This is a genomic window from Pseudomonas sp. NBRC 111131 (genome assembly GCF_001320525.1).
In the GTDB taxonomy this organism is placed as follows: Bacteria; Pseudomonadota; Gammaproteobacteria; order Pseudomonadales; family Pseudomonadaceae; genus Aquipseudomonas; species Aquipseudomonas ceruminis.
Window position 1 is genome coordinate 1 of the sequence record NZ_BCBH01000006.1, and the last position, 55,209, is coordinate 55,209.

General features: G+C 62.3%; 55 protein-coding genes, 4 tRNA genes and 2 pseudogenes (1 of these 61 only partly in view). 38 read left to right on the forward strand and 23 right to left on the reverse strand.

Features of this window, described 5'->3' with window-relative positions; all coding sequences use genetic code 11:
- Positions 1–90: 90 nt before the first annotated feature.
- Genes APH34_RS07750 through APH34_RS07760 form a run of 3 tightly spaced genes read left to right on the forward strand, consistent with a single transcriptional unit; the run spans position 91 to position 3,644 of the window.
- Positions 91–741: a paraquat-inducible protein A gene (locus APH34_RS07750; RefSeq protein ID WP_054900604.1), complete on the forward strand. Its 651-nt coding sequence runs from the start codon at positions 91–93 to the stop codon at positions 739–741.
- A complete protein-coding gene (locus APH34_RS07755; RefSeq protein ID WP_054900605.1) occupies positions 728–1,351 on the forward strand; it encodes a paraquat-inducible protein A in 624 nt (207 codons plus the stop codon). The genes APH34_RS07750 and APH34_RS07755 overlap by 14 nt, the downstream gene beginning before the upstream one ends.
- Positions 1,344–3,644: a PqiB family protein gene (locus tag APH34_RS07760; protein WP_054900606.1), complete on the forward strand. Its 2,301-nt coding sequence runs from the start codon at positions 1,344–1,346 to the stop codon at positions 3,642–3,644. Before APH34_RS07755 ends, APH34_RS07760 begins: the two co-directional genes overlap by 8 nt.
- Before the next feature lie 255 nt (positions 3,645–3,899).
- Here the strand turns inward: APH34_RS07760 and rpsT are convergent, their stop codons facing one another.
- Positions 3,900–4,178 (reverse strand): 30S ribosomal protein S20, encoded by a 279-nt coding sequence (gene rpsT / locus APH34_RS07765; RefSeq protein WP_003247625.1) that lies wholly within the window; start codon positions 4,176–4,178, stop codon positions 3,900–3,902.
- A 250-nt stretch (positions 4,179–4,428) separates the two neighbouring features.
- Between rpsT and murJ the strand changes: the two genes are divergently transcribed.
- The 6 genes from murJ to ispH all read left to right on the forward strand — a co-directional run bounded on the left by murJ (position 4,429) and on the right by ispH (position 11,764).
- On the forward strand, positions 4,429–5,967 hold the full coding sequence (murJ, locus tag APH34_RS07770) for a murein biosynthesis integral membrane protein MurJ (RefSeq protein WP_054900607.1): 1,539 nt from the start codon (positions 4,429–4,431) through the stop codon (positions 5,965–5,967).
- A 118-nt stretch (positions 5,968–6,085) separates the two neighbouring features.
- The gene (ribF, locus tag APH34_RS07775; RefSeq protein WP_054900608.1) at positions 6,086–7,036 is read left to right on the forward strand and encodes a bifunctional riboflavin kinase/FAD synthetase; all 951 of its coding nucleotides are present in this window, start codon (positions 6,086–6,088) and stop codon (positions 7,034–7,036) included.
- Complete coding sequence (gene ileS, locus APH34_RS07780; protein WP_054900609.1) at positions 7,033–9,864, forward strand: isoleucine--tRNA ligase; 2,832 nt, start codon at positions 7,033–7,035, stop codon at positions 9,862–9,864. The genes ribF and ileS overlap by 4 nt, the downstream gene beginning before the upstream one ends.
- Positions 9,857–10,372 (forward strand): signal peptidase II, encoded by a 516-nt coding sequence (lspA, locus tag APH34_RS07785; RefSeq protein WP_054900610.1) that lies wholly within the window; start codon positions 9,857–9,859, stop codon positions 10,370–10,372. Before ileS ends, lspA begins: the two co-directional genes overlap by 8 nt.
- Positions 10,365–10,802 (forward strand): FKBP-type peptidyl-prolyl cis-trans isomerase, encoded by a 438-nt coding sequence (gene fkpB, locus APH34_RS07790; protein WP_012316358.1) that lies wholly within the window; start codon positions 10,365–10,367, stop codon positions 10,800–10,802. The genes lspA and fkpB overlap by 8 nt, the downstream gene beginning before the upstream one ends.
- A gap of 14 nt (positions 10,803–10,816) precedes the next feature.
- Positions 10,817–11,764: a 4-hydroxy-3-methylbut-2-enyl diphosphate reductase gene (gene ispH / locus APH34_RS07795; RefSeq protein ID WP_054900611.1), complete on the forward strand. Its 948-nt coding sequence runs from the start codon at positions 10,817–10,819 to the stop codon at positions 11,762–11,764.
- On the opposite strand, the gene APH34_RS07800 is transcribed toward ispH, so the two are convergent.
- Positions 11,765–12,253 (reverse strand): GspH/FimT family protein, encoded by a 489-nt coding sequence (locus APH34_RS07800; RefSeq protein ID WP_054900612.1) that lies wholly within the window; start codon positions 12,251–12,253, stop codon positions 11,765–11,767. It abuts the gene before it with no gap.
- 108 nt (positions 12,254–12,361) lie between these two features.
- Here APH34_RS07800 and APH34_RS07805 point away from each other — a divergent pair, with 108 nt between their 5' ends.
- From APH34_RS07805 to thiO, 5 genes are read left to right on the forward strand one after another with little or no spacing between them, the layout of a single operon-like run.
- Positions 12,362–12,559: a prepilin-type N-terminal cleavage/methylation domain-containing protein gene (locus tag APH34_RS07805; protein WP_054900613.1), complete on the forward strand. Its 198-nt coding sequence runs from the start codon at positions 12,362–12,364 to the stop codon at positions 12,557–12,559.
- Positions 12,556–13,203 (forward strand): PilW family protein, encoded by a 648-nt coding sequence (locus APH34_RS07810; protein WP_054900614.1) that lies wholly within the window; start codon positions 12,556–12,558, stop codon positions 13,201–13,203. Before APH34_RS07805 ends, APH34_RS07810 begins: the two co-directional genes overlap by 4 nt.
- Complete coding sequence (locus APH34_RS07815; protein ID WP_054900615.1) at positions 13,200–13,673, forward strand: hypothetical protein; 474 nt, start codon at positions 13,200–13,202, stop codon at positions 13,671–13,673. Before APH34_RS07810 ends, APH34_RS07815 begins: the two co-directional genes overlap by 4 nt.
- A 1-nt stretch (position 13,674) precedes the next feature.
- Positions 13,675–14,064: a type IV pilin protein gene (locus APH34_RS07820; protein ID WP_054900616.1), complete on the forward strand. Its 390-nt coding sequence runs from the start codon at positions 13,675–13,677 to the stop codon at positions 14,062–14,064.
- 53 nt (positions 14,065–14,117) lie between these two features.
- Positions 14,118–15,215, forward strand: coding sequence for a glycine oxidase ThiO (gene thiO / locus APH34_RS07825; RefSeq protein ID WP_054900617.1), 1,098 nt, complete (start codon positions 14,118–14,120; stop codon positions 15,213–15,215).
- Positions 15,216–15,290: 75 nt separating this feature from the next.
- Here the strand turns inward: thiO and APH34_RS07830 are convergent, their stop codons facing one another.
- From APH34_RS07830 to APH34_RS07875, 10 genes are all read right to left on the reverse strand, one after another.
- Positions 15,291–16,700 carry an amidase gene (locus APH34_RS07830; RefSeq protein ID WP_054900618.1) on the reverse strand — a complete coding sequence of 470 codons (1,410 nt, stop codon included), beginning with the start codon at positions 16,698–16,700 and terminating at the stop codon, positions 15,291–15,293.
- A gap of 1 nt (position 16,701) precedes the next feature.
- Positions 16,702–17,979 (reverse strand): Zn-dependent hydrolase, encoded by a 1,278-nt coding sequence (locus tag APH34_RS07835; protein ID WP_054900619.1) that lies wholly within the window; start codon positions 17,977–17,979, stop codon positions 16,702–16,704.
- 13 nt (positions 17,980–17,992) lie between these two features.
- Positions 17,993–18,688, reverse strand: a complete 696-nt coding sequence (locus tag APH34_RS07840) for an ABC transporter ATP-binding protein (protein WP_054900620.1) — start codon at positions 18,686–18,688, stop codon at positions 17,993–17,995.
- Complete coding sequence (locus APH34_RS07845; RefSeq protein ID WP_054900621.1) at positions 18,688–19,440, reverse strand: ABC transporter ATP-binding protein; 753 nt, start codon at positions 19,438–19,440, stop codon at positions 18,688–18,690. The genes APH34_RS07840 and APH34_RS07845 overlap by 1 nt, the downstream gene beginning before the upstream one ends.
- A complete protein-coding gene (locus tag APH34_RS07850; RefSeq protein ID WP_054900622.1) occupies positions 19,440–20,456 on the reverse strand; it encodes a branched-chain amino acid ABC transporter permease in 1,017 nt (338 codons plus the stop codon). The genes APH34_RS07845 and APH34_RS07850 overlap by 1 nt, the downstream gene beginning before the upstream one ends.
- Before the next feature lie 2 nt (positions 20,457–20,458).
- On the reverse strand, positions 20,459–21,319 hold the full coding sequence (locus APH34_RS07855) for a branched-chain amino acid ABC transporter permease (RefSeq protein ID WP_016713397.1): 861 nt from the start codon (positions 21,317–21,319) through the stop codon (positions 20,459–20,461).
- Positions 21,320–21,384: 65 nt separating this feature from the next.
- Positions 21,385–22,587 (reverse strand): ABC transporter substrate-binding protein, encoded by a 1,203-nt coding sequence (locus APH34_RS07860; RefSeq protein ID WP_054900623.1) that lies wholly within the window; start codon positions 22,585–22,587, stop codon positions 21,385–21,387.
- 97 nt (positions 22,588–22,684) lie between these two features.
- Positions 22,685–23,449: a FadR/GntR family transcriptional regulator gene (locus APH34_RS07865; protein ID WP_054900624.1), complete on the reverse strand. Its 765-nt coding sequence runs from the start codon at positions 23,447–23,449 to the stop codon at positions 22,685–22,687.
- 245 nt (positions 23,450–23,694) lie between these two features.
- The gene (locus APH34_RS07870; protein WP_054900625.1) at positions 23,695–23,925 is read right to left on the reverse strand and encodes a PP0621 family protein; all 231 of its coding nucleotides are present in this window, start codon (positions 23,923–23,925) and stop codon (positions 23,695–23,697) included.
- Between the two features lie 94 nt (positions 23,926–24,019).
- Positions 24,020–25,039: an outer membrane protein assembly factor BamD gene (locus APH34_RS07875; RefSeq protein WP_054900626.1), complete on the reverse strand. Its 1,020-nt coding sequence runs from the start codon at positions 25,037–25,039 to the stop codon at positions 24,020–24,022.
- A gap of 147 nt (positions 25,040–25,186) precedes the next feature.
- On the opposite strand from APH34_RS07875, the gene rluD reads away from it, so the two are divergent.
- From rluD to APH34_RS07905, 6 genes are all read left to right on the forward strand, one after another.
- Complete coding sequence (rluD, locus tag APH34_RS07880; protein WP_054900779.1) at positions 25,187–26,149, forward strand: 23S rRNA pseudouridine(1911/1915/1917) synthase RluD; 963 nt, start codon at positions 25,187–25,189, stop codon at positions 26,147–26,149.
- Positions 26,146–26,886, forward strand: coding sequence for a peptidoglycan editing factor PgeF (gene pgeF, locus APH34_RS07885; protein WP_054900627.1), 741 nt, complete (start codon positions 26,146–26,148; stop codon positions 26,884–26,886). Before rluD ends, pgeF begins: the two co-directional genes overlap by 4 nt.
- 164 nt (positions 26,887–27,050) lie before the next feature.
- On the forward strand, positions 27,051–29,615 hold the full coding sequence (clpB, locus tag APH34_RS07890; RefSeq protein ID WP_054900628.1) for an ATP-dependent chaperone ClpB: 2,565 nt from the start codon (positions 27,051–27,053) through the stop codon (positions 29,613–29,615).
- A gap of 393 nt (positions 29,616–30,008) precedes the next feature.
- Positions 30,009–30,084 (forward strand) — tRNA-Asn (locus tag APH34_RS07895).
- A gap of 4 nt (positions 30,085–30,088) precedes the next feature.
- A tRNA-Pro gene (locus tag APH34_RS07900) sits at positions 30,089–30,165 on the forward strand.
- A 6-nt stretch (positions 30,166–30,171) separates the two neighbouring features.
- Positions 30,172–30,247, forward strand: a tRNA-Lys gene (locus tag APH34_RS07905).
- 118 nt (positions 30,248–30,365) lie between these two features.
- On the opposite strand, the gene APH34_RS07910 is transcribed toward APH34_RS07905, so the two are convergent.
- From APH34_RS07910 to APH34_RS07920, 3 genes are all read right to left on the reverse strand, one after another.
- The gene (locus APH34_RS07910; protein WP_054900629.1) at positions 30,366–31,661 is read right to left on the reverse strand and encodes an NAD(P)/FAD-dependent oxidoreductase; all 1,296 of its coding nucleotides are present in this window, start codon (positions 31,659–31,661) and stop codon (positions 30,366–30,368) included.
- 84 nt (positions 31,662–31,745) lie between these two features.
- Complete coding sequence (locus tag APH34_RS07915; RefSeq protein WP_054900630.1) at positions 31,746–31,919, reverse strand: DUF3094 domain-containing protein; 174 nt, start codon at positions 31,917–31,919, stop codon at positions 31,746–31,748.
- 131 nt (positions 31,920–32,050) lie between these two features.
- Positions 32,051–32,680 carry a DUF1780 domain-containing protein gene (locus APH34_RS07920; protein ID WP_054900631.1) on the reverse strand — a complete coding sequence of 210 codons (630 nt, stop codon included), beginning with the start codon at positions 32,678–32,680 and terminating at the stop codon, positions 32,051–32,053.
- 48 nt (positions 32,681–32,728) lie between these two features.
- Here APH34_RS07920 and APH34_RS07925 point away from each other — a divergent pair, with 48 nt between their 5' ends.
- Positions 32,729–33,463, forward strand: a complete 735-nt coding sequence (locus tag APH34_RS07925; protein WP_054900632.1) for an energy-coupling factor ABC transporter permease — start codon at positions 32,729–32,731, stop codon at positions 33,461–33,463.
- A 32-nt stretch (positions 33,464–33,495) separates the two neighbouring features.
- Here APH34_RS07925 and yacG read toward each other — a convergent pair whose 3' ends face one another.
- The 4 genes from yacG to APH34_RS07945 are packed head-to-tail and all read right to left on the reverse strand — an operon-like array spanning position 33,496 to position 36,393.
- Positions 33,496–33,696 (reverse strand): DNA gyrase inhibitor YacG, encoded by a 201-nt coding sequence (yacG, locus tag APH34_RS07930; protein ID WP_054900633.1) that lies wholly within the window; start codon positions 33,694–33,696, stop codon positions 33,496–33,498.
- Entirely contained in the window at positions 33,693–34,316 is a 624-nt protein-coding gene (gene coaE / locus APH34_RS07935; protein ID WP_054900634.1) for a dephospho-CoA kinase, read from the reverse strand. Before coaE ends, yacG begins: the two co-directional genes overlap by 4 nt.
- On the reverse strand, positions 34,316–35,182 hold the full coding sequence (locus tag APH34_RS07940; protein WP_054900635.1) for an A24 family peptidase: 867 nt from the start codon (positions 35,180–35,182) through the stop codon (positions 34,316–34,318). The genes coaE and APH34_RS07940 overlap by 1 nt, the downstream gene beginning before the upstream one ends.
- A 2-nt stretch (positions 35,183–35,184) precedes the next feature.
- Entirely contained in the window at positions 35,185–36,393 is a 1,209-nt protein-coding gene (locus APH34_RS07945; RefSeq protein ID WP_054900636.1) for a type II secretion system F family protein, read from the reverse strand.
- 218 nt (positions 36,394–36,611) lie between these two features.
- On the opposite strand from APH34_RS07945, the gene APH34_RS07950 reads away from it, so the two are divergent.
- The 6 genes from APH34_RS07950 (at position 36,612) to APH34_RS07970 (ending at position 39,927) form a co-directional block, all read left to right on the forward strand.
- Complete coding sequence (locus APH34_RS07950) at positions 36,612–37,022, forward strand: pilin (protein WP_054900637.1); 411 nt, start codon at positions 36,612–36,614, stop codon at positions 37,020–37,022.
- Positions 37,023–37,092: 70 nt separating this feature from the next.
- A tRNA-Thr gene (locus APH34_RS07955) sits at positions 37,093–37,167 on the forward strand.
- A 138-nt stretch (positions 37,168–37,305) separates the two neighbouring features.
- A complete protein-coding gene (locus APH34_RS28565; RefSeq protein ID WP_371263300.1) occupies positions 37,306–37,485 on the forward strand; it encodes an Arm DNA-binding domain-containing protein in 180 nt (59 codons plus the stop codon).
- A 254-nt stretch (positions 37,486–37,739) separates the two neighbouring features.
- Positions 37,740–38,549, forward strand: coding sequence for an AraC family transcriptional regulator (locus APH34_RS07960; RefSeq protein ID WP_054900638.1), 810 nt, complete (start codon positions 37,740–37,742; stop codon positions 38,547–38,549).
- 102 nt (positions 38,550–38,651) lie between these two features.
- A complete protein-coding gene (locus tag APH34_RS07965; RefSeq protein WP_054900639.1) occupies positions 38,652–39,284 on the forward strand; it encodes a hypothetical protein in 633 nt (210 codons plus the stop codon).
- A 25-nt stretch (positions 39,285–39,309) separates the two neighbouring features.
- The gene (locus APH34_RS07970; protein ID WP_054900640.1) at positions 39,310–39,927 is read left to right on the forward strand and encodes a LysE family translocator; all 618 of its coding nucleotides are present in this window, start codon (positions 39,310–39,312) and stop codon (positions 39,925–39,927) included.
- Between the two features lie 33 nt (positions 39,928–39,960).
- Here the strand turns inward: APH34_RS07970 and APH34_RS28570 are convergent.
- Positions 39,961–40,826, reverse strand: a protein-coding gene (locus APH34_RS28570; protein WP_156358069.1) for an IS5 family transposase whose coding sequence is annotated in 2 segments (ribosomal slippage) — positions 39,961–40,473 and positions 40,476–40,826 — 864 coding nt in all. Because the reading frame shifts where the segments join, the coding sequence is not laid out codon by codon here.
- A gap of 38 nt (positions 40,827–40,864) precedes the next feature.
- Between APH34_RS28570 and APH34_RS28575 the strand changes: the two are divergent.
- A pseudogene (locus tag APH34_RS28575) lies at positions 40,865–42,027 on the forward strand (IS3 family transposase).
- 38 nt (positions 42,028–42,065) lie between these two features.
- Positions 42,066–42,734, forward strand: coding sequence for an HD domain-containing protein (locus APH34_RS07990; protein ID WP_054900643.1), 669 nt, complete (start codon positions 42,066–42,068; stop codon positions 42,732–42,734).
- A 115-nt stretch (positions 42,735–42,849) separates the two neighbouring features.
- Here APH34_RS07990 and APH34_RS07995 read toward each other — a convergent pair.
- Positions 42,850–43,284, reverse strand: a pseudogene (locus APH34_RS07995) (transposase); the annotation flags it as partial.
- Between the two features lie 643 nt (positions 43,285–43,927).
- Here APH34_RS07995 and APH34_RS08000 point away from each other — a divergent pair.
- Together APH34_RS08000 and APH34_RS08005 are read left to right on the forward strand one after the other, a co-directional pair.
- On the forward strand, positions 43,928–44,158 hold the full coding sequence (locus APH34_RS08000) for a hypothetical protein (protein WP_054900645.1): 231 nt from the start codon (positions 43,928–43,930) through the stop codon (positions 44,156–44,158).
- Positions 44,159–44,566: 408 nt separating this feature from the next.
- On the forward strand, positions 44,567–45,034 hold the full coding sequence (locus tag APH34_RS08005; protein WP_054900646.1) for a GNAT family N-acetyltransferase: 468 nt from the start codon (positions 44,567–44,569) through the stop codon (positions 45,032–45,034).
- Between the two features lie 88 nt (positions 45,035–45,122).
- Here the strand turns inward: APH34_RS08005 and APH34_RS08010 are convergent, their stop codons facing one another.
- Entirely contained in the window at positions 45,123–46,061 is a 939-nt protein-coding gene (locus tag APH34_RS08010; RefSeq protein ID WP_054900647.1) for a LysR family transcriptional regulator, read from the reverse strand.
- A 312-nt stretch (positions 46,062–46,373) separates the two neighbouring features.
- Here APH34_RS08010 and APH34_RS08020 point away from each other — a divergent pair, with 312 nt between their 5' ends.
- The 7 genes from APH34_RS08020 to APH34_RS08050 all read left to right on the forward strand — a co-directional run bounded on the left by APH34_RS08020 (position 46,374) and on the right by APH34_RS08050 (position 54,652).
- Entirely contained in the window at positions 46,374–47,357 is a 984-nt protein-coding gene (locus APH34_RS08020; RefSeq protein WP_054900649.1) for a DUF1852 domain-containing protein, read from the forward strand.
- A gap of 28 nt (positions 47,358–47,385) precedes the next feature.
- The gene (locus APH34_RS08025; RefSeq protein ID WP_054900650.1) at positions 47,386–48,420 is read left to right on the forward strand and encodes a methionine synthase; all 1,035 of its coding nucleotides are present in this window, start codon (positions 47,386–47,388) and stop codon (positions 48,418–48,420) included.
- A gap of 81 nt (positions 48,421–48,501) precedes the next feature.
- Entirely contained in the window at positions 48,502–49,011 is a 510-nt protein-coding gene (locus APH34_RS08030; RefSeq protein WP_054900651.1) for a flavin reductase family protein, read from the forward strand.
- A gap of 92 nt (positions 49,012–49,103) precedes the next feature.
- Complete coding sequence (locus tag APH34_RS08035) at positions 49,104–49,643, forward strand: RNA polymerase sigma factor (protein ID WP_054900652.1); 540 nt, start codon at positions 49,104–49,106, stop codon at positions 49,641–49,643.
- Positions 49,636–50,598: a FecR family protein gene (locus APH34_RS08040; RefSeq protein ID WP_054900653.1), complete on the forward strand. Its 963-nt coding sequence runs from the start codon at positions 49,636–49,638 to the stop codon at positions 50,596–50,598. Before APH34_RS08035 ends, APH34_RS08040 begins: the two co-directional genes overlap by 8 nt.
- Positions 50,599–50,667: 69 nt before the next feature.
- Positions 50,668–53,049: a TonB-dependent receptor gene (locus tag APH34_RS08045; protein WP_054900654.1), complete on the forward strand. Its 2,382-nt coding sequence runs from the start codon at positions 50,668–50,670 to the stop codon at positions 53,047–53,049.
- 7 nt (positions 53,050–53,056) lie between these two features.
- Positions 53,057–54,652 carry an alpha/beta hydrolase-fold protein gene (locus APH34_RS08050; RefSeq protein WP_082422741.1) on the forward strand — a complete coding sequence of 532 codons (1,596 nt, stop codon included), beginning with the start codon at positions 53,057–53,059 and terminating at the stop codon, positions 54,650–54,652.
- Between the two features lie 8 nt (positions 54,653–54,660).
- Here APH34_RS08050 and APH34_RS08055 read toward each other — a convergent pair whose 3' ends face one another.
- Positions 54,661–55,209 carry the 3' portion of an SDR family NAD(P)-dependent oxidoreductase gene (locus APH34_RS08055; RefSeq protein WP_054900655.1) on the reverse strand. It continues 240 nt past the right edge of the window, so only the last 549 of its 789 coding nucleotides appear in the window; its start codon lies beyond the right edge, outside the window; it ends in the stop codon at positions 54,661–54,663.

Consider the following 55,209-nt stretch of genomic DNA (forward strand, 5'->3'; position numbering starts at 1 on the left):
CCCCGCAGGGCGTGCTCGGTCATTCGTCGTCTCCCACATTTCGAGCTGGAACACTAGAATAGAGCCGACCTACCTATTCAGAATGTCGAGATGCCCGAAACCGAAGCCCTAGAGCAGTTGCCGCTGAATGACTTGGTCGCCTGTCACGAGTGCGACCTGCTGATGCGCAAGCCTGCCCTGCAGCATAACGAAAAAGCCCTTTGCCCCCGCTGTGGTTATGAGCTGTACGCTCATCGTCACAACGTGGTCAATCGCAGCCTGGCCCTGGTGCTCACTGCACTGCTGTTGTTCGTACCTGCGAATTTCCTGCCCATCATGCAGCTGCATCTACTAGGCCAGACCTCGGACGATACTGTCTGGAGCGGCGTGCTGGGCCTGTATGACTCGCAAATGCGCGGCGTCGCCGTCGTGGTGTTTCTGTGCAGCATGGCCATCCCATTGCTCAAACTCCTGTGCCAACTGGCGGTACTGCTGAGCATCCGTCTAGATGTGGGGCGTAGCTATGGGTTGCTGTTGTACCGCATCTATCACCATCTGCGTGACTGGGGCATGCTCGAGGTTTACTTCATGGGCGTGCTGGTGGCCATCGTCAAGCTGGTCGACCTCGCCGAGCTGACGGTGGGGCTTGGCCTGTTCTGTTTCATAAGCCTGTTACTGATCCAGGTTTGGCTAGAGGTAGTGATGTCGCCTCACCAGATCTGGATTGCGTTGTCGGGGGAGGATATCCATGCGGGCGATTGATGCGGGCATTCTGGTCTGCAATGAATGCCACGAACTGAATCGGCAGGAGAGCGGGCACAGCTCGCAGACCTGTACGCGTTGCGGAGCGATCGTCCATGCGCGGCGCCCTAACAGCATCGTGCGCACCTGGGCGCTGCTGATTGCCGCATCCATTCTGTACATCCCGGCCAACGTGCTGCCGATCATGACCGTGAGCACCTTGGGGCAAGGCAGCCCGGACACCATCATGTCCGGGGTCATTACGCTGCTCAAGCATGGCATGGTGCCCATCGCAGCTGTGGTGTTCATCGCCAGTATTCTGGTGCCGACGTTCAAGCTGGTGGGTATCGCATTGCTGCTCTATTCGGTGCAGCGACGCCAGCCGTTGTCTGCGCGGCAGCGAATCCTGATGTACCGCTTCATCGAGTTCATAGGGCGCTGGTCCATGCTGGACATCTTCGTCATCGCTATCTTGGTGGCGGTGGTGAATTTCGGCCGTATTGCCAGTGTCGAAGCCAACCTGGGCGCTATCGCCTTCGCTACTGTGGTGATTCTCACGATGCTCGCTGCTTTAACTTTCGATCCCCGACTGATTTGGGATAACACGGAGTCGGATGACGACCATGAGTGACATGCCAACGGCTAAAACCCGGCCAGCCTCCAATTGGTCGGCCATCTGGATTCTGCCGCTGATCGCGTTGATGATTGGTGGTTGGTTGGCCTGGCAGGCTTACCGCGATGCCGGTGTGGAAATTGAAGTGCGCTTTGAAAGCGGCGAGGGCATCGTCGCCAACAAGACCGAGGTGATCTACAAAGGCATGCCGGTCGGCAAGGTGAAAAGCCTTGTGCTCGATGCCAAGGGGGACACCCAGGGTGTCATCGCCACCATCGAGATGAACAAGGCTGCAGAGTCTCACCTGAACAAGGGCACACGCTTCTGGCTGGTCAAACCCAGCGTCAGCCTTGCCGGCATTTCAGGCCTCGAGACGCTGGTCTCAGGCAACTACATTGCCGTCAGCCCCGGGGAGGGCGAGCGCACCAAGCACTTCACGGCATTGAAGGTGGCCCCGCCGCTGTCGGACAACGAACCGGGCCTGCACCTCACCCTCAAAGCCGAACGACTGGGTTCGCTCAACCGCGACAGCCCTGTGTTCTATAAGCAGATCCAGGTTGGCCGGGTGAAAAGCTATCGTCTGTCCGAGGACCAGAGCACCGTCGAAGTCAAAGTGTTCATCGAGCCGGCCTACGCCAACCTGGTGCGCAAGCACACGCGATTCTGGAATGCCAGTGGCATCAGCATCGACGCCGGGCTGTCCGGCGTGAAGGTACGCAGCGAGTCGTTGTCCAGCATTGTGGCCGGCGGCATCGCGTTCGCCACCCCCGAATACCGCAAGGACAGCCCGCCCACAGACCCAAGCCTGCCATTTCGCCTGTACGAGGATTTTGATGCGGCCCAGGCCGGTATTCGGGTAAAGGTCAAGCTGAGCGACTATGAAGGCCTGCAGGCCGGCCGCACGCCGGTCATGTACAAAGGCATTCAGGTTGGCTCACTGAAAGCCCTGAAGATGGAAGATAACCTCGCCAGTGCCATGGCAGAGCTGACGCTGGACCCACTGACAGAAGATTACCTCGTCGACGGCACGCAGTTCTGGGTGGTCAAGCCTTCGATTTCGTTGGCAGGTATCACAGGCCTGGAAGCGCTGGTCAAGGGTAACTACATCGCCATTCGTCCCGGTGAAAAGGGTGCCACGCCGCAGCGTGAGTTCGAGGCCAGGGCCAAGGCGCCACCGCTGGACCTCAAGGCGCCAGGCCTGCACCTGGTGCTGTTCGCCGATACCCTGGGTTCGCTGGAGGTGGGCAGCCCGGTGATGTACCGCCAGGTCAAGGTCGGTAGCGTACAGAGCTACCAGTTTGCCCGTAACAGCAACCGTATTCTGATTGGCGTGCATATCGAGAAGGAATACGAAAAGCTCGTCAATGGTTCCTCGCGCTTCTGGAATGTCAGCGGTATCACCCTCACCGGTGGCCTGTCGGGCATCAAGATCAAAAGCGAATCGTTGCAAACCCTGATGGCCGGCGGTATCGCCTTCGACACCCCCAGGCCGAACGTGGCGCTCAAGCGCCATATCCCGCGGTTCCGGCTGCTGGAAAGCCAGGAAGCGGTAAACCGCACTGGCACCTTGATCACCATTCGTGTCGACCGTGCTGACGGCCTCAAGCCGGGCACGCCAATCCGCTTCCGTGGCCTGGATGTTGGTGTGATCGAGAGCGTCGACCTGACCAAGGACCTGCAAGCGGTGCTGCTGCGCGCGCGTATAACCGAGTCTGCCGAGCGCATCACCCGGGTGGGCACGCAGTTCTGGGTGGTCAAGCCCGCGCTTGGCCTGGTGCGTACCGAGAACCTCGATACGCTGATTGGCGGGCAGTACCTGGAGGTGCAACCAGCTGCCAAGGACAAAGGCCCGCAGCGTGACTTCATTGCGCTGAACGAGGCGCCTGAAGTCGTCGGCCCGGAAGTAGGGCTGCCATTGACGCTCAGTGCTCCACGCCGTGGTTCGATCAAGCCGGGGGTGCCGGTTACCTACCGTGAGGTTGCCGTGGGCAAGGTGACCGGTTTCGAGCTTGGTCAGACGGCGGACCGCGTGCTGATTCATATCCTTATCGAGCCCCGTTATGCAGCCCTGGTGCGTGGCGGCAGCCGCTTCTGGAACAGCAGCGGCTTCGGTTTCGACTGGGGGCTGTTCAAGGGCGCGACCGTGCGTACCGAATCGTTGGAAACGCTCATCGATGGCGGGATTGCCTTCGCCACGCCCGATGGCGAGCAGATGGGCAACCCGGCGCGGCCGCAGCAGACCTTTGCCTTGTTCGACAAGCCGGAGGATGCCTGGCTGCAGTGGGTGCCGAAGATTCAGATCGCCAAGTAAGTGTGGGCCGCGGTGCGGCCCCATCGCCTTTGGCAAAAGCACGGATAATTGGAGGCGGCCCTGATCTAGAACCACGAGCGTGGGCCAGGGCCTGAGGCAGCGCGGAAGTTGAGCAAGGCAGGCGCTCTCACGGGTCGCCCACCGTACTCGCGCGCTGTGGCGTCGGCTTGCCGCTGATAGCGCCAGAACAGCTACCGCCGAATCGCAGGCATAAAAAAACCGACCCTAGGGTCGGTTTTTTCGACAAAGCGTCGCTTAGGCAGCTGCAGCTTCTTTCAGCGCCTTGATGTGGCCATTCAGACGGCCTTTGTGGCGAGCAGCTTTGTTCTTGTGGATGATGCCTTTATCGGCCATACGGTCGATTACAGGCACAGCCAGAACGTAAGCGGCTTGCGCTTTTTCGGCGTCTTTTGCGTCAATGGCTTTTACTACATTCTTGATGTAGGTGCGGACCATGGAACGCAGGCTGGCGTTGTGGCTGCGACGCTTCTCAGCCTGTTTTGCACGTTTCTTGGCGGAAGGTGTGTTGGCCACCGTCGAGCTCCTCGAAAGACTTTAGGTAAATAGCAAACAAAATAGGCCGCGAATCATGCCGATCACTCGACCGGATGTCAAGGCCACTTGCAGGGTTCCGCCGAGCGGCGCACCAACAGGCGGGAAAGATTCCTTTCTGCTGCACGACCTGTAAACTCGGGAATTTTTGGCTCCCCTGCGAAGGCGCGGGAGTATCGCACATTCGGATGCTGTCTGGCAGCGTCCTCTGCCCTTGGCGTGAATCTTTTCGATGAACCTGCTCAAATCCCTGGCTGCTGTCAGTTCCATCACCATGATTTCCCGGGTGCTGGGCTTCGTACGCGACACCATCCTGGCCCGAGTCTTCGGCGCCGGCATTGCCACCGACGCGTTCTTCATCGCCTTCAAGCTGCCCAACCTGCTGCGGCGGATCTTCGCCGAAGGGGCCTTCTCGCAGGCATTCGTGCCCATCCTTGCCGAATACAAGACCCAGCAAGGCGAGGAGGCGACCCGCACGTTCATCGCCTACGTCAGCGGGCTGCTGACTTTGGTCCTGGCCCTGGTCACGGCAGTCGGCATCCTCGCTGCCCCCTGGGTGGTATGGGCCACCGCGCCGGGCTTTGTCGACAGCACCGAAAAATACGAACTGACCACCGCGCTGTTGCGGGTGACCTTTCCTTATATATTGCTGATTTCGCTGTCGTCCCTGGCCGGGGCGATCCTCAATACCTGGAACCGCTTTTCCGTGCCGGCCTTCACGCCGACGCTGCTGAACGTGGCGATGATCGCCTTTGCGGTGCTGCTCACGCCGTATTTCGACCCACCGATCATGGCCCTCGCCTGGGGCGTGCTGGCCGGTGGCCTGGCCCAGTTGCTGTACCAGCTGCCCGCGCTGAAGAAGATCGGCATGCTCGTGCTGCCCCGCCTGAACGTGCGTGATTCCGGCGTGTGGCGCGTGCTCAAGCAGATGCTGCCGGCCATCCTGGGCGTATCGGTCAGCCAGATTTCACTGATCATCAACACCATCTTCGCCTCGTTCCTGGTGGCCGGCTCCGTGTCGTGGATGTATTACGCAGACCGCCTCATGGAGCTGCCCTCGGGTGTGCTGGGTGTAGCGCTGGGCACCATCCTGCTGCCGACCCTGGCCAAGACCTATGCCAACAAGGACCGCGAGGAGTATTCGCGTATCCTCGACTGGGGCCTGCGCCTGTGCTTTTTGCTGGTACTGCCCTGCACCGTGGCCCTGGCGATCCTCGCCGAACCGCTGACCGTGGCCTTGTTCCAGTACGGCAAGTTCACCGCCACCGACGCGGCGATGACGCAACGCGCGCTGATCGCCTATTCGGTCGGCTTGCTGGCGATCATTCTGGTCAAGGTACTGGCACCGGGCTTCTATGCGCAGCAGAATATCCGTACCCCGGTGCGCATCGCGATCTTCACCCTGGTGTGCACGCAACTGTTCAACCTGGCCCTGATCGGCCCGCTCAAGCACGCCGGCCTGGCCCTGGCGATCAGCCTGGGCGCCTGCCTGAACGCCGGCCTGCTGTTCTGGAAGCTGCGCAGCCAGCAGCTGTTCCAGCCGCAACCGGGCTGGACGGTGTACCTGCTCAAGCTGGTGTTGGCGGTGACGCTGATGGCGGCGGTGTTGTTGGTGGGCATGCACTACCTGCCGGCGTGGGAACAGGGCAACATGCTCCAGCGTTTCCTGCGCCTGGGGGCGTTGATCGTGGCCGGCGTGGTGACGTATTTCGGTTGCCTGTACCTGTGCGGCTTCAGGCCGCGGCATTTCGCCCGCAAGGCGCTGCATTGACGTAGAAGGCGGGTCAGGCGTCGGTTTTTCGTATTCCACGCCACACCCGGGCGCTGCTGCCTGTCACCAGCGCCCGGGTGTGGTTATAATCGGCCACTTTATGAGCAAGAAGCGCGTTATGCAGCTGGTTCGAGGTCTTCACAACCTGCGCCCCGAGCACCGGGGCTGTGTCGCCACCATTGGCAACTTCGACGGGGTTCACCGCGGCCACCAGGCGATCCTGGCGCGTCTGCGCGAGCGCGGTCAGGCACTTGGCCTGCCGACCTGCGTGGTGATCTTCGAGCCGCAACCGCGCGAGTACTTCGCCCCGGACACCGCGCCGGCCCGCCTGGCGCGCTTGCGCGACAAGGTCGAGCTGCTGGCGGGCGAGGGCATCGACCGGGTGCTGTGCCTGGCGTTCAACCAGCGCCTGAGCCAGCTTGGTGCCGATGAGTTCGTCAAGGCCATCCTGGTCGACGGCCTGGGCGTGCGTCACCTTGAAGTGGGCGACGACTTCCGCTTCGGCTGCGACCGCGCTGGCGACTTCGCCTTCCTGGTCGAAGCTGGCAAACAATACGGCTTCACTGTCGAGGCCGCCAACACGGTGATCCAGGACGGTCTACGGGTGAGTAGCACCGAGGTGCGCAAGGCGCTGTCCGCCGGCGACTTCGAATTGGCCGAACACCTGCTGGGTCGCCCCTACCGTATTACAGGGCGCGTCCTGCACGGGCAGAAGCTGGCCCGCCAGCTCGGCACGCCCACCGCCAACATCCAGCTCAAGCGCCGCCGTGTGCCGCTGTCCGGGGTCTACCTGGCCAGCATCGAAATCGACGGCAAGGCCTGGCCAGGTGTCGGTAACATCGGGGTGCGCCCCACCGTGGCCGGCGACGGCCGCCCGCACCTTGAGATACATCTACTGGATTATGCCGGCGATCTGTATGGCCGGCGCCTGACGGTGGAATTCCACCACAAGCTGCGTGAAGAGCAGCGATTCGCCTCCCTGGAGGCGCTGAAGTCGGCGATCGATGCGGATATCGCCGCCGCACGTGCACATTGGCACGCTCAACCGCTAACGAAGAGCCTGAAATGACCGACTACAAAGCCACGCTAAACCTTCCGGACACCGCCTTCCCCATGAAGGCCGGCCTGCCTCAGCGCGAACCGCAGATCCTGCAGCGCTGGGACAGCATTGGCCTGTACCAGAAGCTGCGCGAAATTGGCAAGGATCGTCCAAAGTTCGTCCTGCACGACGGCCCGCCCTACGCCAACGGCAAGATTCACATCGGTCATGCGCTGAACAAGATTCTCAAGGACATGATCGTCCGCTCCAAGACCCTGTCCGGTTTTGACGCCCCGTATGTCCCGGGCTGGGACTGCCACGGGCTGCCGATCGAGCACAAGGTCGAGGTTACCCACGGCAAGCACCTGACGGCCGACCGCACCCGCGAGCTGTGCCGCGAATACGCTGCCGAGCAGATCGAAGGGCAGAAGACCGAGTTCATCCGCCTGGGTGTGCTGGGTGACTGGGACAACCCGTACAAGACCATGAACTTCGCCAACGAGGCCGGTGAAATCCGCGCCCTGGCCGAAATGGTCAAGCAAGGTTTCGTGTTCAAGGGCCTCAAGCCTGTGAACTGGTGCTTCGATTGCGGCTCGGCACTGGCCGAAGCCGAGGTCGAGTACGCCGACAAGAAGTCCCAGACCATCGACGTGGCCTTCCCAGTTGCCGACGAAGGCAAGCTGGCGGCCGCTTTTGGCCTGGAGGCCTTGAGCAAGCCCGCGGCCATCGTGATCTGGACCACCACCCCGTGGACCATCCCCGCCAACCAGGCGCTGAACATCCACCCGGAGTTCAAGTACGCCCTGGTCGACACCGGCGAGCGCCTGCTGGTGCTGGCTGAAGAGCTGGTCGAGGCGTGCCTCAAGCGCTACAACCTGCAAGGCGCGGTCATCGCCACCGCCCAGGGCTCGGCCCTGGAACTGATCAACTTCCGCCATCCATTCTACGATCGCCTGTCGCCCATCTACCTGGCTGACTACGTCGAACTGGGTGCCGGTACCGGTGTGGTTCACTCCTCGCCTGCCTATGGTGAAGACGACTTCATCACCTGCAAGCGCTACGGTATGGTCAACGACGACATCCTCACCCCGGTGCAGAGCAACGGCGTGTATGTCGAGTCGCTGGAGTTCTTCGGCGGCCAGTTCATCTGGAAGGCCAACCCGGCCATCGTCGACAAGCTGAACGAAGTCGGTGCGCTGATGCACACCGAAACCATCAGCCACAGCTACATGCACTGCTGGCGCCACAAGACGCCGCTGATCTACCGTGCCACCGCGCAGTGGTTCGTCGGCATGGACAAGCAGCCCAGCACCGGCGAGCCGCTGCGTGAGCGCGCGCTCAAGGCCATCGAAGACACCAAGTTCGTACCGGCCTGGGGCCAGGCGCGCCTGCATTCGATGATCGCCAACCGCCCTGACTGGTGTATTTCGCGTCAGCGCAACTGGGGGGTGCCGATCCCGTTCTTCCTGCACAAGCAGACCGGCGAACTGCACCCACGTACTGTCGAGCTGATGGAAGCGGTGGCCAAGCGCGTCGAGCAGGAAGGCATCGAGGCCTGGTTCAAGCTGGACGCCGCCGAACTGCTCGGTGACGAAGCCGGCCAGTACGACAAGATTGCCGACACCCTGGACGTGTGGTTCGACTCCGGCACCACCCACTGGCACGTGCTGCGTGGCTCGCACGATATCGGCCACGCCACCGGCCCGCGCGCCGACCTGTACCTGGAAGGCTCCGACCAGCACCGCGGCTGGTTCCACTCGTCCTTGCTGACCGGTTGCGCCATCGACGGCCACGCGCCGTACCGCGAGCTGCTGACCCACGGTTTCACCGTGGACGAGAGCGGCCGCAAGATGTCCAAGTCGCTGGGCAACACCATCGAGCCGGAGAAGGTCAACAACACCCTGGGTGCCGACATCCTGCGCCTGTGGGTGGCCGCCACCGACTACTCCGGTGAAATGGCCGTTTCCGAGCAGATCCTGCAGCGCAGCGCCGATGCTTACCGCCGCATCCGCAACACTGCACGCTTCCTGCTCTCCAACCTGACCGGTTTTGACCCAGCCCGCGACCTGCTGGCCCCGCAGGACATGCTGGCCCTGGACCGCTGGGCGGTGGACCGTACCCTGCTGCTGCAGCGCGAGCTGGAAGAGCACTACGGCGAGTACCGCTTCTGGAACGTCTACTCCAAAGTGCACAACTTCTGCGTGCAGGAGCTGGGCGGCTTCTACCTCGACATCATCAAGGACCGCCAGTACACCACCGGCGCCAACAGTGTCGCGCGCCGTTCCTGCCAGACCGCGCTGTACCACATCAGCGAGGCGCTGGTGCGCTGGATCGCACCGATCCTGGCGTTCACCGCCGACGAAATCTGGCAGTACCTGCCGGGCGAGCGCAACGAGTCGGTGATGCTCAACGGGTGGTACGAAGGCCTGGCCGAATTGCCGGCGGACGCCGAGCTGGACCGCGCCTACTGGGATCGCGTGATGGCGGTCAAGGCAGCGGTCAACAAGGAGCTGGAAAACCAGCGCACCGCCAAGGTCATTGGCGGTAACCTGCAGGCCGAAGTCACCCTGTTCGCCGAAGAAGGCCTGAGCGCCGACCTGGGCAAGCTGGGCGACGAGCTGCGCTTCGTGCTGATCACTTCCGCCGCCAGCGTGGTGCCGTTCGTACAGGCGCCGGCCGATGCCGTGGCCACCGAAGTCGAAGGCCTCAAGCTGAAGGTGGTCAAGTCCGGCCACGCCAAGTGCGGCCGTTGCTGGCACTTCCGCGCCGACGTCGGCAGCCACCCGGAGCACCCGGAAATCTGTGGCCGTTGCGTCGACAACCTGAGCGGCTCCGGCGAGGTGCGCCACTATGCCTAACCCTGTAGCGGGGCGCTTCGGGCGCCTTGCCTGGCTCTGGCTGAGCCTGGTGGTGCTGGTCCTGGACCAGGCCACCAAGCTGTATTTCAACAACGCCTTGAGCATGTACCAGCAGATCGTGGTCATCCCCGACTACTTCAGCTGGACCCTGGCCTACAACACCGGCGCCGCCTTCAGCTTCCTCGCGGACAGCTCCGGTTGGCAGCGCTGGCTGTTCGCCCTGATCGCCGTGGTGGTCAGTGCCGTGCTGGTGGTCTGGCTCAAGCGCCTGGGGCGCGGCGAAACCTGGCTGGCAGTGGCCTTGGCGCTGGTACTGGGCGGTGCGCTGGGCAACCTCTATGACCGTATCGTGCTCGGCCATGTGGTCGACTTCATCCTGGTGCACTGGCAGAACCGTCATTACTTCCCGGCCTTCAACCTGGCCGACAGTGCCATCACCGTTGGTGCGGTGATGCTGGCGCTGGATATGTTCAAGAGCAAGAAGTCCGAGGATCCGGTCCATGACTGACACCCGCATCGGCCAGAACACCGAAGTCACTCTGCACTTCGCGCTGCACCTGGAAAACGGCGACACTGTCGACAGCACGTTCGACAAGGCGCCGGCCACCTTCAAAGTGGGCGACGGTAACCTGCTGCCAGGTTTCGAGGCCGCACTGTTCGGTTTCAAGGCCGGTGACAAACGTACCGTGGTGGTGGCCCCGGAGAACGCGTTCGGCCAGCCCAACCCACAGAACGTGCAGGTCATGCCACGGTCCCAGTTCGAGGGCATGGAACTGTCCGAAGGGCTGCTGATCATCTTCAACGACGCCGCCAACACCGAGCTGCCGGGTGTGGTCAAAGCGTTCGATGACAACCAGGTGACCATTGATTTCAACCACCCATTGGCTGGCAAGACCCTGACCTTCGAGGTGGAGATCCTCGAGGTGAAGGCCCTGTAAGCCTGGAGCCGAGCATGCAAATCAAACTCGCCAACCCCCGCGGCTTCTGCGCGGGGGTGGACCGGGCGATCGAGATCGTCAACCGTGCGCTGGAAGTCTTCGGCCCGCCGATCTATGTGCGCCATGAAGTGGTGCACAACAAGTTCGTGGTCGAAGACCTGCGCAACCGTGGCGCCATTTTCGTCGAAGAGCTGGACCAGGTGCCGGATGACGTCATCGTCATCTTCAGTGCCCACGGTGTTTCCCAGGCCGTGCGCCAGGAGGCTGCTGGCCGGGGCCTGAAGGTGTTCGACGCCACCTGCCCGCTGGTGACCAAGGTCCATATCGAGGTCGCCAAGTACAGCCGCGATGGCCGTGAATGCATCCTCATCGGCCACGCAGGGCACCCGGAAGTCGAAGGCACCATGGGCCAATATGATCCCAGCAATGGTGGCGCCATCTACCTCGTCGAAGACGAGGACGATGTTGCCAACCTGCAGGTACGCGACCCGGACCACCTGGCCTTCGTTACCCAGACCACGCTGTCGATGGATGACACCAGCCGCGTCATCGATGCCCTGCGTGCACGCTTCCCGAACATCGGCGGCCCGCGCAAGGACGACATCTGCTACGCCACCCAGAACCGCCAGGATGCCGTCAAGCAGCTGGCCGGGGAGTGTGATGTGGTGTTGGTGGTGGGCAGCCCGAACAGTTCCAACTCCAACCGCCTGCGCGAACTGGCCGAGCGCATGGGCACACCCGCCTACCTGATCGATGGCGCCGAAGACATGCAGCGAGGCTGGTTCGACGCGGCTGCGCGAATCGGCATCACCGCCGGTGCTTCGGCCCCCGAAGTGTTGGTACGTGGTGTGATCGACCAGCTCAAGGCCTGGGGCGCCACCGGCGCCGAAGAGCTTGACGGGCGCCCGGAGAACATCACGTTCTCCATGCCCAAAGAGCTGCGGGTTCGCTCGCTGCTCTGATCAGCGGCCTGCGCACAGGGCCCTCGGGTCATCAGTGCGCAGGCTCACCCTTCCCGAGCTGCTCAGCACAACTTGATACTGGCTGACCGCAGCGTAGGGCTCGCAGACTTCCAAGGTTGCACCCAGCCAACCATCGTTAGGCCCAAGCGGTACGCCCAGTGCGCTGAATCTCACCTGCGCCCCGGCGTTGCCCGCGATTGTCATTGGCCGTGACAGACGGTGCTCACGCAGCACCTGCTGGTTGCGCTCCAGCATCACTTGCCAGCCTTTGCCCCAATCGCTGTCCAGCGCCCTCACCAGCACCGTCTGGCTTTGCAGCTGGGCGTGGCTGCGTGCGCTGCGTAACGCCTGGGCCAGGTCCCTGGCCGCCGCTGCCCTGTGCAGGTCATCGCTCAACTTCGCATAGGCAGGCATGCCAAGCTGCGTCAGCAGCGCCACCGCCGCCAAGGCAAACATCATTTGTATCAGTGTTACGCCCTGTTGCTTCACCGTGCATTCCTCCCTGGAAGTGCTTGGCTTAGGTTCACCGACGTTGGACACGAGGTCCAGTCGCTCAGGTTCAAGGCAATTGCGGGAAATGTCGCAGGAGGTGCACGGATGCACACGGAACAACGGGGCATGACGCTGCTGGAAGTGCTGTTGGCGCTGACGGTGGTGTCACTGGGTATGTTCGCCGCAGCGGCGCTGCAGCTACAAGCACTGCAGGCCACCGACAGTGCTCGTCGTGAGGGGCAGGCTGCACTGGCCGCGCACACTGAGCACGAGCGGGCCATTGCCATGGGGCAGCAGCTGTGAAGCGCGCCCAAAGCGGCTTCGGCCTGCTCGAAATGACGCTGGCGCTTGCCATCGGATTGATGCTTCTGGCGGCGGCCAGTCAGCTGTTCATCTCTGCCTACCAGAGCTGGCAGCTGCAGAGCGCGGCAACCCGTCTGCAGAATGACGCCCGCCTGGCACTGCTGCGCATGGCCCAGGATATTCGCATGGCTGGGATGTTCGGCTGTTTGCGTCCCGCGCCGGGCGACTTCAAGGACCTGACCGCGCGCCAGGCCTTTGCCGAGCCCTTGCAGGCAGGCCCGAGCAGCCTGAGCCTGGTAGTGGCTGAGCTGCCAGGTTATACCGGCCCACCAGACTGGACGTTGCACACCGACTGCGTGAGTGACGTGCAGGTGCTCAGACAGCGCGATCAAGGTCCTGGGTATGCCCTGGCGTTTCCTGTCAGCCGGCACCGTTATCACCTTCAGGGCACCAGCCTGGTGTTCACGCGGCGCAACAGTTCGCAGAGGCTGGTGGACCACGTGCGTGAAATGCGGGTGGAACAGGTTGAGACGCCGGGCGGGCAGCGGGTGGATGTGCAACTGACGGTGGCCGACCCGGCCCTGAACCTTCACCAGCGCTATGCGCTAAGTGTGGCCCTTCGCAATCCGCTGGCCCTGCCATGAAACGCCAGCGTGGCATGGTGCTGCTGCTGGCGCTGGTATTGAGCCTGCTCCTTGGCCTGCTGGTAGCTTCTGCCGTACGCGACGCGCAGGTTGAGACGCGCATGGCCGGCTACCTGCGCGATGGACTGGTGGCGTTCGAACAGGCAGAGGCGGCGCTGCTGGCCGGGGCAGACGAGCTGCAACGGGCTTCGCCTGCGTTGTGCCGGGCATGCCCACCGCCTCCGCGCCCGCACGAACTGTCAGGCCAATGGCAGCCCACCGAGCGTGGTTATTTCCAGCTCCAGAACCTGGGCGAAACGACCCGCGCCGTTCACATGCTCGAGGATGAGCCGGTCACGCTGTTCAGGGTCACCGCCGTCAGCCTGCAGGCCGAAGCCAGGCAGGTGCTGGAGGCGGTATACGCCGTGCCCGCCGATCAGGCACAAGCGCCCCAGCGCATCCTCTGGCGGCAAATCCCGAGGGAAGACTGACATGCAGCAAGGCCTGAGCCTGATCGAGTTGTTGATTGTCGTGGCCGTCACCGGCATTCTGGCAGCCATTGCCTACCCCAGTTACAGTGACCAGCTCCGGCGAGCCGCACGCAGCGAAGTGGTCGGCCTGCTGCACGATGCGGCCCTGCGCCTGGAGCGCCATCGTCTGCGCAACGGCGAATACGCCGAGGGCGAGTTGGACTTGCCCACCGCCAACCGCCATTACAGCCTCCAAGCCCTGCGCGGCAGCGACACCTTCACGCTGCTCGCGCGGCGCTTGCCGGGTGGCCTGATGGCAGAGGATCGCTGTGGCGATTTCCAGCTCGACCAGGCGGGTGTCCAGAGCAATCCGGGCGCCAGTGAGGCCGTTGAGCGCTGCTGGGGAAGCTGAAGGTTGAATGATGCCCGTGCATCGCGGTTTTACTTCAGGTGTTGGATCGACAGATGAGCAAGCAAGTAGTGGTTGTCGGCGGTGGCGTGATTGGCCTGCTGACGGCGTTCAACCTGGCGGCGAAGGTCGGGCAGGTCGTGGTCTGTGACCAGGGCGAGGTCGGCCGTGAGTCGTCCTGGGCAGGTGGCGGCATTGTCTCGCCGCTGTACCCCTGGCGCTACAGCCCGGCAGTGACTGCCCTGGCGCACTGGTCGCAGGATTTTTACCCGCAGCTGGGCGAGCGCCTGTTCGCCAGCACCGGCATCGACCCGGAAGTCCACACCACTGGTTTGTATTGGCTCGACCTGGATGACGAGGCCGAGGCCTTGGCCTGGGCCGAGCGTGAGCAGCGGCCACTGAGTGCTGTGGATATTTCGGCGGCTTATGACGCGGTACCGGTGCTTGGCCCGGGCTTCCAGCACGCCATCTACATGGCGGGCGTGGCTAATGTGCGCAACCCGCGGCTGGTCAAGTCGCTCAAGGCGGCACTGCAGGCTTTGCCCAACGTGACCCTGCGTGAACACTGCCAAATCACCGGCTTTGTTCAGGATGGCGGGCGGGTTACCGGGGTGCAAACCGCTGACGGCGTGTTGCAGGCCGATGACGCGGTGCTCAGTGCCGGTGCCTGGAGCGGCGACCTGCTACGCACCCTCGGCCTTGAATTGCCCGTCGAGCCGGTCAAAGGCCAGATGATCCTGTTCAAGTGCGCCGAGGACTTCCTGCCGAGCATGGTGCTGGCCAAGGGGCGCTATGCGATCCCACGCCGCGATGGGCATGTTCTGGTGGGCAGCACCCTGGAGCATGCCGGGTACGACAAGACTCCGACCGAAGAGGCGCTGGCCAGCCTGAAGGCTTCGGCGATTGAACTGTTGCCTGAGCTCGAGGGTGCCACGGTGGTGGGGCACTGGGCTGGGTTGCGGCCGGGGTCGCCTGAAGGCGTGCCGTATATTGGGCGGGTGCCGGGGCATGAGGGGCTGTGGTTGAACTGTGGGCATTACCGTAATGGGCTGGTGCTGGCGCCGGCGTCGTGCCAGTTGTTCACTGACCTGCTGACGGGTGCGGAGCCGATCATCGACCCGGCGCCGTATGCCCCGGCCGGGCGTCTGGGCTGAGGTCGCCGGGCCGCTTGGCCGCCCAATCGCCGGCGGTCGGCGATTGGGCGGGTGAGGTAGCAGATCGACCAGCACTCAACCGATGATCGGCGCCTGCAAATGCCGGCTCGGGTAATGCTGCTCATACACCTTGCACACCCGCAGCACCTGTTCATCGGCAAACCGTCCCGCAACCACCTGCAAGCCCACCGGCAACCCCTCCTGGGTAAACCCGCACGGTACTGAAGCCGCAGGTTGCTGGGTCAGATTGAACGGGTAGCTGAACGGCGTCCACTCCATCCACTGTGCCATCCCCGACCCCGGCGGCACGTCATGCCCTGCCTCAAAGGCCACCCGTGGCAGCATCGGCGACACCAGTACGTCATAGCGCTGGTGGAACGCATTCATGCGGGCAATCAGCTCAGCCCGCGCCTCCAACGCCTGGGTGTACGTGTTCAGACTGATCCTTGCCCCCTGTTCGGCAATCCAGCGCAGGCCAGGGTCAAGCTGCGCGCGCTGTTCATCGGTCAGCGCACCGGCCAGCCGCGCCGCGCCAGCGAACCACAGGGTATTGAAGGTCTCTAGCGGGTCGTTGAACCCCGGGTCGACTTCCTCCACCTGTGCCCCTAGCCGCGCCAGACGCTGCACGGCCTGGGCAACCAGTGCCTCAATCTGCGGGTCGACCTGCACGTAGCCGAAGTTGGCGCTGTAGGCGATACGCAGGCCGCTGAGGTCCTGATCCTGGTTCAACCACGGCGCCTGCCTGGCTGCCCCGGCCAGGCCATCACGCGCATCGGGGCGGGCCACACAGCCCAGCATCAGTACCGCGTCGTCGACAGTGCGGGTCATTGGCCCCAGGTGGGACAACACGGTCATGGCGCTGGCCGGCCACTGCGGCACATAGCCGAAGGTGGGCTTGATGCCGAAGGTACCGGTGAAGGCACAGGGGATCCGGATCGAGCCACCGGCGTCACTGCCTTGGTGCAGCACACCGAGGTTCAGCGCGGCTGCAGCGGCCGCGCCACCGGAGGAGCCACCAGCGGTCAGGCGGGTATCCCAGGGGTTGCGGGTAATCCCGTACAACGGGTTGTCGGTCACACCCTTCCAGCCAAACTCCGGTGTGGTGGTCTTGCCCACCAACACCGCGCCCGCCTCGCGCATGAACGCGGTGAACGGCGCATCGACATCCCAGGGGCCAGCGCCGGAGGTGGTAAGCGACCCCTTGCGCGTGGGCATGCCGCGGGTCAGGGTCAGGTCCTTGATCGAGGCCGGTACACCGTCCAGGCGGCCGCAGGGCTCGCCACGCTGCCAGCGCTGCTCGCTGGCGCGGGCCGCCGTGCGGGCACCTTCGCCGTCCACATGGCAGTAGGCATTGACCGCGGGGTTGTGCTGGTCGATGCGGGTGAGTACGTCATCGATCACCTCGACCGGCGACAGCTGGCGGCGTTGATACAGGTCGAGCAGTTCGACGGCGGTGAAGTCGCCGATGGCAGTTTTGCCAGTCATCTCAATGGGCTCCCTGATTGGCGGCCTGGAACATGGCGCGCAGCAGTACGTCGCAACCGTCGGCCAGGTCCTGTGGCGCGGCGTTTTCGATTTCGTTGTGGCTGATGCCACCCTCGCAGGGCACGAAGATCATCCCCGCCGGGCCCAGCTCGGCAAGGAAGATGGCGTCGTGGCCGGCGCCGCTGACGATGTCCATATGGCTCAGGCCCAACGCGCGTGCACCCTGGCGCACGGCATCCACGCACTGCTCGGCAAAGTACAGGGGCGGGAAGTCGGCAGTTGGCGTCAATTCGAAACGCAGCCCATGCTTTGCCGTGCTGGCCTCGATGGCCTGGCGTACCTCGGCAACCATGGTCGCCAGGTGCTCGGGGTCCAGGTGGCGCAGGTCGATGGTCATGTGCACCTGGCCCGGGATGACGTTGCGCGAGCCCGGGTGCAAGGTCAGGCAGCCCACGGTGCCACAGGCATGAGGCTGATGGGCGAGGGCCGCACGGTTGACCGCCGCCACCACTTCAGCGGCGCCCACCAGGGCGTCCTTGCGCAGGTGCATCGGTGTGGGGCCGGCGTGGGCTTCGACGCCGGTCAGCACCAGGTCGAACCACTTCTGCCCCAGGCAACCCTGCACCACGCCGATGGTGGTGCGCTGGTCTTCCAGCACCGGCCCCTGTTCGATGTGCGCTTCGAAGTAGGCGCCTACGGCATGGCCGGTGGGCACACGCGGGCCGGCATAGCCGATCCGTGCCAACTCCGCGCCCACCGACAGGCCCTGGTCATCGACCTTGTCCAGCGTCTCCTGCAGGCCGAACTTACCGGCGAACACGCCCGAGCCCATCATGCACGGGGGGAAGCGCGAGCCTTCTTCGTTGGTCCACACCACCACTTCCAGCGGTGCCTCGGTGGTCAGCTGCAGGTCGTTGAGGGTACGAATCACCTCCAGCCCGGCCATGACCCCGTAGCATCCGTCGAACTTGCCGCCGGTGGGTTGAGTGTCGATATGGCTGCCGGTCATCACCGGTGGTAGCGCCGGGTTACGCCCGGCGCGGCGGGCGAAGATGTTACCGATGGCGTCGACGCTGACCGTGCAACCGGCCTCGGTGCACCAGCGCACGAACAGGTCGCGGGCCTGGCGGTCCAGGTCGGTCAGGGCCAGGCGGCATACGCCACCCTTGGCGGTGGCGCCCAGCTGGGCCAGGTCCATCAGCGATTGCCAGAGGCGCTCGCGGCTGACCAGTGCGCCCTGGCCAAGCCGGTGCTGCGAGGGATCGATGCGGGTGTTCATGGGCATTCTCCTTTCAGGCGCTCAGGGCCAGGTAGCGGTTCTTGATGCTGGGGTCGTCGCGGAACTGCGCGGCGCTGCCCTGGTAGGCCACACGGCCTTGTTCGAGTACGTAATGGCGGTCGGCGAGGGCGTCGCAGACCATCAGGTTCTGTTCCACCAGCAGGATCGACAGGCCTTCTTCCTTGATCCGTCGCAGGATCTTCACCAGCTCATCGACAATCACCGGGGCCAGGCCCTCGGTGGGCTCGTCGAGGATCAGCAGCTTGGGGTCGTTGAGCAGGGCACGGGCGATGGCCAGCATCTGCTGTTCGCCGCCTGACAGGGCAAAGCCACCGTTGCGCCGGCGCTCCTTGAGCCGCGGGAACATGGCGTAGACATCCTCCAGTTGCCAGCGGCTGTCCTTGCGCACGGCAATCTTCAGGTTTTCCTCGACGCTGAGCTGGCGAAAGATGCCGCGGTGTTCGGGCACCAAGGCGATGCCTTGGCGGGCGATATCGAAGATTTCCCGGCCCACCAACTGCTGGCCGTTGAAGCTGATCTGCCCTTGGCGCGGGCGGACGATGCCGAGGATGCTGCGCAGGGTGGTGGTCTTGCCGGCACCGTTGCGCCCCAGCAGGGTCACCAGCTCCCCAGCGCCCACCTGCAGCGACACGCCTTCGAGCACGTGGCTCTTGTCGTAGTAGGAATGGATCGATTCGACGTTGAGCATCAGGCGGCCTCTCCAAGGTAGGCGGTGCGTACGCGCTCGTCGTTGCGCACCTGGTCCGGGGTGCCCTCGACCAGGATCTGGCCGTGGCTCATGACGGTGATGCGTTGGCTGATCGACATGACGATGCTCATGTTGTGCTCGATCAGCAGCACGGTGTGGTCCCGGCCCAGGTCGCTGATGAGGTCGGTCATCACCGGGATGTCATCGATGCCCATGCCCGAAGTGGGTTCGTCGAGCATCAGCAGGGCCGGTTTGGCGCAGATCGACATGCCCACCTCCAGCACCCGCTGCTGGCCGTGCGACAACTCGCCGGCCAGGGTGTCGGCGCGGGCTGTCAGCTTGAGGCGCTCCAGCACCTGGTCGGCGGTGTTCCAGTGGCTGCGCTTGTGCTCCACGCTGCGCCAGAAGTTCAGCGCGCCCAGGCCATCACGGCCCTGCGCTGCCAGGCGCAGGTTTTCGCGCACCGAGAGGTTCTGGAACAGGCTGGTGAGCTGGAACGACCGCGCCATGCCCAGGGCCACACGGCCGTGGGACGGCTTGCGGATGATGTCCTGGCCGTTGAAGAGGATGTGCCCGGCGGTGGCCTGGCGCTCGCCGGTCAGGCAGTGGAACAGGCTGGTCTTGCCGGCACCGTTGGGGCCGATGACGGTGTGGATGGTGCCGGCGCGCACTTTCAGGTCAACGCCGGCCACCGCCTTGAACGGCCCGTAGGCCAGTTCCAGGTGGCGGGTTTCCAGGAGGTAGTCGCTCATCACAAGGTCTCCTTGGTTTTGGCAGGGGTCTTGTCGTTGCCCGTGCGGGATGGCCGCAGACGCTTGCCCAGTTCGGCCAGCCCGCCCCACAGGCCGCCACGCATGAACACCACCACCAGGATCAGGATCGCCCCCAGCAGCATCAGCCAGCGAGGCCAAAGCTCCGACAGCACATCGCCCAGTACCACGATGGCGCCGGCGCCCAGCAGCGAACCGAACAGCGAGCCCGTACCGCCGACAATGGTCATGATCAGGATGTTCTCGCTCATCATCAGGTCGATGTTCGACAGCGGCGCGAAGTGCAGCAGCATCGCGTACAGCGCCCCGGCGATGCCGGTGATGGCGCCCGACAGCATGAACACCAGGATCTTGAAGTGGCGGGTGTCGTAGCCAATGGCGGCGGCGCGGGTTTCGTTTTCGCGGATCGCCAGCAGGGTGCTGCCGAAGGGCGAGCGGATTACCCGCAGCGCGCCAGCGAAAATCAGCAGGAACAGAACCGCGACGAACACATAGAAGTGCCGAGGGTCGGCCAGGTCGACCAGCACATGGCCGGCGATTTCGATGTTCGGCCGCGGTACGTCGAGCAGGCCGTTGTCACCGCCCGTCCAGCCGCTGAGGGTATAGGCCAGGAAGTACGCCATCTGGCTGAAGGCCAAGGTCAGCATGACGAAGTAGATGCCCGTGCGGCGGATCGCCAAGGCGCCCACCAGCAGCGCCAGAAAGGCACCGAACACCGCCGCGCCAAGCAGGGCGCTGAACATGCCCCACTGCAGGTGGATCATCAGCAGCGCCGCGCCATAGGCACCCACCCCGAAGAAGATGCCTTGGCCAAACGACAGCAGGCCGGTGTAGCCAAGCAGCAGGTTGCAGGCCAGCGCCGCCAGGGCAAAGATCAGGATCTCGGTGGCCAAGGTGGCCGATGGCAGGATCAGCGGCAGCGCCACCAGGCTGGCGAGCACCAGCAGCAGCAGGGCAGGGGTGCGGCCCTTCACGGGCAATGGATTTCTCTCGCTCATCGTCATGCTCTCCCGAACAGGCCATAGGGGCGGACCAGGATCACCGCGGCCATGGCGCCGTAGATCATCAGGCTGGCGCCTTGCGGCCAGAGGCTGGTCATCATGCTTTGCACCACACCCACCAGCAGCCCGCCAACCAGCGCGCCGCCGAACGAGCCCATGCCACCGATCACCACCACCACGAAGGCGATGCCGAGGATCTCCGGGCCCACGAATGGCTGGGCGCCCCGCAGCGGCGCGAACAGCACGCCGGCCACGCCGGCCAGGCCAACGCCCAGGGCGAACGTCAGGGAGAACAGGCGGAAGATATTGGTGCCCAACAGCGAGACGGTTTCGGTGCTTTCGCTGCCGGCGCGTACCAGGGCGCCGAAGCGGGTGCGCTCCAGCAGCAGCCACAGGCCCAGGCCGATGAGGGCGGCGAAACCGATCAGGAACAGGCGGTAGTACGGGTAGATGAAGTCACCGAGGATCAACACGCCACGCAGCTCTGGCGGCACGGCGATGTTCTTGCCCACCGGGCCCCAGATCAGCACCGAGGCTTCCTGGATGATCAGCGCGATACCCAGGGTGACGAGGATCTGGAAGGTGTGTGGCAAGTGGTAGATGCGCTTGATCAACAGGCGCTCTACCGCCCAGGCCAGTGCTGCCACCACCAGCGGCGCGATCAGCAGCGCCAGCCAGAAGTTGCCGGTGATTGCTACGGCGGTGTAGCACAGGTAGGCGCCGAGCAAAAAGAACGCACCGTGGGCGAAATTGACGAAGTTGAGCAGGCCGAAAATGATCGTCAGGCCGACGGCGATGAGGAAATAGATCATCCCCAGGCCCAGGCCGTTGAGCAGTTGGAACAGGTACAAATCGAGCATGAGTGTGCCCTCGACAGCACGCGGGGCGGCTGCCTGTACGAGTGGTTTTGACTAACGCCGCGGCTTCAGGCCAGGGCGCAACCGGTGTGGTCGACTTCGACGAACGAGCGGCCGGCGCTGATGACTTCGGCCAGGTCGTCTTCGTCGCGCATCTGCCCTTGGGGCTTGCCGCGCAACAGGTAGTAGTCCTTCAGTACCTGATGGTCGCCGGGGCGGATCAGCTCGTCGCCGGTCGGGCCCTGGAAGCGCATGCCCTGCAAGGCCGCGGACACGCTGGCGCCGTCCAGGGTGCCGGCCTTGTTGATGGCTTCAAGCATGACCTTGGTGCCGATGTAGTCGGCCGCCAGCGGGTAGTTGGGGTTGATGCCGTAGGCCTTCTGGGTGGCCGCGACCAGTTGCTTGTTTAGTGGGGTGTCGACCTGGTGCCAGTACTGTGCGCCCAGGTACACGCCTTCGAGCACGTCGCTGCCCAGCTCTTGGAACTGGTCGAGGCCGGCCGACCACACCAACAGCACTTTCATGCGGTCCTTGATGCCGAAGTTCACCGCCTGGCGCAGGGCGTTGGACGACTGGCTGCCAAAGTTGAGCAGCACCAGCACGTCGGGCTTGGCGGCGATGGCGTTGGTCAGGTAACCGGAGAACTCCTGCTCCTGCAGCGAGTGGTAGCTGTTGCCGATGTGTTCCACACCGAACTCGGCGAAGACCTTGCGCGCGTTGTCCAGCAGCGCATCGCCGAACACGTATTGTGGGGTAATGGTGTACCAGCGCTTGGCCTGCGGCAGCTGGCGGATCATCGGCACTAGCGTTTCACGGATGGCGCCATAGGTGGGGACCGACCAGCGGAAGGTCGAGGTGTTGCAGTCCTTGCCGGTGATTTCGTCAGCGCCCACCGGTGTCATGAACACACCGCCGGCCTTGTGGATCTCCTTGGACACTGCCAGCGCCGAGGATGACAGGGTGCACCCCTGGAAAAAGCGTGCGCCGTCCTGGCCGATGGCTTCCTGCACCTTGCGCACGGCCTTGCCGGCGTTGCCTTCGGTGTCGATGACTTTGTACTTGAGCGGGTGGCCGAGCACTTGTGGGTATTCGGCGATGGCCAGGCGCGAACCCATGTCGGCATATTTGCCGTAGCTGGCAAAGGCGCCAGACATGGATTTGAGCCCATAGAAGGTCAGCGGTTCGTCGGCGAATGCCCGGTGCGCTCCCAGCGGGAGGCTACCTAAGGCACCCAGGGCAAGGCCTGCCTTGAGCAGGGTACGTCTTTGCATGAGTAACTCCTTGGTTGTGGTTATTAGGCAGGAGTGGCAATGACAAAGCGGTGCGGCCGGGCCTGTGTGCAGGCCTCTGTCCAGGCGGATCAGTGGGTCAGTGGTGGTGGTCGAACTCCAGCAGGAAGTTGCGGGCAACCTCGCCTTCCAGCGCGGTCATGTGGTGCTCGGCGTCGCACATGTGCTCGTGCATCAGGCGGCGTACGGCAGGCTCGTCGCTGGCGCGCAGGGCCAGCAGCAGTTGCTTGTGGTAATCGATGTTGGCGGCAGCGAACTGCTGGCGCTTGGGCAGGTAGGCCTTCTTCAGCACCACCAGGTCGCGCAGCAGATCGTTGAGGAACACCGCCATGAAGCGCAGCAGCGGGTTGGGGCAGCGGTGCGCCAGCAGGGTATGGAACTCGATCTCTGCCAGGCGTTGCTCGCGCTGGCCCTCTTCGCTGTCTTCGGGGGTGCTGCAGAAGTCGATGTTGGCCTGCAGCGCGGCGTAGTCGGTGTCGCTCAGCTGGCCCATGACCGCCACCGCCAGCTCCACCTCGATGACCTTGCGCAGTTGGTACACCTGCTCGCCGTCCAGGTGCTGGAAGTGCAGGTAGTTGCGCAGGGCACGGCTGGCCGGCTCGGTGCCCACCTCGTTGAGGTAGGCGCCGCCGCTGGGGCCGGTGCGGGTGCTGACCAGGCCTTCGACTTCCAGGGCCTTGAGCGCTTCGCGAGCGGTGCCTTTGGAGCATTCGAAGTGCTCCATCAGCTCGCGCTCGGTCGGCAGGCGGTCGCCGGGGTGCAAGGCTTCGGTCACGATCGAGCGCTTGACCGATTCGACGATCACGTCGGACAGCTTCTGGCGCTTGCGTTTGGGTTTGAGCATTTCGCTATTTTTCATATTTATGCGGATAAATAGGATTTAGCGAATTTTGCCGGGGGCGGTCAATGCTGGCGCAGGGGGGAGGGTCGTAAATGGTACGAAAGGGTCGGGGAGGGATATGTGGCTAAGCTGATTGATCGCATGATCAGTACCGGCCTCTTCGCGGGGCAAGCCCGCTCCAACAGGTTATCCCTGTGCTGAAGGCATCCACTTCAACCGGACTGCCCCGCGAAGAGGCCGGTACTGAATCAACGCGGCTGGCCAGGCCCCTGTTGCAGGTGCGCCTGGCTGCAATACCAGTCCTTGCCCTGCTGTAGCGCCCGGTCATTGGGCAGGTGCACGCCGCAGTGGGCGCAGCGCACCATTTTCAGCGGGTCGTCGAGCTTTTGCTCGGGGTGCGATTGCTGGCTGATCTTGAATTTGCGCCACAGCCAGAACGCGGCGGCGATCAGGGCAATCCAGAAAAGTAGGCGAACCATGGTGTCCAGCTTGTCGATTGAGGAAGACCACAGTCTAGGATGCGGCCAATAAAAAAGGGAGGCCCCAGGCCTCCCTTTCTCATACCACGGTGCCTCAGTCGAACAGACCAAAGGTCATGTAGCTGAACCACGAGCGGTCTTTTTCGGCTTCTTTCGGGCCTACCGGCAGGATCGGGTCGCCGTTTTCATCTTTGGGCAGCAGCTCTTGCGGCATCTCGGCGCGGGCGTCCTGGAACTGCTTGACCACGTCCTGGTTGGCGCGGGTTTCGCCCGGTGGCAGCGGCGTATCGGTTTCGATCAGGCCCAGGGTTGCCTTGGACAGCCAGCCACGGCCGTCGGACTCGGTCTGCTTGGGCTGGAACTGGCCATCGACCAGGCTCGGGTGGTCAGGGTAGTTGAGCTTGAGGGTTTCCAGGCTGGTGGCGGCCAGTTCGTCCAGGTGCATCTTCTGGTACGACTCGACCATCACCGCCAGGCCATCACCGACCGATGGGGTCTCCTGGAAGTTCTCCACCACGTAGCGACCACGGTTGGCGGCCGCCACATACGCCTGACGGCTCAGGTAGTAGTCAGCCACGTGGATTTCGTAGGAGGCCAGCAGGTTGCGCAGGTAGATCATGCGCTGCTTGGCATCCGGGGCGTAGCGGCTGTTGGGGAAGCGGCTGGTCAGCTGGGCGAACTCGTTGTACGAGTCGCGGGCGGCACCCGGGTCACGCTTGGTCATGTCCAGCGGCAGGAAACGCGCCAGCAGGCCACGGTCCTGGTCGAACGACGTCAGGCCCTTGAGGTAATAGGCGTAGTCGACGTTGGGGTGCTGCGGGTGCAGACGGATGAAGCGCTCGGCAGCCGATTTGGCTGCTTCGGGCTCGGAGTTCTTGTAGTTGGCGTAGATCAGCTCGAGCTGGGCCTGGTCGGCGTAACGGCCGAACGGGTAGCGCGACTCCAGGGCCTTGAGCTTGTTCACGGCGCTGGTGTAGCTCGAGTTGTCCAGGTCAGCTTGGGCCTGCTGATACAGCTCGGCTTCGCTGAGGTTCTCGTCAATCACCTCTTTATTGGAGGAACAGGCCGCGGTGAGCCCGAGGATGGCGATCAGCAGCAGGTGTTTCACTTGCATGGCGGCTTGCGTCCCTTTGACGGCCGCTGTCTTGGGCGGTGCCGTCCTGTTATGATGAGCGCCCCGGCCAACCCCGGGACAAAAGAAGCCGTATTTAACCACAAGCTCGCAGCCGAAACCAAAGGCTGTGCGCCCGCCGAATCGAGCATGTCCGAGATCATTCAACTTAGCGCAGAGGTACCGTCCGAACTGGGCGGTCAACGCCTCGACCAGGTCGCCGCCCAATTGTTCGCCGAGTACTCGCGCTCGCGGCTGACTTCGTGGATCAAAGAGGGCCGTCTGACGGTCGATGGCGCCGTCGTGCGCCCCCGCGACACCGTCCACGGTGGCTCGCTGCTGGTGCTGGACGCCGAGCAGGAAGCCCAGGGCGAGTGGGAGGCCGAAGACATCGAGCTGGACATCGTCTATGAAGACGACCAGATCATGGTGATCAACAAGCCTGCCGGGCTTGTCGTCCATCCGGCTGCCGGCCACGCCAGCGGCACCTTGCTCAACGCATTGCTGCATCATGTGCCAGACATCATCAACGTCCCGCGTGCCGGTATCGTCCACCGCCTGGACAAGGACACCACCGGTCTGATGGTGGTGGCCAAGACCCTGCAGGCGCAGACCAACCTGGTCGACCAGTTGCAAAAACGCTCGGTCAGCCGCATCTACGAGTGCATCGTGGTTGGCGTGGTCACCGCCGGTGGCAAGATCGACGCCCCGATCGGCCGCCACGGCGGCATGCGCCAGCGCATGGCGGTAACCGAAGGCGGCAAGCCAGCGGTCAGCCACTACCGTGTGCTCAAGCGCTTCCGCTCCCACACCCATGTGCGGGTCAAGCTGGAAACCGGCCGTACCCACCAGATCCGTGTGCACATGGCCCATGTCGGGTTCCCGCTGGTTGGCGACCAGACCTACGGCGGTCGCTTCCGCATCCCGCCGGCGGCCAGCCCGACCATGGTCGAGGCGGTCAAGACCTTCCCGCGCCAGGCCCTGCATGCGCGCTTCCTGGCGCTGGACCACCCGGCCACCGGTGAACGCATGGAATGGGAATCGCCGCTGCCTGATGACTTCGTCTGGCTGCTGTCGCTGCTGAACCAGGACCGCGAGGCGTTTATCGGATGAGTGGTCTGACGCAGTCGCTGCTGTTCCCCGACTGGCCCGCCCCGGCCTCGGTTCGCGCCTGTGTCACCACCCGTCAGGGCGGTATCAGCCTACCGCCTTATGAAAGTTTCAACCTCGGTGACCACGTGGGGGATGACCCCGCCGCCGTTGCCGAGAACCGCCGCCGCCTGAGCGACCAGTTCGCCATCCAGCCTGCCTGGCTCAAGCAGGTGCATGGCCTGGCAGTGGCGGATGCCGACCCGTCGGTGGTCGCTGAAGCCGATGCCAGCTGGACCGACCAGCCTGGCATTGCCTGCACCGTGATGACCGCCGATTGCTTGCCCGCGCTGTTCTGCGACCGTGCCGGCACCCGCGTGGCGGCAGCGCATGCCGGCTGGCGCGGGCTGGCCGGCGGTGTGCTGGAAGCCACCCTTGATCGCCTGGCACTGGCACCTGAAGACGTGCTGGTGTGGCTGGGGCCGGCCATCGGCCCGCAGGCCTTCGAAGTGGGCCTGGAAGTACGCGATGCCTTTACCGCCGTGCACCCGGAGGCTACCAAGGCTTTCGTCGACGGTGAGCGGCCGGGCAAGCTGATGGCCGACATCTACGAGCTGGCGCGGATCCGTCTGGCGGCGCGGGGGGTTACTGCTGTTTATGGCGGTGGCTTGTGCACGGTCAGCGACTCACGGTTCTTCTCCTACCGCCGTACCCCGCAGGGTGGGCGCTTTGCTTCGCTGGTCTGGCTGGACCCGCGCTGATTGCCGCGAGCGCCTCGTCGCTAATCCAACCAGCTGACTTCGGTCAACCCCGCTACGCTTGAATCTTCCAGAATCAACCTTATCTATAAGGTCATCTCAGGCAGGTTTCTTCATTAAAGGCGCTGTCCATCGCTCCGACCTGCCCTTACAGGAAGGTATCCCCCATGCGAATAGACCGTTTGACCAGCAAGCTTCAACTAGCGATATCCGATGCCCAATCCCTGGCCGTTGGCATGGATCATCCTGCCATTGAGCCCGTGCACCTGTTGCAGGCGCTGATCGAGCAGCAGGGCGGTTCGATCAAACCGCTGCTGATGCAAGTCGGTTTTGACATCAACAGCCTGCGCCAGGCCCTGGTGAAAGAGCTCGACCAACTGCCAAAAATCCAGAACCCCACCGGCGACGTGAACATGTCGCAGGACCTCGCGCGCCTGCTCAACCAGGCCGACCGCCTGGCCCAGCAGAAGGGTGACCAGTTCATTTCCAGCGAGCTGGTGCTGCTCGCCGCCATGGACGAGAACAGCAAGCTGGGCAAGCTGCTGCTCAGCCAGGGCGTGAGCAAGAAAGCCCTGGAAAACGCCATCACCAACCTGCGGGGCGGCGCGGCAGTGAATGATGCCAACGCCGAAGAGTCGCGCCAGGCCCTGGACAAGTACACCGTCGACCTGACCAAGCGTGCCGAAGAAGGCAAGCTTGACCCGGTGATCGGCCGTGATGACGAGATCCGCCGCACGGTGCAGGTGCTGCAGCGCCGTACCAAGAACAACCCGGTACTGATCGGCGAGCCTGGCGTGGGTAAAACCGCCATTGCCGAAGGCCTGGCCCAGCGCATCATCAACGGTGAGGTGCCTGACGGCCTCAAGGGCAAGCGCCTGCTGGCGCTGGACATGGGCGCGCTGATCGCCGGTGCCAAGTACCGCGGCGAGTTCGAAGAGCGCCTGAAGTCGCTGCTTAACGAGCTGTCCAAGCAGGAAGGCCAGATCATCCTGTTCATCGACGAGCTGCACACCATGGTCGGTGCCGGCAAGGGCGAAGGTGCCATGGACGCCGGCAACATGCTCAAGCCGGCCCTGGCCCGTGGCGAGCTGCACTGTGTGGGCGCCACCACGCTCAACGAGTACCGCCAGTTCATCGAGAAGGACGCCGCCCTGGAGCGCCGTTTCCAGAAGGTGCTGGTCGAAGAGCCGAGCGAGGAAGACACCATCGCCATCCTGCGTGGCCTGAAAGAGCGCTATGAGGTGCACCACAAGGTGGCCATCACCGACGGTGCGATCATTGCCGCGGCCAAGCTCAGCCACCGCTACATCACCGACCGCCAGCTGCCGGACAAGGCCATCGACCTGATCGACGAAGCGGCCAGCCGCATCCGTATGGAGATCGACTCCAAGCCGGAAGTGCTCGACCGCCTCGACCGTCGCCTGATCCAGTTGAAGGTGGAGTCCCAGGCGCTGAAGAAGGAAGAGGACGAAGCGGCAAAAAAACGCCTGGAGAAGCTCACCGAAGAAATCGAGCGGCTGGAGCGCGAATACTCCGACCTGGAAGAAATCTGGGCCTCGGAAAAAGCTGAAGTACAGGGCTCGGCGCAGATCCAGCAAAAGATCGAGCAGGCGCGCCAGGAGCTGGAAGCCGCACGGCGCAAAGGCGACCTGAACCGCATGGCCGAGTTGCAGTACGGGATTATCCCCGACCTGGAGCGCAGCCTGCAGATGGTCGACCAGCACGGCAAGGCAGAAAACCAGTTGCTGCGTAACAAGGTCACCGAGGAAGAAATCGCCGAAGTGGTGTCCAAGTGGACCGGCATCCCGGTCGCCAAGATGCTTGAAGGCGAACGTGAGAAGCTGCTGAAAATGGAAGACCTGCTGCACCAGCGGGTGATTGGCCAGAACGAAGCGGTCACCGCCGTGGCCAACGCGGTGCGCCGTTCGCGCGCCGGGTTGTCTGACCCCAACCGGCCCAGTGGCTCGTTCCTGTTCCTCGGCCCGACCGGTGTCGGTAAGACCGAACTGTGCAAGGCGCTGGCCGAGTTCCTGTTCGACACCGAAGAGGCCATGGTGCGCATCGACATGTCCGAGTTCATGGAGAAACACTCCGTGGCTCGCCTGATCGGTGCTCCACCAGGCTATGTTGGGTATGAAGAGGGCGGGTACCTGACCGAAGCGGTACGGCGCAAGCCTTACTCGGTGGTGCTGCTTGACGAGGTAGAAAAGGCCCACCCGGACGTGTTCAACGTGCTGCTGCAGGTGCTCGAGGATGGCCGGTTGACCGACAGCCATGGCCGCACCGTGGACTTCCGCAACACGGTGATCGTGATGACCTCCAACCTGGGCTCGGCGCAGATCCAGGAACTGGTGGGTGACCGCGAGGCACAGCGTGCAGCGGTGATGGATGCAGTGGGTGCGCACTTCCGTCCGGAGTTCATCAACCGGATCGACGAAGTGGTGGTGTTCGAGCCACTGGGCCGCGATCAGATCGCTGGCATCACCGAGATCCAGCTCGGCCGCCTGCGCAGCCGCCTTGCCGAGCGCGAGCTGGCGCTGAGCCTGAGCCCGGAGGCGTTGGACAAGCTGATCGCGGTGGGTTACGACCCCGTGTACGGCGCACGGCCGCTGAAGCGGGCGATCCAGCGCTGGATCGAGAACCCGCTGGCGCAACTGATCCTGGCTGGCAAGTTCCTGCCTGGCACGGCGATCACTGCCAAGGTGGAAGGCGAAGAAATCGTGTTTGCCTGAACCATCCGCTGCAAAGACTAGCCCCGCACCTGCGGGGCTTTTTTATGGCCAGCGGTTTGTCGCAGCTGATTCAGGAACCTGTGGGAACCGGCTCAGCTCCCGTAAAACCGGGCCCTTTTCATTTTTTACGTTAACTTGCTGAAATTTTTGAAAAAACCGCTTGCATCAAAAAAGGAGTGCCCCTAATATACGCCCCGCTGTCAGGCACTAAGCGAATCGCCAGCAACATCGGTGATCGCAAAACAACTTACAAATCAGTAAGTTGAATGAAAAAAATTGGTTGACAAGCAAAACGAAGAATGTAGAATAGCCGGCCTCAGCAGCGACAACGCGAAAGCGGATAGCTAAAGAGAACGAAGCTAACACAGGCTTCGAGTTGTACCGAAGTTCAGTTCCGCGATAGCTCAGTCGGTAGAGCAAATGACTGTTAATCATTGGGTCCCTGGTTCGAGTCCAGGTCGCGGAGCCAATCTCGGGGTGTAGCGCAGTCCGGTAGCGCGCCTGCTTTGGGAGCAGGATGTCAGGAGTTCGAATCCCCTCACCCCGACCATTTTCAGGGTCGTTAGCTCAGTTGGTAGAGCAGTTGGCTTTTAACCAATTGGTCGTAGGTTCGAATCCTACACGACCCACCATGTAAAAAGGGCATCTCGACTGAGATGCCCTTTTTCTTTTGTCTCGCGAAAAGTTTGGCCAATACCGCTAACTGCGGGCGAAAAAAAGGACCGCATCAGCGGCCCCTTTTCATCACGATCAGTGCAGCTTCAGCCTCGGTTCGGTGCCCCGGCCAATCTTGCTCCCCAGCATCATCATCGCCGTGCGGAAGAACCCGTACAGCGCCATCTGGTGCATGCGGTACAGCGACACGTAGAACATCCGCGCCAGCCAGCCTTCCAGCTTCACACTGCCCATCAGGTTGCCCATCAGGTTACCCACCGCCGAGAAGCGCGACAGCGACACCAGCGACCCGTAATCCTTGTAGGCATAGGTCGGCAGTTCTTTGTTCTCCAGGCGCGCCTTCAAGCTTTTGGCCAGCATCGACGCCTGCTGGTGCGCCGCCTGGGCGCGTGGCGGCACGTTGCGGTCGCTGCCTGGCTGTGGGCAGGCGGCGCAGTCGCCGAAGGCGAAGATGTTGTCGTCGCGGGTGGTTTGCAGGGTAGGGCGGACCACCAGCTGGTTGATGCGGTTGGTTTCCAGGCCGTCGATCTCCTTGAGGAAGCCCGGCGCTCGAATACCCGCCGCCCACACCTTCAGGCTGGCCTGGATCACTTCGCCGCTGGCTGTCTTCAGCCCGTCCTCGGTGACTTCGCTGACTGCAGCGTTGGTCATCACCGTCACGCCGAGTTTTTCCAAGGTCTTGTGCACCGGCACGCTGATGCGCTCTGGCAGGGCAGGGAGTACCCGCGGGCCCGCCTCGATCAGGGTGATGTGCATGTCTTTGGGTTGGATGCGGTCCAGGCCGTAAGCCGCCAGTTCGTGGGCAGCGTGGTGCAATTCAGCCGCCAGCTCGACGCCTGTGGCACCGGCACCGACGATCGCCACGCTGATCTGCTCGCTGGCCTGGTCGCCAGCATGGGCGCGCAGGTAATGGTTGAGCAGTTGCTGGTGGAAGCGCTCGGCCTGCTTGCGGGTATCCAGGAACAGGCAGTGCTGCGCTGCGCCCAGGGTGCCGAAGTCGTTGGTGTTGCTGCCCACGGCGATTACCAGGGTGTCATACCCCAGGGTGCGCGCAGGCAGCAGCTCGCGGCCTTCTTCATCGAGGGTGGCGGCCAGCTGGATTTGTTTACCTTCACGGTCCAGGCCGCTCATGCGCCCCAGCTGGAAGTTGAAGTGGTTCCATTTGGCCTGGGCCACGTAGTTCAGTTCGTCTTCCGAAGAGTTCAGCGAGCCGGCGGCCACTTCGTGCAGCAGGGGCTTCCAGATGTGCGTGAGGTTGGCGTCGACCAGGGTGATGTCGGCCTGTTTGCGCTTGCCCAGGGTTTTACCCAGGCGGGTCGCCAGTTCCAGGCCGCCGGCGCCGCCGCCGACAATCACGATGCGATGAGTCATGGGAATATCTCATAAGGTTTACGGAATGCTTGGCCCTGGGGGCCGGCCGCAAACTGCATGAGAGGAGGGCGAGCGCGAGGCAGCTCATAGCACCAGTCCACTCAACAGGCGGCTGATGAGGCCCAGCCCGATAGTCACCGCCAGCACCAGCACAAGGAGCAGCCACGGCCGAAAGGGCTTGCGCTCGACTTGGTGCTGAGGGGCTCGCAGGTACTCATCGACACGACGCTGATCTTCAGGATTCAGTCGGCTGGTCATGGTGGGCCTCGTCAGGTAGACGTTTGTGACTGCGCGGACGCTACAGCGTTCGGCAAGTACTTGAGACAAATGATAATGCTTTCTATCCCTGGCGCCGAGTGTACGCCATCGCAAAGACTCTCGGCACTGGATCAAAGACTGATGCCCACGTCGAAGACAATGCTGCGCCCCAGGTTGCCGCGCAGAAAATCCGGCGCATCCGGGTGGGCGAACAGCACCCGGGCAAAGGTCGGCCCGACCAGCGACAACGACCGCCAACCCTGGCGCAGGTATTCAGTAGGCGGCGGGAAGTGGGTGTTGAGGTCGAGCACCTCGCGCTTGAGGCTGGCGAAGGCGATGATGTCCAGCTCGTTCAACTCCAACCCGCGCTCGCGGTAGTTGTGCGCCTTCTTGCGCAGGGTCGGGGCCAGGCGCCCGAGCAACTCCACGGCGCTGATCCGCCGCGGACGCGCTTCACGCCGTACCAGTTGCGCCAGGGAGAAAGCACTGCGCCGGCGCTGCAGTTCTTCGCGCCACTCGTCGTTGAGCCGGCGCCCTTCATCGAGCACGAAAAACACCTCGAACGCAGCGTCGCGGAACAACACATCCGGCGGTTCCTGGCCGGCTGGGGTGAAGTCTTCGCTGCGATAGGGGATGTTCAGCCCCTGCAGCAGGCGCTGGCATACCCAACGCTCCCGCTCCCATTTGCGTGCATTGGAGAGGAAGGCGTTGGCTTGTTCGGCCTGGATGGTAAGCAGGCGCAGGTAGTCTGAGTCATCCATGCAGACAAGCTTAGCCGCTAAACCATGACGATAAGATGCTGTTTTTGAATGGGTGTAGACTCAAGGCATGTCCACAAGATCGCCAGGGGCTTTCGTCACGTGATCAGCGCGCAGGTATTGTCCAGCACCACCCTTACGGTTGGTTGGCTCGCTTATGTGCCCTTGCTGTTGTGGGCGGCCGGCCGTACCCGCTGGCTCGAACTGTTTGCCGACAGCCGCAGGCAGCACCTGCTGTTCGGTACTGTGTTCTGCCTGTTCGCGCTGTGGCTGGTACGGCGCGACTTCGACACGGGCGTGTCCTATCACTTCATCGGCATGACAGCCGTGACCTTGCTGCTGGACTGGCCGCTGGCGGTGCTCGGCGGGTTTCTGGCCCAACTCGGCCTGCTGGCGCTCGGCCGGCAGGACCTCGCCGCGCTTGGGGTCAACGGCTTGTTGCTGATTGGCCTGCCGGTACTGATTACCGAGGTGTGCGCGATCCTGGTCGAGCGCGCGCAGCCACGTAACCTGTTCGTTTATATCTTCTGTTCAGGGTTTTTCCCGGCCGCATTGACGGTGCTTGTGTGCCTGCTGGCCGGGTTGGGGTTGCTGTGGCTGGATGGGCGTTTCGCCATGCCGGAGTGGCTGAGCGACTTTGTGGGCTACCTGTGGCTGATGATGTTCCCCGAGGCGTTCATCAACGGCATGGTGATCAGCGCCTTGGTGGTCTTCAGCCCAGAGTGGCTGGAAACGTTCAACCGCACGCGCTATCTGCAGGCGCCGTGGAAGGAGGATGAGCGGTGATGGCCTGCAACGCAGGCCTCAGAGCATTCAGCTCAATGCCGCGGCTCCAGGTCACCCGAATACAACTCATCTTCGGACTCTTCCGAGCCCGCGATCTTGTGCTCTTCAGCCGCCCACGCGCCCAGGTCGATCAGCTTGCAACGGTCCGAACAGAACGGCCGAAACGCGCTTTTCTCGTTCCATTCCACAGGTGCGCCACAGGTCGGGCAATCGACGATCAATGGCTGGCTCATGGCTGGCCTCCTCGTAAAGTCAGGTAAAAGTGGTGCAGATGGTCGATCTGCGCGTGCAAGGCGGCAAGGTCGCCGTCGTTGACGACCACGTCATCGGCATGGCGCAGACGCTCCTCGCGGGCCAGCTGGGCCTTGAGAATGGCCTGCACCTGTTCGGCGCTGGTGTTGTCGCGCAGCAAGGTGCGCGCCACCTGCAACTGCGGTGGTGCATCGATCACCAGCACGCGCTGGGTCTTCTGGTACTGGCCAGACTCGATCAGCAGCGGCGACACGTACACCGCATAGGGCGACTCGGCCTTGGCCAGGTAGCTGAAAATCTCCTGCCCGATCAGCGGGTGCAGCAGTTGTTCCAGCCATTTGCGCTGGGCCGGGTCGGCAAAGATCAGTTGGCGCAGGGCCGCGCGGTCGAGCTGGCCGTCGTCCAGCAACACGCCAGGGCCAAAGCGCTCGACGATACTGGCCAGGGCCGGGCGGCCAGGTTCGACAACCCAGCGCGCCGCCTGGTCGGCATCGACCAGGTGCACGCCCAGCGCGACGAAGCGCTCTGCAGCGGCACTTTTACCGCTGCCAATACCGCCAGTGAGCCCGAGAATCCAGGGGGTGAATGCCGCAGTGGTCATCAGAATCCAAGCAGTTGCAGGTAGGAGGCGTACATTTCATCACCCCAGAGCACGGCAATCCACCCCGCAATGGCCAGATAAGGGCCAAACGGGATCGCCGTGCCGACCGACTGCCTGCGTAACCGCAGCAAAACCAGGCCCCCCACCACACCCACCACCGACGACAGCATCAAGGTGATCGGCAACACGTGCCAGCCTCCCCAGGCACCGATCAGCGCCAGCAGCTTGAAGTCGCCATAACCCATCCCTTCCTTGCCGGTGAGCAGTTTGAACACCCAATACACTGTCCACAGGCTGAGGTAACCGGCTACCGCCCCCCAGAGGGCATCGGGCAGCGACACCACGGTGTCGAAGGCGTTGACCACCAACCCCAGCCAGAGCGTCGGCAGCACCAGCACGTCGGGCAGAATCTGCTGGTCATGGTCGATCAGGCTCAGCGCCAGCAGGCACCAGGTGAACACCAGCAGCGCCAACGCTTGCGCCCCGGCGCCGCAATACCAGGCCACCATCATCGATAGCAGGGCACAGCTCACTTCGACCAACGGATACCGTGAGCTGATCGGCTGTTTGCAGGCCGAGCAGCGCCCGCGCAGGGCCAGGTAGCTAAGCACCGGGATGTTTTCCCAGGCACGGATCGCGTGCCCACAGTGCGGGCAGCGGGAGGCTGGCAGGCACAGGTCGAAACGCGCGTGCTCGCGGGTCGGCAGCCCCAGCACCTCCTGCGCCTCACGCTGCCATTGGCGCTCCAGCATGACCGGCAGGCGATACACCACCACATTGATAAAGCTGCCGACCAACAGCCCCAGCACCGTTGCCAAGGTGATGAAGTACGCCGGCTGCTCAGCCAGCAAAGTCCATAGCGTCATGTTCAGATCAAACTACCCAGCTGGAAGATCGGCAGGTACATCGCCACCACCAGGCCGCCGACCAGCAGCCCAAGGATCAGCACGATGGCGGGCTCCAGCAGGCTGGTCAACTGGTCCAGCGCTTGGCTGACTTGTTCCTCGTAATGGCTGGCGGCCTTGTCCAGCATCGGCTCCAGCGTGCCGCTGGACTCGCCGATGGCTGTGAGCTGCACCAGCAACGGCGGGAACAGCGGCTCCAGCGCCATCGCCTGGTTCAGCCCCTGCCCATTGGCCATGCCCTGGCGCAGCCGCACAATCGCTTGCTCGTGCAACGCGCTGCCGCTGGCCTTGGCCACAGTGCCCAGCGCATCCAGCAACGGCACCCCCGCCGCGTAGGCTGTGCCCAAGCTGCGGGCAAAACGCGCCAAGGCAGCCTGCCCCAGCAACTTGCCAAATACCGGTAACCGCAGCACCTGGTGAGATATCCACAGGCGTGCTGGCGGGTGCCTTCTATACACCTCGCGCACGGCCAACGCCAGCGCAAACCCCGTTATCAACAGCAGCGGCGCATGGCGGCCCAGCCCTGTGGACAAGTCGATCACCCACTGCGTGAAGGCTGGTAGCGCCGTATCAAAGCCGGCAAACAACCGTTGAAAGCGCGGAATCACTTCCAGCAACAAAATCGCCGATACCCCCAACCCTGTCAGCAGCAGTAACAGGGGATAGAGCATCGCCTTGCGCACCCGTTTGCGTAAGGCCTGGCGCTGTTCCAGCATGCCCGCCAGTTGTTCAAGCTGCCGGTCCAGCGTGCCAGACTGCTCCCCCACCCGCACCAGGTTGCAGTACAACCCGTCAAACCACGCGGGCTGGCGCTGCAACGCATCCGCCAGCCCCAGGCCAGACGCCACATCCTGTTTCAACCGCTCCAGCAACGCCGCCTGCCCCGCGCCGCACCCACTGCGCCCCATCACCTCGAAGGCATGCAACAACGGCACACCCGCTTTCAGCAAGGTTGCGAGCTGCCGGCTGAACCCCGCCGGGTCGCTCTTCTCCCGCGCTTTTGGCCATTGCCAGACCCGTTGGCTGACAGGCCGCAAGCGGGCCACACGAATACCTTGGCGCTGCAGCCCGGCCCGCACATAGGCCGGGCTGCGCCCAGCCACCTGCCCGCTGACCGCGGCACCTTTGGCATCGGTGCCCTGCCAGGCATAGAGGTGAGTCGAATGGTTCATGCAAAAGGTCCTTATCTGCCCTGTGACAAGCCTGGAAACAGCTTGTCGATTCCGTGAAGGGGCGCGCGCTGGCGATGCTCACTAGAGTAGTTCAGCGAAGATGACGCCCTGACCGGCAGGGGTGACAAAAGGTGTCTGTTCAGGCCTACTGCGCCGCTGTCAGCTCGGGGTCGAGAATGACCTCAACGAGTACGCGTATCAAAAAGGAAAAAACGTTCATGAAAGGGCAACGTGGTATCACCCTGATCGAACTGATGATCGTCGTCGCGATCATCGGCATCCTGGCGACCATCGCCATACCGATGTACACCAACCACCAGTCACGCACCAAGGCCGCTGCCGGGCTGCTGGAGATCAGCGCGCTGAAGACAGCGATGGACCTGCGCCTGAATGAAGGCAAGGACGTGGCCGACGTAGCGGCGCTTGGCGGCCAGCCCGCTACCGCGCATTGCGCGATCACCGCTGACGGCAAGGCTGCCGACGGCAGTGGGAGCATCGTGTGCACCCTGGTGGATGCGCCAGCCAATGTGGTGGGCAAGGCCCTGACGCTGACCCGTTCGGCCAGCGGCTGGAGCTGCACCACCAACATCGAGGAAGACCTCGCGCCCGGCGGTTGCAAAGGGGCTTGAGGGTCGGGGAATAAGCCAGGGGAAACAGAGGTTTGCGTAACGGGTGCGGCAGTGGTACGTTGCGCTACACGCCGGTGTAGCTCAGTCGGTAGAGCAGCGCACTCGTAACGCGAAGGTCGCAGGTTCGATTCCTGTCTCCGCACCATATCCAGCTCCACTGCATTCCGCTGAATGCTTTGGAAACCCTCTAAACCGGCCTTCTGGCCGGTTTTTCGTTTCCACGACCCTCCGTCGGGAACCAACAAAATCCCCAATAGCCGGGGGTGTTTTTGGGGCCTGCAAACTGTTCGACGGCGGGGGTATGTACCTGTACGTCGCGCCCAGTGGCTCGAAGACTTGGCGGCTGCGGTATTTCAAACCCAACGGCAAGGAAGGCACGCTGATCATCGGCAAGTACCCCATCGTTTCGTTGGCCGTTGCGAGGACCAAGCGTGATGAGGCCAGGGCTGTTTTGGAGCGCTGAATTTCAACCCTTGACGGGGTTTATCCACGTACCTCCACCTGAGCTTCCACAACACCGCCGGCATCCACCAGGCCATCCGTATCATCAGTCGCCTGGCCAGCGAGCACTGCACCAAGCTGATCAACCCCGCGCCACCCCCCCGCTAACTGACGTCCCCAACGCTGCCGCCAGCCAAGCCCTTAACCCGATAACCACGCCAGCCCTTGCAAGATCAGGTATGAGATGATCACCCTCGGTGTGGCAGGAGTCGGTCAATGGCAGACCACGTTGATTACAAACGCAACAGGGATATCCCCGGGCTGGTGCTGAGCGAGGCGCGTTTCTCGAGCTTTCGTTTCGGGCGTCACTACCACCTGGATTTCCACGTCGGCTTGATCACCGATGGCGTGCAGCGCCAGGTACTCAATGGTGAGACGACGTTGCTGTCGCCAGGCACCATCCAGTTGATGCCACCCGGCGAAATTCACGATGGCATCAGTGCAGGCGACGACGCCTACACGCTGAAGACGTTCCGTGTGTCCGCCGACCTGTTGCGCAGCGTTACGGAAGAGCTTACGGGCCGTGACCAGTTTTCCGCTCTGGGTGGCGCGCTGTTACAGGATGCCAGCCTCGCCATCCAGCTTTCCCGGCTGCACGACGCGCTCGCAGCGGGGATGCCTACAGACCCGCTGTTTGTCGATTCTCAATGGCTCATGCTGCTCGGGCGGCTGTTTGCCCAAGCGCGGATGGTCAAGCCGCAGTTCGTAAAGGGCCCGCTTTCGATCGTGCAGTGGCATCGTGTGCGGGACTACTGCAACGAACACCTCGCCGACAAGATAACGCTCGAAGAACTGGCTGCATTGTGCGACCTAGAGCGTTTTCACTTCCTCAAGCTATTCAAGCAGACGGTCGGCATAACACCACATGCCTGGCTGGTGCGTTTGCGCCTAGAGCGCGCCTGTGTGCTGCTAAACCATACCCAGTGGGAATTGACCAGGGTCGCGCAAGAGGTGGGTTTCTACGACCAGAGCCACTTCAATCGGGCCTTCAAGCAAGCCTTTGGGGTTGCACCGTCTCGTTACTGATCGCTGTTGCCCCATCAATTTTTTACAAGTGCGCGAAGTCCTCGCCCTTTAACCTTGAATCTTGATCGGGCGCTGCCCCGGAAAGAACCAAGGATTTGATCGATGATGCAACGGGCGTATTACAGCAGCGATGAGTTGACCTTGAGCACGCACGTGGTGCGTTGCACGCCGACGGAGGATGGACGTTTCCGGGTCTACTTGGCCGAGACCCTCTTTCACCCCCAGGGCGGTGGGCAGCCTGCGGATCAGGGAACCATCGCGGGTATCCGGGTAGAGGAAGTGCTCAATATCGAGGGCGATGTGGTGCATGTCGTCGGGCAACCCGTGCCCATGGGCAGCGTCGAGATTGCCATCTCGCCCGAAGTGCGTGCGTTGCATGCTCGCCTGCATTCGGCCGGCCACCTGATTGCGGGTATCGGGCAGAGCTTGGGCTGGCTTCCCAGCAAAGGCCACCACTGGCCGGGGGAGTGCCGAGTGATTTTTGAGCGCCAGGCGGGTTGCGAGCCGCTGACGGTCGAAGGCATCGAGGCGGCGGTGAACGCGCTGATCCAGCGTAACGTGCCGCGTGAGTTGATTGACCAGGGCGGTGTCCGCTCAGTGTGTTTCGGCACCTTGCCGATGCAGGGTTGCGGCGGCACGCATGTCACCTCAGCGGGCTTGGTCGGGCCGATCAAGGTGCTCAAGCTCAAAGAGAAGAAAGGCCTGCTGTCGGTGCATTACGACGTAGCTCGATAGACAACGAAGTAACTGGAGACATCACGTGGACTACGTTTCCCAGCTTTTGACCATTGGCGCCGTCATGCTCCTGGCCTGCGTAAGCCCAGGCCCCGATTTCATCGCCGTCACTTCCAACGCCTTGGTGAGCCGCAGCCGAGGGATTGGTGTTGCAGTGGGCACCAGCGCAGGCATCGCCATTTGGGCGGTGCTGGCGATTGTCGGCCTGGGTGTTTTGCTGAGCACAGTGGCCTGGTTGTATGACGCGATTCGGGTAGTGGGCGCGGGTTATCTGATCTACATGGGCATTAAAATGCTGCTCGGCGCGCGGCGGCCTTATGCAGCCCTCGAAATCAGCACGACGCAAAACACCACCACAGCAGCCCCCCGCGTTGGGTTACTGGTGTCCGCCACAAATCCAAAGGCCGCGGCGTTCTTTGGCAGCTTTTTCATCACCGTGCTGCCGGCACACGCCCCAGGCTGGGTGATGACTGCTGCCGTGGTGGTGGTCACGCTTGTTTCGTTTGCCTGGTTTTCCACTCTGGCATTGATGTTTTCCACGGATCGGGTGCGGGCGTTTTACACGAAGGTGCGTCGGCCGGTTGATGCCGCAATGGGTGCGGTACTGGTGGGGCTTGGCTTGCGGCTGGCGCTGGTTCGATAACGCCAGCCCGAGCTGTCAATGCAAACGGTAGCCCTAGGCTCTGTACGAAAAGAGATGTCGCAAACACCGCATGGAACAAGCCAGTGAGACCATGGCATAACTTTTCGCGAGCTTGTCGAAGCGTGTCACGATGCGACGGTTCTCTTTCAGCCAGCCAAACATGCGCTCGATGATGTTGCGCCGTCGGTACTTGGGCCGATCAAACAGTCTGGGTAAGCCAGGTTTGGCTTTGCGCTTCATCGAGCGTATCGGGATGACGGGCTGCATTCGATATTGGTCGCAGTAGCGGCGTAGCGCTTCGGCGTCGTAGCCCTTGTCAGCAAGCAACCATTTGCAGCGTTTACGCGGGCGGCCACGTTGACTTGATGGAATGCTGACGTCGTCCAGCAATGGCTTGGCATAGCTGATGTCACTGGCTTGACCGCCAGACAGGAGGAAGCGCAACGGTGTCCCGTTGGCATCACAGAGCATGTGGATTTTGGTAGTCAGGCCACCGCGACTGCGACCTAGAGCGTGATCGGCAGGCTCGTCAGGCCCCCTTTTTTCCGAGCGCCGGATGAGGCTCGAGTTGCGCGTACGGCGGTTGAGTCGATCATCCAGGTTTGCAGATCGGTCAGGCCTTGCTCATTCAATCTCAGGTGCAAGCGTTTGAGCATCTGATCGAACGTCCCCTGATTTCTCCAGCCGCGAAACCGTTGATACACCGTTGACCACGGGCCGAAGCGCTCCGGCATGTCTCGCCACGCAGCACCCGAGCAGAGCACCCAGAGCACACCATCGAGCATCAGGCGGTCGCTTAGGCGTGGTCGCCCTCGGCCATGAGTTTCGATGAAGAGATCGGAGACCACATCCCAGGCCTCGTCCGAGAGTTCGTGTAGTGGTCTACTAACCCCGGACACCCATTTAGGCGAGAATGCTTGCCACAGAGAGGTGTCCGATGACCAAGCAACGCCGTACCTTTACCCCTGAGTTCAAGCGCGAAGCTGCCTGCCTGGTGCTCGATCAAGGCTACAGCCATGCCGAAGCGGCCCGTTCGCTCGGCTTGGTCGAGTCAGCCCTGCGTCGGTGGGTTAATCAGCTTCAGCAGGAGCGCGGCGGCATCACGCCGGCCAGCAAAGCGCTGACGCCAGAGCAGCAAAAAATCCAAGAGTTGGAAGCCCGGATCACGCGCCTTGAACGCGAGAAATCGATACTAAAAAAGGCTACCGCGCTCTTGATGTCGGAAGATCTCGAGCGTACGCGCTGATCCGCCAGCTCAGCGATCATGAGCCCGTTGATTGTTTGTGCGAAGTGTTTGAAGTCACTCGCTCAAGTTACTACGCACATCGTCACAGAAGGCGAACTCCGGACGTTGAACGACTGCGGTTGCGCAGTCGAGTAAATGAGTTGTTCACGCGAGGTCGAAGTGCGCCCGGCAGCCGTACCATCATGGCAATGATGCAAGAAGAAGGTGAACAAATCGGGCGGTTCAAGGTACGCAGCCTGATGCGTGAGCTGGCGTTGATCAGCAAGCAGCCAGGATCACATGCGTACAAAACGGCCACAGTGGAGCGGCCAGATATTCCTAATACCTTGAACCGAGCGTTTGATGTCGAAGCGCCAATCAGGTCTGGTGTGGAGACATCACTTACGTCTGGGCACAGGGCAAATGGCACTATCTGGCAGTTGTACTGGATCTCTACGCACGCAGAGTGGTGGGCTGGGCCTTATCAGAGAAGCCGGATGCAGACTTAGTCGTCAAAGCGCTGGACGTAGCTTACGAACAGCGTGGAAAGCCTCAAGGACTACTGTTCCACTCCGACCAGGGATCGCAATATGGCAGCCGTCAGTTCCGCCAGAGACTGTGGCGCTACCGCATTCGCCAGAGCATGAGCCGCCGAGGCAACTGCTGGGGATAATGCACCGATGGAGCGAGTATTTCGCAGCTTGAAATCAGAGTGGATACCGACCACGGGCTACCTGACCGGGCAGCAAGCTCAACGAGACATTGGCCAGTACCTAATGAGCCACTACAACTGGAACCGACCTCATCAGTTCAACGATGGACTGGCTCCGGCGAAAGCTGAAGAAAAACTAAAAACCGTGTCCGGGATGAGTTGACCACTACACTAAGATCGATACCTTCCAGGAGTTTTGAAATGAGTGTTGAGCCATTTTTTCCTTACCAGAGCCTAGCGTCGGACTTACTCGCATTTCTACCCGAGGCCAGCACGGACGGATCTCACGATCTTTCTCATATTCACCGAGTATGGATAAATGTTCGGCGGCTACAAGAAAAAGAAGGTGGAGACTTAGAAGCATTGCTCGCAGCAACTATTTTGCATGATTGTGTGGCAGTCGAGAAAAACTCGCCATTACGGGCGCAAGCATCAACTCTTTCGGCCAAAAAAGCCGCCTCTATTTTGGAGCGTATGGGTTGGTCTACATCGCGAATTGAGCTAGTTGCTCACGCGGTGAAGACCCACAGCTTCTCAGCAGGCTTCGAGCCCATCACGCTAGAAGCCAAAATTCTTCAGGACAGTGATCGACTGGACGCCATCGGCATGGTGGGAGTCGCGCGCTGCTTCTACGTTTCTGGGCGAATGGGCTCTGCGCTTTACGACTTTACAAACCCGGAAGCCGCAGGCAGGGATTATCAAGACAAACGTTTCACCATTGAGCATTTCCACACAAAATTACTCAAACTGGCTTCGGGATTTCAGACAGCCGAAGGTGCTCGGTTGGCAGCGGTCAGGCATGCACGCCTTAATAGTTTTCTAGATGATTTTATGGAGGAAATCGGAGCACCAGGCCGAGCGGAATTGTGACATGGATGATATTCAGTCAGGTAGGTGACATCGCCAGACGCTTACAAATCGTTCAAAGCCCAAGTCGTTTGTAAGCGATCCATGAACCCCACCTACCGCAAGGTGAGGCCATCGTTTACCGTGGCATTTCCGGTGAACAGTTCCACGGCAACAGCGCTTCATAATCTGCAACCGATTGCGCATGGGGCAGCCGCTCCAGTACGTGGCGCAGCCACGTATAGGGCTCTTGGCCGTTGATCTTGGCGGTCTCGACTAAACTGTAAAGCTGAGCACTGGCGGTCGCACCCTTGGGCGTGTCGCTGAACAGCCAGGCTTTGCGGCCAATCACAAATGGCTTTATTGCGCGCTCTGCCGGGTTATTGTCGATCGGCAAATACCCAGCCTCCACATAACGCTCCAGCCGACTCCAATTGCTCGCCAGGTAATTCAGCGCCTTGCCGAGCACACTTTGCGACGTCACATATGGCTGCGTTTTGTCCAGCCAACTTTTCAACTGCCCCAGGATCGGCAGGCTTTTCTCCTGCCGGCCAGTCAATCGCTGCTCATCATTGGCTGAGTCGCCCCAGCTTCAGTAGACACTCGATCACTCAAAGCCATAACTAGCTGATCTAGTTATAGATACCCTATGGGGTACATCAAAAAATCCACTAGATTCCAGTCCCGCAAAACTTGGACCCTCACGGCCAACAACCGTCCGTCTGTCTCGGCATTCCACTTGATCCCAAAGCCCGAACGTAAGGTTTTTTACTAACGCCGCAGCTCCTTGCTCCGACGCAGGCTGCTATTTCGTCTTGCACAACCAGCCCCGTGGGGATAAATTCCTCACGTCGCAACCAATCTGCGACCGGGTTTGGCGACCCGTACGAAAAGGCGCAACGGCGCCCCGATCACGATTGCAGGCGCTTTTTTACGCCCGCAGTTTCGTGTAATGGCGGCTGTGCGTGGGAGACCTTCGGGTCTGCCGGGTTCCTTTTCCTCGGTTCGCCAACCTGCGTACAGCTGCCACCCTAACCGTTTGGCGACGGTCAGTGTGGTGCGTCAACCGAAAAGGACCTCATGGATGCTTGCCAAAAATCTATCCAGGATCCTCGCATCCGTTCTCCGCCGCGGTCCTGCGCCGCCACCCGAACCCCACCGCTTTTATCCCCTCTGTGACCCCTCACGGCTCCCGCTCGCACCCAAGCAGGTGCCCCATGACTGAGCACGAACGGTTATCCACAATCCAAAGCTACGCCTGGACCCTCGAGCTGCTAGGCGAAGCCTTGGTGCAGCACGATGAAATGCTCGAGTGCGAACACAACCCGCACCTGACTTTTCGCAGTACCGCAGGCATCCACCAGGCGATCCGGATCATCAGCCGTTTGGCCAGTGAGCAATGTGGAAAAGTGCTTGGGCTAGACGTCAAGGACGATCCAGCCGAGTAGGAGGTTGTTTCCATCGCCGCTCCCTGGGGACGGCGATGGAATACCCTATGCTCAGTGACGAAGATTGTGAGCTGTCACAGCCACTAATCCCCAGGCTTGTGCTTGTGGATAGGCAAAGTCGGATGCGTTTTATCGTTGGGCGGGTTCACATTCCGTGCCACCAGCGCGCCGCGAACCTTGCCCTTGCGGCAGATTCCGTGACCGGGCGTGCGAGGGCTAAGTAAGGCGTTGATAGAGCAGGTTCTCATTCCCTGAGCCTCTCGATAAGCTGTGAGCGACGCGCCACTCGGCATGACAGGTGTGTAATGCTGCGCTAACAACGGCGAGTGACCGCATCAGTTCAATGGTGGGCTACCGCCAGCGATCGCCGGAAAAAAATCAATCCAAAAAGAAACTGGAGTTCACCTGATGAGCGAACTAGTCATCCGCCCGGCGACCTTGGAAGACGCCGAAAACATCTTTCAGGCTCACAAAGACTCAGTGGAAAAGTTGTGTGCCGCCGATTACCGCCCCGAACAAATCACCCTGTGGCTGGATGGGCGCTCTCCTGAGTCATACAAGGAGGCCATCGTCGGCGGCAACCTATGGCTCGCGCAAGACAACGCAGTCCAGGGCTTTGTAGAAGTTAACGGCCATGAAGTCAGCAAATTGTTCGTTCGCGGCAGCGGGGCCGGGCAGGGGCTTGGTAAGCAACTGCTGGAGCTGGCCTTGAGGCAAATACGCAACGCTGGCCACTCCAAGGCCTATCTCGAGGCGACCGTGACCGCCGAAAAATTTTACGAGCACTTTGGCTTTCGCAAGGTAGGCGAGGGCACCTTCTCACGTGGAAATAGTCCGGTGTCCATCGAAATCATCAAGATGGAGCGGAACCTCTAGCCGACGTACTTACCATCCGTTCACTGTGTTCCTCTGTTGAATCGGCTGTCGGGGCAAGTGCATGCGTAAGGGCTACCCTTCGCCTGCATCAGTTAACGCAATCAACTCGCCCCGAAACAGCATTCACGCCCTCCAGAGTAGCGAACGAGGTGTCCTTGGCAGTAAGCAGGAAGTCCCTCACATAGGGTACTTCCAGCATGTCGCTGCGTATCGCCGCGAACAGTGTGGCCTGCAGCCCTTGCTCTCCCAGGCGCTTGGCGGTCACATAGCCCCGGGAGCTGTACTCATGCACGGCCCAGTTCGGCAGGCAGCATACGCCGCGGCCGCTGGCCACCAACTGCATCATCATCACAGTGAGTTCAGAGGTGCGTACCTGAGCGGGCTCGATGCCGGCGGGATCGAGGAACCGGGTGAAAATGTCCAGACGGTTTCGCTCGACCGGGTAGGTGATCAGCGTCTGCTCGGTGATGTCGGTAGGCTCAAGGTAGGGTTTGTCACACAGGGCATGATGGTTGTCGATGGCCAGCAGTGCCTCGTAGCCGAAAAGTGGCACATAGGTGATCCCCGGCAGGCTCACAGGGTCGGAGGTCACCACCAGATCAAGGTCCCCTCGTTCCAGGGCCGGGAGGGGAGCGAACGCAAACCCGGACGCCAGGTCCAGCTCAACCTCCGGCCAAGCGCCACGAAATTCATCAACCGACGGCATCAGCCACTGGTAGCAGCTGTGGCACTCGATCGCGATGTGCAGCCGGCCTGCGCTGCCACTGGCGAGTTTGCCCAGGTCGCGCTCTGTCGCGCGGATCAGCGGCAGCACCTGCTCGGCCAACTGCAGCACCTTAAGGCCAGCACTGGTGAAGCGTACCGGCTTGGATTTGCGCACGAACAGGGGCATGCCGATGCGTTCCTCCAGCTCCCGGAATTGGTGCGACAGCGCCGACTGTGTCAGGTGCAGGCGTTCGGCGGCTTCATGCAGGCTGTCCGTCTCGCGCAGGGCATGGACGGTGCGTAGGTGCCTCAAATCGATCATGAGCAAAATTACATTTGTGTGCAAAAAAAATGAGTTTGTCTCATGGAGCGCTGATCCGTGACAATCCCCTCATCGAATTTTCTATCAACGGGCAGGCTATCTTGGCACCGGCACTCAACCTCGGCTTCATGCGTACCGGCTTCGGCTTGGCGAGGAACGGCCGTGAGCGTTTGTTGATCGACCCAAACGTTCAGTGGTGTGTCCACGTGCTGCGAGATACCAATCACCACTGCAAGGCGCAAGTAAACGTTCCGGTCGCCCGGATACTAGCGTGCACTGCAATCCATTCCAGCATCAGGGTGTCGGGCGAAGATGAGCAATGAGTTTGCGTTTGCCATTAAGAGTATTTGTTTTGATGAAGATTATCAGCCGTCAGACAATACACGTGTCACAACCAACTTTGCCAACCTGGCGAGGGGGGAAAGCCGCCAACAGAACCTGCAAAACACCTTGAAGATGATTGACAATCGTTTCAATGCCCTGGCGCATTGGGATAACCCCAAGGGGGATCGCTACACCGTCGAACTTGAAATAATTTCGGTGGAGATGGCTGTCGATGCCGGGCGCAGTGCGCAGGCACTTCCCTTGATTGAAATATTGAAAACAACGATTGTCGATCGAGAAACCAACGCGCGTATGGACGGCATCGTCGGGAATAATTTTTCATCGTACGTGCGGGATTATGATTTCAGCGTGCTGTTGTTAGGGCATAACAAGGGGCAGCCAACGTTCAGTACCCCCGAAGGGTTCGGGGACCTGCATGGGAAACTGTTCAAGTGCTTCGTAAATTCGAGCGCTTACAAGGAACATTTCAACAAGGCGCCGGTGATCTGCCTGAGTGTTTCGAGCAGCAAGACCTATCACCGCACTGAAAACCTGCACCCGGTGTTGGGCGCGGAGTACAGGCAAGATGAATACTCGTTGACCGATGAATACTTCAGGAAAATGGGCTTGCAGGTTCGCTACTTCATGCCGCCCAATAGTGCGGCGCCTTTGGCCTTCTATTTTTCCGGTGACTTGCTCGGCGATTACACCAACCTTGAGCTGATCAGCCTCATCAGCACGATGGACACCTTTCAGAAGATTTACCGTCCCGAGATTTACAATGCCAACTCTGTAGCCGGGAAGTCCTACCGGCCCAGCTTGCAGCACCAGGATTATTCGTTGACTCGAATTGTTTATGATCGCGAAGAGCGTAGTCGCCTGGCTATCGAACAAGGGAAGTTTGCTGAGGAACAGTTCATCAAGCCTTACCGGGCTGTTCTTGAACAGTGGTCCGCTCGCTTCGCCAACTGAACACGCTATTGAACAAGGTTCCTCCCTGATGAAAAAACTGTTACCTACTTCAACTGCGGGCAGCCTGCCTAAACCGGCATGGCTCGCACAGCCTGAGACACTTTGGTCGCCTTGGAAACTGCAAGGTGAAGAACTCATCGAGGGCAAGCAGGACGCCTTGCGTTTATCGCTGCACGAGCAGCAGCTGGCAGGCATTGATATCGTCAGTGATGGTGAGCAAACGCGCCAACACTTTGTTACCACGTTTATCGAGCACCTCAGCGGTGTTGACTTCGAGAAGCGTGAGACCGTCAAGATTCGTGATCGCTATGATGCAAGCGTGCCCACGGTCGTGGGTGCAGTGGCTCGCCAGAAGCCCGTTTTTGTGGACGACGCCAAATTCTTGCGCCAGCAAACCGATCAACCAATCAAGTGGGCGCTGCCTGGCCCGATGACGATGATCGATACGCTCTACGATAGCCACTATAAGAGCCGCGAAAAGTTAGCGTGGGAGTTCGCTAAAATCCTCAACGAAGAGGCCAGGGAGTTGGAAGCGGCGGGCGTCGATATCATCCAGTTCGATGAACCTGCATTCAACGTGTTCTTTGATGAGGTGAATGACTGGGGGGTGGCCACCCTGGAGAGGGCAATCGAAGGGCTCAAATGCGAAACGGCGGTACACATCTGCTATGGGTACCGCATCAAAGCCAACACCGATTGGAAAAAAACGCTCGGGTCCGAGTGGCGGCAATATGAGGAGGCTTTCCCCAAACTGCAAAAATCGAGCATCGATATCGTTTCGCTGGAATGCCACAACTCCCGCGTGCCGATGGACCTCATCGAGCTCATCCGCGGTAAGAAAGTGATGGTTGGCGCCATCGATGTGGCCAGCAACACCCTCGAAACCGCCGAAGAGGTTGCCAATACCCTACGCAAAGCGCTGCAGTTTGTAGACGCCGACAAGCTCTATCCTTGCACCAACTGCGGCATGGCTCCTTTGCCCCGCCACGTTGCAAGAGGCAAGCTGCAGGCGTTGAGCGCAGGCGCAGAAATCGTGCGAAGAGAGCTCTCGAACCCTTATTGAACTGAAGTCGGAAACGGTACGGGAGGGCTGATGCAGGCCTTCCCCGACGCATCCGAGTGCCCCCATTACCCAGGATCTACCATGCCACTACCCGGTACTGCTATCGCGCCGTCGAGCTTTCGTGAAGCGCTCGGGCACTACGCCTCCGGTATCACGGTGATTACCTCGCACATTGATGCCGAACCAATTGGCTTCACTTGCCAGTCGTTCTATAGCGTTTCGATGAGCCCGCCGCTGGTGTCATTCAGCGTAATGGCGAGTTCGGCCAGCTATCCCAGAATGCGTCAGGCAGGCCGATTTGCGGTCAATATCCTGTCCGGTGAGCAGGTCAGGATTTCCAACCAGTTCGCTCGGCGAGGCACGGACAAGTGGCACGGCGTCGAATGGCAGGAATCACCGCTGGGCAACCCGATTATTGTCGGCAGCCTCCATTGGCTTGATTGCGAGATCCACGCTGAGCACGTGGCGGGTGATCACCTGATTGTCATTGGAGAGGTGAAGGCGTTAAACCTGCAGGAAGCTGCTGCCGCGCAGCCACTGCTGTATTTCAAGGGGCAGTATTGCAACCTCGCTGAACGTTGCGCGGTTTGAGCATTCCTGCCGGGATTTCATGCAGAGCCTAGCGACCTGCCGACCCCATGTGTGAGAATGATAGGAATTCCTATTAACAACGCTCACTTCCCATGACATCCTTCCACCCCCCCTGGAGCGGCCCCGCGCCGGCCTTGCAGTCAGTCGTCGATGATTTGCTGGCCCATTACGCTGACCTTCGCCGTTACCTGTGCGGCAGGCTGCGCAACCCAGACGACGCCGCCGATATCGCCCAGTCCAGTTTTGCCCAGGCCTATGCCTATGCCCTCAATGCGCCGGTGCTCAACGCCCGGGCTTTGCTGTTCCAGGCGGCGCGCAACCTGTGCATCGACCAGCACCGGCGCCGGGGCACCGAGTTGGCGGCCCTGGAGGACTGGCTGGTGCGGGTCGATGGGCTGAGCCCGAGCGTGGAGGACATCCTCATTGCGCGCGAGCAGTTGCAACAGCTGATCGCGCTGGTCGAGCGCATGCCACGCCTGCGCCGCGAGGTGTTCGTGCGGGTGCGGCTGCATGGGCAGCGCCACCGTGAGGTGTGCGAGGCACTGGGGCTGTCGGCCAAGGCGGTGGAGCTGCATATCGCCCGTGCGGTGTTCGATTTGTCTGAACTGCGCTTGGCCGCCCGTCATGGTTGAACCGGTGGCTGCGCGCAAGGTGCAGCAAGCCCTGGTCTACCTGGCGGCCATGCACGGGGACGACCCTGCGCGGGTGCGCGAGGTCAGTGGCCAGGCGCTGCGCTGGCGGCAAAAGAGCGATGAGCATGAGCGCGCCTGGCATGAGGCCGAGCAGCGCTGGCAACTGGTGCACCGCCTGGCGCCACAACTGCGCGGGGCGATTGCGCCGCAGCCTTATGACCCAAGCCGCCGGCGCCTGCTGCGCCAGGGCGGCGCGTTGGCGCTGCTGCTGGGGGCAGGCGGCTGGCTGGGCTGGATGTTCCAGCGCACCGCGGCCTTCCAGCAGGACCTGATGAGCGCCCACGGCGAAGCGCCGCGGGCGTTGGCCCTGCCCGATGGTAGCCAACTGCTGGTGGCGGCCCAGAGCAACCTGCGTATCCGTTTCGACCATGGCCAGCGCCAGGTGCTGCTGCTCCACGGCAATGTCCTGTTCGACGTCGCCCACGAGTGGTGGCGGCCGTTCCTCATCAGTACCCGGGTGGGCAGTGTGCAGGTGCTGGGCACCGCGTTCACGGTCAGCGACCGGGGCGACCAGGTGTTCGTTGCGGTGGCGCGCGGGCAGGTGCATGTGCGGGACCTGCACGGTGGCGAACGCATTCTAGGGGCCGGGGAGCGGGTCGATATTGATCGCCAGGGCCATCTGGGCGAGTTGCAAAAGGGCGCGCAATTCGGCCCGGACCTTGATCACTGGCAGCGTGGCTGGTGGTCCTTCACTGACCAGTCGCTGGCCGAGGTAGTCGGCGAACTCAATGCCTACCTGCCTCAGCCGGTGGCGCTTGCGCCGGAGGTGGCCGGGCTGCGGCTGACGGGCAGTTTTCCCAGTGACCAGCCACAGAAACTGCTGGCGGCGTTGCCGCGCATCCTGCCGGTGCGCCTGGACGAGCGGCAGGGCAGGGTGCGGCTGTTGCCGCGCTGAAAACGTTTTGAGGGGTAAGCCGCGCGAACGGCGTCATCAACAGTGAACCCACTTGAGCAAGGACCCTTCATGTCGTTCGCTACCCCCCGAGTCCCCACGCCGCTGCGTCACCTGGCCCTGGCCTGTGCGCTGGGCAGCCTGCTGTCACCGGGCATGGCCCTGGCCGACAGCCAGCCGTTGGCCCTGAACCTGCCGAGCCAGTCGCTGGAAGCCACCGTTCATGCGCTGGCGCAGCAGTCTGGTGTGGCCATTGCCGCTGATAGCCGACTGCTTGCCGGCCGCCAGGCACCGGCCTTGAGCGGGCGTTTCAGCGTGCTGCAGGCCTTGCAGCAACTGCTGGCGGGTACCGACCTGGTGGCCGAAGAGCAAAATGGCGTGGTGATTCTGCGCAGCGTGGCCGAAGACGGTGCCGTTACCCTCGGCGCCACCAACGTCAACGCCGCTGGCTTCAACAGCGACCTGCCCGAAACCTACGCTGGTGGGCAGGTGGCCCGTGGTGCACGGCTTGGGCTGTTGGGTAACCGCGACATCATGGACACACCGTTCAACATCACCGCCTACACCTCGCAGACCATTGCCAACCAGCAGAGCGGCACGGTGGGGGCGGTACTGCGCAATGACCCGTCGATCCGCTTCAGCACCGGCGAAGGCCATGCCTACGAGAACTTCATGATCCGTGGTTATGGGCTGGAGTCCTCCGAGCTGGCGGTCAATGGCCTGTACGGCCTGGCACCGGATGGCCACGTGCCCACCGAGTTCCTCGAGCGGGTAGAGGTGCTCAAGGGGCCGAGCGCACTGCTCAGCGGCATGGCGCCCAATGGTGGGGTGGGGGGCAATGTCAACCTGGTGCCCAAGCGCGCCGGCGATGCGCCGTTGACCCGGCTAACCACCAGCTATGTGTCCGACGGTTTCTTCGCCCAGCATATCGACGTAGGGCGGCGCTCGGAGGATGGCCGCTTCGGTATTCGCTTCAACGGGGTGTACGGCAGCGGCGACACGGGCGTGGACGACCAGTCCAAGGACCGTACCCTGGCTGCCCTGGCGCTGGATTACCGCGGCGATGACTTCACGCTGGAGCTGGATGCCTACGAGATCCACGAGAAGCTGGATAACGGCAGCCCGATGATGGCAGGGTTCAATGACCTGGGTTACGTGACCAAGGCCCCAAAGCCCGACACCAATGTGCTGGAAGGCATTTACGCCAAGCAGGTCAGCAAGGCCGTTGTGCTGCATGGTGAGTACCAGCTCAATGACGACTGGGCGGCCTTCGCCAGTGTCGGCAGCGCACGCACCTATTACGATGGCTTCCTCAACGGCACCCGCATCCGCGTGCAGGCGCCTGACGGCAGCGCCAAGGGGCAGACCTACAACCAGGCCGGCTACACCCACAGCCTCTCGGGCGAGGCGGGGCTGCGCGGCAACTTCATGAGCGGCCCGGTCAGTCATCAGTTGGTGTTCAGCAGTTCGCTGCTGCACCAGGACATCGGCCGTGCGCCGACGGTCACCGGCCCCACCTACGACACCAACCTCTACCACCCCAGCAAGGGGATAATTGCCGGTGACCATGGCTCGAACGTCAAGACCGGCGACAATACCTTGTCCAGCTTTGCCTTGGCCGACACCCTGGGCTTGCTTGACGAGCGCGTGCTGCTGACCCTCGGCGCCCGCGCCCAGCGCGTGCGGCAGAAGATGAGCAAGCCGTCGGCCTATGACGAGCGCAAAGTCACCCCGGCCCTGGGCATTGTGGTCAAGCCCTGGGATGCGCCGGTGTCGTTGTACGCCAACTACATCGAAGGCCTGACCCAGGGTGGCACGGTGACCGAGGTCGGCGCGCTGAACAAGGACGAGCAGTTCGCGCCTTACGTGGCCAAGCAGATGGAAGCCGGCATCAAGTGGGACCTGGGCACCTTCAGCCATACCCTGGCGGTGTTCCAGATCGAGAAGCCGAGCATGGTGAAAAACACCAGCGGCAGTACGTTCTGGTACACCGACGATGGCGAGCAGCGAAACCGTGGTGTGGAATGGAACATGTTTGGCGAAGCCGCCCCGGGTGTGCGCCTGCTGGGTGGGGTGACCTATACCCGCGCCGAACTGAGCAAGACCGCCAATGGCACCCTGGACGGCAACACCGCCCGTGGGGTGCCGCAGTGGTCGGCCAACCTCGGCGCCGAATGGGACTTGCCCTGGGTCCAGGGCCTGACGTTGACGGCGTTGGGTATCCACAGCAGCTCGCAGTACCTGGACGACGAAAACACCCTGAAGATCCCGCAGTGGACGCGTTACGACCTTGGGGTGCGCTATGCCACCCGGGTGCTGAGCAAGGACGTGACCCTGCGCGCCAGCCTGGAAAACGTCGAAAACAGTGCCTACTGGGCGGGTGTGTTCAACCCCGGCTACGCCACGGTCAGCGAACCGCGCACCTTGAAGCTGTCTGCCAGCGTCGACTTCTGAGGTAACCATGCACAGCATCCACCACATCGGCTGCGCCCTGCTGCTGGCCTGGGCCTGCGCAGCCACGGCGCAGGCGGCACCGGCGCCCTTGTTGCAGGCTGGGCAGGCGGTCAACGGCCAAGTCACTACGGGTGATGCGCTTTGGCGCGTCAATCTTCAGGCCGGCGAGCTGGTCCGTGGGCGGGTCGACGGCGACGTCAGCCTGCGCCTGCTCGACCCGCAGGGCAGGCCACTGCGTCTGCTCATCGACGGCCAGGACCAGCCCCGCGATTTCTTGTTCGTGGCCGACAGCGCAGGCCACTACGGCCTTCGCGCAGAGGCACTGAGCGAGCGCCCGGCTGCCCGCTTCAGCCTGCGCCTGGACCAGGTGCTGCCGCTGGCGCAGCAGCGGCGCAGCCCCGAACGCCTGGCCAGCCCGACCTTGGCCGCTTTGGCAACACAGCTTGAACAAGGCGGCGACACCCAGGCCTTCTGGGCTGCACGTACAGCCGAGGGCACGCCCATGGTCGAGCCGCTTGCAGGGCAGCCGCAGCAGCGGTTGGTGACGTTCCTGTGGCGCGGCGCGCAACGCAACGTGCGGATGTTTGGCGCACCTTCCGGGCGCCATGAATCGCTCGAACGCCTGGGTACCAGCGACGTCTGGTACCGCAGTTTCGAAGTCCCGGCCAGCACCCGCCTCAGCTACCAGTTGGCCCCGGACGTACCCGCGTCGGACGACCGTCGGGTGATCCTTGCCAGCACGCGACGCGACCCGCTCAACCCCGCCACCTTCGCCGACAGCAGCGGCGACCCCTGGTTGTCGCGCTCACGCCTGGAGCTGCCCGACGCACCACCGCAGCCCTGGACGGCAGTACGGGCCGACGTACCTCGCGGCACGCTCGAGCGCAAGCGCCTGGCCAGTGCGGTGCTGGGTAACGAGCGTGACATCTACCTGTATCGCCCGGCCGGTTGGCACCCCAACGCTGCCGGCCAGGCGCTGCTGGTGCTGTTCGACGCACACGCCTACACCCGCCAGGTGCCGACACCGACGCTACTGGACAACCTGATCGCCGATGGGCTGCTGCCGCAGACGGCGGCACTGATCATCGCCAACCCCAGCGACCTCAGCCGCCAGCAGGAGCTGCCACCCAACCCGCTGTTCGCCCGCTTCATGGCCGATGAGTTGATGCCGTGGGCCCGTGAGCAGGGCTTGCGTGCGGCAGCGGCCAATACCGTGGTCGCCGGCTCCAGCTATGGCGGGCTGGCCTCGGCCTATCTGGGCCTGATGCATCCGCAGCTGTTCGGCAACGTGCTCAGCCTGTCGGGGTCGTACTGGTGGGCCAGAGCAGGCGAAGAGCCGGGCTGGCTGACCCGTGAATACGTCAATGCGCCGCGCAAGCCGGTGCGGTTCTATCTGCAGGCGGGGCTGTTCGAGGGGCCGACGATACTGGATACCAACCGGCACCTGCGCGATGTGTTGCGGGCCAAGGGGTACGAAGTGCAGGCGGTGGAAAACCCGGCGGGGCATGATTACCTGCAGTGGCGGGGCGCGTTGCCTTGTGGGCTGGTGAGCCTGATTGGCAGGCACAACCCCGCTAGCGTGCGCGCCTGCCTGCCACACTGAACCTGTATTTATCGAAGCCCCGCGATGTTGAACCCGCCATCTACGGTCAGGGATTGCCCCGTGATGAAGCGCGCCTGGTCTGTGCACAGCCACACGGCCACGTCGGCGATGTCGTCGGGTTCGCCCACGCGTTTGAGGGCGGCATGGGCTGCGTATGCTGCCAGGGCTTGTTCGGGAACCTGAGCAAGAATCGGCGTGCGGGTAACGCCTGGCCGGATGTTGTTGATGCGGATGCCGTCAGCGCCGACCTCAAGCGCAAGGGTGGCAATCATCGCGTCCACGGCCCCTTTGCTCGCAGAGTAGATCGACATGCCCGCCATGCCGCCCGAGGCGGCAATGGACGACGTGTTGACGATCGCGCCGCCCCGGCCACCGGCACGTATCGCTGCCACTTCGTGTTTGATGAGCAGCAGCACCGAACGCACATTGGTGGCAAACACGCTGTCGAAGTCCTCAGCCGTGACCTGTTCCAGCGGCGCATAGGGGGCTGTGCCAGCATTGTTGAAGGCGGCGTCCAGGCGGCCAAACCGTGCGACCACGGCGCCGACCAGGTGTTC

Coding starts and splice junctions, on each gene's coding strand:
- APH34_RS07915 (WP_054900630.1), bottom strand. CDS start 31,919: ATGACCAGCCGACTGAATCCTGAAGATCAGCGTCGTGTCGATGAGTAC.
- APH34_RS07965 (WP_054900639.1), top strand. CDS start 38,652: ATGATGCAACGGGCGTATTACAGCAGCGATGAGTTGACCTTGAGCACG.
- APH34_RS07870 (WP_054900625.1), bottom strand. CDS start 23,925: ATGGTTCGCCTACTTTTCTGGATTGCCCTGATCGCCGCCGCGTTCTGG.
- APH34_RS07840 (WP_054900620.1), bottom strand. CDS start 18,688: ATGCTCAACGTCGAATCGATCCATTCCTACTACGACAAGAGCCACGTG.
- APH34_RS08000 (WP_054900645.1), top strand. CDS start 43,928: ATGACTGAGCACGAACGGTTATCCACAATCCAAAGCTACGCCTGGACC.
- APH34_RS08035 (WP_054900652.1), top strand. CDS start 49,104: ATGACATCCTTCCACCCCCCCTGGAGCGGCCCCGCGCCGGCCTTGCAG.
- APH34_RS07990 (WP_054900643.1), top strand. CDS start 42,066: ATGAGTGTTGAGCCATTTTTTCCTTACCAGAGCCTAGCGTCGGACTTA.
- APH34_RS07805 (WP_054900613.1), top strand. CDS start 12,362: ATGCACACGGAACAACGGGGCATGACGCTGCTGGAAGTGCTGTTGGCG.
- APH34_RS07910 (WP_054900629.1), bottom strand. CDS start 31,661: ATGACTCATCGCATCGTGATTGTCGGCGGCGGCGCCGGCGGCCTGGAA.
- pgeF (WP_054900627.1), top strand. CDS start 26,146: ATGAGTGGTCTGACGCAGTCGCTGCTGTTCCCCGACTGGCCCGCCCCG.
- rluD (WP_054900779.1), top strand. CDS start 25,187: ATGTCCGAGATCATTCAACTTAGCGCAGAGGTACCGTCCGAACTGGGC.
- APH34_RS07925 (WP_054900632.1), top strand. CDS start 32,729: ATGGGTGTAGACTCAAGGCATGTCCACAAGATCGCCAGGGGCTTTCGT.
- APH34_RS08005 (WP_054900646.1), top strand. CDS start 44,567: ATGAGCGAACTAGTCATCCGCCCGGCGACCTTGGAAGACGCCGAAAAC.
- murJ (WP_054900607.1), top strand. CDS start 4,429: ATGAACCTGCTCAAATCCCTGGCTGCTGTCAGTTCCATCACCATGATT.
- APH34_RS07815 (WP_054900615.1), top strand. CDS start 13,200: ATGAAACGCCAGCGTGGCATGGTGCTGCTGCTGGCGCTGGTATTGAGC.
- APH34_RS07760 (WP_054900606.1), top strand. CDS start 1,344: ATGAGTGACATGCCAACGGCTAAAACCCGGCCAGCCTCCAATTGGTCG.
- APH34_RS07750 (WP_054900604.1), top strand. CDS start 91: ATGCCCGAAACCGAAGCCCTAGAGCAGTTGCCGCTGAATGACTTGGTC.
- APH34_RS07835 (WP_054900619.1), bottom strand. CDS start 17,979: ATGAACACCCGCATCGATCCCTCGCAGCACCGGCTTGGCCAGGGCGCA.
- APH34_RS07875 (WP_054900626.1), bottom strand. CDS start 25,039: ATGCAAGTGAAACACCTGCTGCTGATCGCCATCCTCGGGCTCACCGCG.
- APH34_RS08040 (WP_054900653.1), top strand. CDS start 49,636: ATGGTTGAACCGGTGGCTGCGCGCAAGGTGCAGCAAGCCCTGGTCTAC.
- APH34_RS07940 (WP_054900635.1), bottom strand. CDS start 35,182: ATGACGCTATGGACTTTGCTGGCTGAGCAGCCGGCGTACTTCATCACC.
- APH34_RS07860 (WP_054900623.1), bottom strand. CDS start 22,587: ATGCAAAGACGTACCCTGCTCAAGGCAGGCCTTGCCCTGGGTGCCTTA.
- APH34_RS07820 (WP_054900616.1), top strand. CDS start 13,675: ATGCAGCAAGGCCTGAGCCTGATCGAGTTGTTGATTGTCGTGGCCGTC.
- APH34_RS07755 (WP_054900605.1), top strand. CDS start 728: ATGCGGGCGATTGATGCGGGCATTCTGGTCTGCAATGAATGCCACGAA.
- ileS (WP_054900609.1), top strand. CDS start 7,033: ATGACCGACTACAAAGCCACGCTAAACCTTCCGGACACCGCCTTCCCC.
- APH34_RS07850 (WP_054900622.1), bottom strand. CDS start 20,456: ATGAGCGAGAGAAATCCATTGCCCGTGAAGGGCCGCACCCCTGCCCTG.
- ispH (WP_054900611.1), top strand. CDS start 10,817: ATGCAAATCAAACTCGCCAACCCCCGCGGCTTCTGCGCGGGGGTGGAC.
- APH34_RS07830 (WP_054900618.1), bottom strand. CDS start 16,700: ATGACTGGCAAAACTGCCATCGGCGACTTCACCGCCGTCGAACTGCTC.
- APH34_RS07920 (WP_054900631.1), bottom strand. CDS start 32,680: ATGGATGACTCAGACTACCTGCGCCTGCTTACCATCCAGGCCGAACAA.
- APH34_RS08020 (WP_054900649.1), top strand. CDS start 46,374: ATGAGCAATGAGTTTGCGTTTGCCATTAAGAGTATTTGTTTTGATGAA.
- APH34_RS08045 (WP_054900654.1), top strand. CDS start 50,668: ATGTCGTTCGCTACCCCCCGAGTCCCCACGCCGCTGCGTCACCTGGCC.
- clpB (WP_054900628.1), top strand. CDS start 27,051: ATGCGAATAGACCGTTTGACCAGCAAGCTTCAACTAGCGATATCCGAT.
- lspA (WP_054900610.1), top strand. CDS start 9,857: ATGCCTAACCCTGTAGCGGGGCGCTTCGGGCGCCTTGCCTGGCTCTGG.
- APH34_RS07855 (WP_016713397.1), bottom strand. CDS start 21,319: ATGCTCGATTTGTACCTGTTCCAACTGCTCAACGGCCTGGGCCTGGGG.
- fkpB (WP_012316358.1), top strand. CDS start 10,365: ATGACTGACACCCGCATCGGCCAGAACACCGAAGTCACTCTGCACTTC.
- APH34_RS08050 (WP_082422741.1), top strand. CDS start 53,057: ATGCACAGCATCCACCACATCGGCTGCGCCCTGCTGCTGGCCTGGGCC.
- APH34_RS08030 (WP_054900651.1), top strand. CDS start 48,502: ATGCCACTACCCGGTACTGCTATCGCGCCGTCGAGCTTTCGTGAAGCG.
- APH34_RS08010 (WP_054900647.1), bottom strand. CDS start 46,061: ATGATCGATTTGAGGCACCTACGCACCGTCCATGCCCTGCGCGAGACG.
- coaE (WP_054900634.1), bottom strand. CDS start 34,316: ATGACCACTGCGGCATTCACCCCCTGGATTCTCGGGCTCACTGGCGGT.
- ribF (WP_054900608.1), top strand. CDS start 6,086: ATGCAGCTGGTTCGAGGTCTTCACAACCTGCGCCCCGAGCACCGGGGC.
- APH34_RS07960 (WP_054900638.1), top strand. CDS start 37,740: ATGGCAGACCACGTTGATTACAAACGCAACAGGGATATCCCCGGGCTG.
- yacG (WP_054900633.1), bottom strand. CDS start 33,696: ATGAGCCAGCCATTGATCGTCGATTGCCCGACCTGTGGCGCACCTGTG.
- APH34_RS07845 (WP_054900621.1), bottom strand. CDS start 19,440: ATGAGCGACTACCTCCTGGAAACCCGCCACCTGGAACTGGCCTACGGG.
- APH34_RS07865 (WP_054900624.1), bottom strand. CDS start 23,449: ATGCTCAAACCCAAACGCAAGCGCCAGAAGCTGTCCGACGTGATCGTC.
- thiO (WP_054900617.1), top strand. CDS start 14,118: ATGAGCAAGCAAGTAGTGGTTGTCGGCGGTGGCGTGATTGGCCTGCTG.
- APH34_RS08025 (WP_054900650.1), top strand. CDS start 47,386: ATGAAAAAACTGTTACCTACTTCAACTGCGGGCAGCCTGCCTAAACCG.
- APH34_RS07945 (WP_054900636.1), bottom strand. CDS start 36,393: ATGAACCATTCGACTCACCTCTATGCCTGGCAGGGCACCGATGCCAAA.
- APH34_RS07950 (WP_054900637.1), top strand. CDS start 36,612: ATGAAAGGGCAACGTGGTATCACCCTGATCGAACTGATGATCGTCGTC.